General features: G+C 63.2%; 48 protein-coding genes, 4 tRNA genes and 3 pseudogenes (1 of these 55 running past the window's edge). 30 read left to right on the top strand and 25 right to left on the bottom strand.

Translation table 11 applies throughout. From position 1 onward, the window contains the following. Window positions 1-435: the end of a glycosyl hydrolase family 17 protein gene (locus ACIPZG_RS21705; RefSeq protein WP_400716765.1), read on the top strand. The gene continues 1,122 nt to the left of window position 1, outside the view; the window shows 435 of its 1,557 coding nt (coding positions 1,123-1,557); the start codon falls outside the window, past its left edge; the stop codon is at window positions 433-435. Window positions 436-444: 9 nt separating this feature from the next. On the opposite strand, the gene ACIPZG_RS21700 is transcribed toward ACIPZG_RS21705, so the two are convergent. Next, complete coding sequence (locus ACIPZG_RS21700; RefSeq protein WP_400716763.1) at window positions 445-813, bottom strand: hypothetical protein; 369 nt, start codon at window positions 811-813, stop codon at window positions 445-447. Between the two features lie 189 nt (window positions 814-1,002). Here ACIPZG_RS21700 and ACIPZG_RS21695 point away from each other — a divergent pair, with 189 nt between their 5' ends. Both ACIPZG_RS21695 and ACIPZG_RS21690 read left to right on the top strand, forming a co-directional pair. Further along, complete coding sequence (locus tag ACIPZG_RS21695) at window positions 1,003-2,301, top strand: serine/threonine protein kinase (RefSeq protein ID WP_400716760.1); 1,299 nt, start codon at window positions 1,003-1,005, stop codon at window positions 2,299-2,301. Next, window positions 2,294-3,118 (top strand): VacJ family lipoprotein, encoded by an 825-nt coding sequence (locus tag ACIPZG_RS21690; protein WP_400716758.1) that lies wholly within the window; start codon window positions 2,294-2,296, stop codon window positions 3,116-3,118. Before ACIPZG_RS21695 ends, ACIPZG_RS21690 begins: the two co-directional genes overlap by 8 nt. 132 nt (window positions 3,119-3,250) lie before the next feature. Here ACIPZG_RS21690 and ACIPZG_RS21685 read toward each other — a convergent pair whose 3' ends face one another. Together ACIPZG_RS21685 and ACIPZG_RS21680 are read right to left on the bottom strand one after the other, a co-directional pair. Beyond that, window positions 3,251-4,393 carry a patatin-like phospholipase family protein gene (locus ACIPZG_RS21685; protein WP_400716756.1) on the bottom strand — a complete coding sequence of 381 codons (1,143 nt, stop codon included), beginning with the start codon at window positions 4,391-4,393 and terminating at the stop codon, window positions 3,251-3,253. A 42-nt stretch (window positions 4,394-4,435) separates the two neighbouring features. Beyond that, entirely contained in the window at window positions 4,436-5,371 is a 936-nt protein-coding gene (locus ACIPZG_RS21680; RefSeq protein WP_400716753.1) for a lipid A biosynthesis lauroyl acyltransferase, read from the bottom strand. A gap of 111 nt (window positions 5,372-5,482) precedes the next feature. Between ACIPZG_RS21680 and minC the strand changes: the two genes are divergently transcribed. The 7 genes from minC to ACIPZG_RS21645 all read left to right on the top strand — a co-directional run bounded on the left by minC (window position 5,483) and on the right by ACIPZG_RS21645 (window position 12,222). Then, window positions 5,483-6,247: a septum site-determining protein MinC gene (gene minC / locus ACIPZG_RS21675; protein WP_400716751.1), complete on the top strand. Its 765-nt coding sequence runs from the start codon at window positions 5,483-5,485 to the stop codon at window positions 6,245-6,247. A 102-nt stretch (window positions 6,248-6,349) separates the two neighbouring features. Continuing rightward, window positions 6,350-7,162 (top strand): septum site-determining protein MinD, encoded by an 813-nt coding sequence (gene minD, locus ACIPZG_RS21670; protein ID WP_008092938.1) that lies wholly within the window; start codon window positions 6,350-6,352, stop codon window positions 7,160-7,162. Window positions 7,163-7,165: 3 nt separating this feature from the next. Further along, entirely contained in the window at window positions 7,166-7,420 is a 255-nt protein-coding gene (minE, locus tag ACIPZG_RS21665) for a cell division topological specificity factor MinE (RefSeq protein WP_003252572.1), read from the top strand. Window positions 7,421-7,569: 149 nt separating this feature from the next. Beyond that, complete coding sequence (locus ACIPZG_RS21660; RefSeq protein WP_008092923.1) at window positions 7,570-8,205, top strand: RluA family pseudouridine synthase; 636 nt, start codon at window positions 7,570-7,572, stop codon at window positions 8,203-8,205. 171 nt (window positions 8,206-8,376) lie between these two features. Then, entirely contained in the window at window positions 8,377-9,666 is a 1,290-nt protein-coding gene (locus ACIPZG_RS21655; protein WP_400716749.1) for a M18 family aminopeptidase, read from the top strand. A 190-nt stretch (window positions 9,667-9,856) separates the two neighbouring features. Next, a complete protein-coding gene (locus ACIPZG_RS21650; protein WP_016391345.1) occupies window positions 9,857-10,024 on the top strand; it encodes a hypothetical protein in 168 nt (55 codons plus the stop codon). Window positions 10,025-10,068: 44 nt separating this feature from the next. Further along, the gene (locus ACIPZG_RS21645) at window positions 10,069-12,222 is read left to right on the top strand and encodes a mechanosensitive ion channel family protein (protein WP_400716746.1); all 2,154 of its coding nucleotides are present in this window, start codon (window positions 10,069-10,071) and stop codon (window positions 12,220-12,222) included. A gap of 82 nt (window positions 12,223-12,304) precedes the next feature. On the opposite strand, the gene ACIPZG_RS21640 is transcribed toward ACIPZG_RS21645, so the two are convergent. Continuing rightward, window positions 12,305-13,018 (bottom strand): UTRA domain-containing protein, encoded by a 714-nt coding sequence (locus ACIPZG_RS21640; protein ID WP_400716743.1) that lies wholly within the window; start codon window positions 13,016-13,018, stop codon window positions 12,305-12,307. A gap of 329 nt (window positions 13,019-13,347) precedes the next feature. Here ACIPZG_RS21640 and ACIPZG_RS21635 point away from each other — a divergent pair, with 329 nt between their 5' ends. From ACIPZG_RS21635 to ACIPZG_RS21610, 6 genes are all read left to right on the top strand, one after another. Continuing rightward, entirely contained in the window at window positions 13,348-14,412 is a 1,065-nt protein-coding gene (locus ACIPZG_RS21635; RefSeq protein ID WP_400716741.1) for an ABC transporter substrate-binding protein, read from the top strand. Window positions 14,413-14,507: 95 nt separating this feature from the next. Beyond that, window positions 14,508-15,314 (top strand): alkaline phosphatase family protein, encoded by an 807-nt coding sequence (locus tag ACIPZG_RS21630; protein ID WP_008092910.1) that lies wholly within the window; start codon window positions 14,508-14,510, stop codon window positions 15,312-15,314. Continuing rightward, entirely contained in the window at window positions 15,311-16,162 is an 852-nt protein-coding gene (locus ACIPZG_RS21625) for an ABC transporter permease (protein WP_400716739.1), read from the top strand. The genes ACIPZG_RS21630 and ACIPZG_RS21625 overlap by 4 nt, the downstream gene beginning before the upstream one ends. Continuing rightward, window positions 16,152-16,958, top strand: coding sequence for an ABC transporter permease (locus ACIPZG_RS21620; protein WP_008092907.1), 807 nt, complete (start codon window positions 16,152-16,154; stop codon window positions 16,956-16,958). Before ACIPZG_RS21625 ends, ACIPZG_RS21620 begins: the two co-directional genes overlap by 11 nt. A 1-nt stretch (window position 16,959) precedes the next feature. Then, window positions 16,960-17,949 (top strand): ABC transporter ATP-binding protein, encoded by a 990-nt coding sequence (locus ACIPZG_RS21615; RefSeq protein WP_400716737.1) that lies wholly within the window; start codon window positions 16,960-16,962, stop codon window positions 17,947-17,949. Window positions 17,950-17,962: 13 nt separating this feature from the next. After that, window positions 17,963-18,616 carry an HAD family hydrolase gene (locus ACIPZG_RS21610; RefSeq protein ID WP_400716735.1) on the top strand — a complete coding sequence of 218 codons (654 nt, stop codon included), beginning with the start codon at window positions 17,963-17,965 and terminating at the stop codon, window positions 18,614-18,616. Window positions 18,617-18,723: 107 nt separating this feature from the next. On the opposite strand, the gene ACIPZG_RS21605 is transcribed toward ACIPZG_RS21610, so the two are convergent. Further along, window positions 18,724-19,686, bottom strand: coding sequence for an NAD(P)H-quinone oxidoreductase (locus ACIPZG_RS21605; RefSeq protein ID WP_400716733.1), 963 nt, complete (start codon window positions 19,684-19,686; stop codon window positions 18,724-18,726). A 140-nt stretch (window positions 19,687-19,826) separates the two neighbouring features. Between ACIPZG_RS21605 and ACIPZG_RS21600 the strand changes: the two genes are divergently transcribed. Further along, a complete protein-coding gene (locus ACIPZG_RS21600) occupies window positions 19,827-21,908 on the top strand; it encodes a carboxy terminal-processing peptidase (protein WP_400716731.1) in 2,082 nt (693 codons plus the stop codon). Between the two features lie 164 nt (window positions 21,909-22,072). On the opposite strand, the gene ACIPZG_RS21595 is transcribed toward ACIPZG_RS21600, so the two are convergent. The 8 genes from ACIPZG_RS21595 to ACIPZG_RS21560 all read right to left on the bottom strand — a co-directional run bounded on the left by ACIPZG_RS21595 (window position 22,073) and on the right by ACIPZG_RS21560 (window position 32,815). Next, entirely contained in the window at window positions 22,073-22,441 is a 369-nt protein-coding gene (locus tag ACIPZG_RS21595) for a hypothetical protein (protein WP_008101091.1), read from the bottom strand. Continuing rightward, a complete protein-coding gene (locus tag ACIPZG_RS21590) occupies window positions 22,438-22,776 on the bottom strand; it encodes a multiprotein-bridging factor 1 family protein (RefSeq protein WP_400716729.1) in 339 nt (112 codons plus the stop codon). Before ACIPZG_RS21590 ends, ACIPZG_RS21595 begins: the two co-directional genes overlap by 4 nt. A 101-nt stretch (window positions 22,777-22,877) precedes the next feature. After that, entirely contained in the window at window positions 22,878-23,318 is a 441-nt protein-coding gene (locus ACIPZG_RS21585) for a YkvA family protein (RefSeq protein ID WP_400642331.1), read from the bottom strand. 280 nt (window positions 23,319-23,598) lie between these two features. Further along, the gene (locus ACIPZG_RS21580) at window positions 23,599-24,339 is read right to left on the bottom strand and encodes an FKBP-type peptidyl-prolyl cis-trans isomerase (RefSeq protein WP_400716727.1); all 741 of its coding nucleotides are present in this window, start codon (window positions 24,337-24,339) and stop codon (window positions 23,599-23,601) included. Window positions 24,340-24,570: 231 nt separating this feature from the next. Further along, window positions 24,571-25,503, bottom strand: coding sequence for a pca operon transcription factor PcaQ (gene pcaQ / locus ACIPZG_RS21575; RefSeq protein WP_400716725.1), 933 nt, complete (start codon window positions 25,501-25,503; stop codon window positions 24,571-24,573). Window positions 25,504-25,643: 140 nt separating this feature from the next. After that, a complete protein-coding gene (nirD, locus tag ACIPZG_RS21570) occupies window positions 25,644-26,006 on the bottom strand; it encodes a nitrite reductase small subunit NirD (protein ID WP_400716723.1) in 363 nt (120 codons plus the stop codon). Further along, complete coding sequence (nirB, locus tag ACIPZG_RS21565; protein WP_400716721.1) at window positions 26,006-28,558, bottom strand: nitrite reductase large subunit NirB; 2,553 nt, start codon at window positions 28,556-28,558, stop codon at window positions 26,006-26,008. Before nirB ends, nirD begins: the two co-directional genes overlap by 1 nt. Before the next feature lie 279 nt (window positions 28,559-28,837). Continuing rightward, on the bottom strand, window positions 28,838-32,815 hold the full coding sequence (locus tag ACIPZG_RS21560) for a molybdopterin-dependent oxidoreductase (RefSeq protein WP_400716719.1): 3,978 nt from the start codon (window positions 32,813-32,815) through the stop codon (window positions 28,838-28,840). Window positions 32,816-33,083: 268 nt separating this feature from the next. Here ACIPZG_RS21560 and map point away from each other — a divergent pair, with 268 nt between their 5' ends. Then, complete coding sequence (gene map / locus ACIPZG_RS21555) at window positions 33,084-33,932, top strand: type I methionyl aminopeptidase (protein WP_400716717.1); 849 nt, start codon at window positions 33,084-33,086, stop codon at window positions 33,930-33,932. Between the two features lie 39 nt (window positions 33,933-33,971). On the opposite strand, the pseudogene ACIPZG_RS21550 reads toward map, so the two are convergent. Continuing rightward, window positions 33,972-34,242 (bottom strand): annotated as a pseudogene (locus ACIPZG_RS21550) (LysR family transcriptional regulator); the annotation flags it as partial. 612 nt (window positions 34,243-34,854) lie between these two features. Beyond that, window positions 34,855-35,277: an RHS repeat-associated core domain-containing protein gene (locus ACIPZG_RS21545; protein ID WP_400716714.1), complete on the bottom strand. Its 423-nt coding sequence runs from the start codon at window positions 35,275-35,277 to the stop codon at window positions 34,855-34,857. Window positions 35,278-35,486: 209 nt separating this feature from the next. Here ACIPZG_RS21545 and ACIPZG_RS21540 point away from each other — a divergent pair. Continuing rightward, window positions 35,487-35,642: pseudogene (locus ACIPZG_RS21540) on the top strand (type I methionyl aminopeptidase); the annotation flags it as partial. A 194-nt stretch (window positions 35,643-35,836) separates the two neighbouring features. On the opposite strand, the gene ACIPZG_RS21535 reads toward ACIPZG_RS21540, so the two are convergent. From ACIPZG_RS21535 to ACIPZG_RS21520, 4 genes are all read right to left on the bottom strand, one after another. Then, a tRNA-Asp gene (locus ACIPZG_RS21535) sits at window positions 35,837-35,913 on the bottom strand. A 13-nt stretch (window positions 35,914-35,926) separates the two neighbouring features. Then, window positions 35,927-36,002 (bottom strand) — tRNA-Val (locus ACIPZG_RS21530). A 170-nt stretch (window positions 36,003-36,172) separates the two neighbouring features. Next, window positions 36,173-36,249, bottom strand: a tRNA-Asp gene (locus tag ACIPZG_RS21525). Between the two features lie 13 nt (window positions 36,250-36,262). After that, window positions 36,263-36,338 (bottom strand) — tRNA-Val (locus ACIPZG_RS21520). Between the two features lie 215 nt (window positions 36,339-36,553). Here ACIPZG_RS21520 and rdgC point away from each other — a divergent pair. The 3 genes from rdgC (at window position 36,554) to sugE (ending at window position 39,172) form a co-directional block, all read left to right on the top strand. Beyond that, on the top strand, window positions 36,554-37,474 hold the full coding sequence (rdgC, locus tag ACIPZG_RS21515; RefSeq protein ID WP_008098477.1) for a recombination-associated protein RdgC: 921 nt from the start codon (window positions 36,554-36,556) through the stop codon (window positions 37,472-37,474). 185 nt (window positions 37,475-37,659) lie between these two features. Continuing rightward, the gene (locus ACIPZG_RS21510) at window positions 37,660-38,625 is read left to right on the top strand and encodes a bile acid:sodium symporter family protein (RefSeq protein WP_400716712.1); all 966 of its coding nucleotides are present in this window, start codon (window positions 37,660-37,662) and stop codon (window positions 38,623-38,625) included. A gap of 229 nt (window positions 38,626-38,854) precedes the next feature. Beyond that, complete coding sequence (gene sugE, locus ACIPZG_RS21505; RefSeq protein WP_008100583.1) at window positions 38,855-39,172, top strand: quaternary ammonium compound efflux SMR transporter SugE; 318 nt, start codon at window positions 38,855-38,857, stop codon at window positions 39,170-39,172. A gap of 10 nt (window positions 39,173-39,182) precedes the next feature. On the opposite strand, the gene ACIPZG_RS21500 is transcribed toward sugE, so the two are convergent. Next, a complete protein-coding gene (locus ACIPZG_RS21500; protein ID WP_400716709.1) occupies window positions 39,183-41,060 on the bottom strand; it encodes a 1-acyl-sn-glycerol-3-phosphate acyltransferase in 1,878 nt (625 codons plus the stop codon). A 169-nt stretch (window positions 41,061-41,229) separates the two neighbouring features. Between ACIPZG_RS21500 and ACIPZG_RS21495 the strand changes: the two are divergent. Next, window positions 41,230-42,363, top strand: a pseudogene (locus ACIPZG_RS21495) (methyl-accepting chemotaxis protein); the annotation flags it as partial. After that, window positions 42,355-43,218, top strand: coding sequence for a methyl-accepting chemotaxis protein (locus ACIPZG_RS21490; RefSeq protein WP_400716969.1), 864 nt, complete (start codon window positions 42,355-42,357; stop codon window positions 43,216-43,218). The pseudogene ACIPZG_RS21495 and the gene ACIPZG_RS21490, both read left to right, overlap by 9 nt. A 62-nt stretch (window positions 43,219-43,280) precedes the next feature. Here the strand turns inward: ACIPZG_RS21490 and ACIPZG_RS21485 are convergent, their stop codons facing one another. The 3 genes from ACIPZG_RS21485 to ACIPZG_RS21475 form a co-directional block, all read right to left on the bottom strand. Beyond that, a complete protein-coding gene (locus tag ACIPZG_RS21485) occupies window positions 43,281-44,582 on the bottom strand; it encodes an SLC13 family permease (protein ID WP_400716707.1) in 1,302 nt (433 codons plus the stop codon). Window positions 44,583-44,614: 32 nt separating this feature from the next. Further along, window positions 44,615-45,448 carry an amidohydrolase family protein gene (locus tag ACIPZG_RS21480; RefSeq protein ID WP_400716705.1) on the bottom strand — a complete coding sequence of 278 codons (834 nt, stop codon included), beginning with the start codon at window positions 45,446-45,448 and terminating at the stop codon, window positions 44,615-44,617. A gap of 183 nt (window positions 45,449-45,631) precedes the next feature. Next, complete coding sequence (locus tag ACIPZG_RS21475) at window positions 45,632-46,363, bottom strand: GntR family transcriptional regulator (protein ID WP_400716703.1); 732 nt, start codon at window positions 46,361-46,363, stop codon at window positions 45,632-45,634. A 153-nt stretch (window positions 46,364-46,516) separates the two neighbouring features. On the opposite strand from ACIPZG_RS21475, the gene ACIPZG_RS21470 reads away from it, so the two are divergent. Next, window positions 46,517-47,695, top strand: a complete 1,179-nt coding sequence (locus ACIPZG_RS21470; protein WP_400716701.1) for an MFS transporter — start codon at window positions 46,517-46,519, stop codon at window positions 47,693-47,695. A gap of 129 nt (window positions 47,696-47,824) precedes the next feature. Next, window positions 47,825-51,301 (top strand): NahK/ErcS family hybrid sensor histidine kinase/response regulator, encoded by a 3,477-nt coding sequence (locus tag ACIPZG_RS21465; protein WP_400716698.1) that lies wholly within the window; start codon window positions 47,825-47,827, stop codon window positions 51,299-51,301. On the opposite strand, the gene rmuC is transcribed toward ACIPZG_RS21465, so the two are convergent. Both rmuC and ACIPZG_RS21455 read right to left on the bottom strand, forming a co-directional pair. Next, complete coding sequence (gene rmuC / locus ACIPZG_RS21460; protein WP_400716966.1) at window positions 51,273-52,646, bottom strand: DNA recombination protein RmuC; 1,374 nt, start codon at window positions 52,644-52,646, stop codon at window positions 51,273-51,275. The genes ACIPZG_RS21465 and rmuC overlap by 29 nt on opposite strands. Window positions 52,647-52,922: 276 nt before the next feature. Further along, window positions 52,923-53,342 (bottom strand): tetratricopeptide repeat protein, encoded by a 420-nt coding sequence (locus ACIPZG_RS21455; RefSeq protein WP_400716695.1) that lies wholly within the window; start codon window positions 53,340-53,342, stop codon window positions 52,923-52,925. Between the two features lie 953 nt (window positions 53,343-54,295). Here ACIPZG_RS21455 and ACIPZG_RS21450 point away from each other — a divergent pair. The 4 genes from ACIPZG_RS21450 to ACIPZG_RS21435 form a co-directional block, all read left to right on the top strand. Continuing rightward, complete coding sequence (locus ACIPZG_RS21450; RefSeq protein ID WP_103449531.1) at window positions 54,296-54,520, top strand: hypothetical protein; 225 nt, start codon at window positions 54,296-54,298, stop codon at window positions 54,518-54,520. Window positions 54,521-54,768: 248 nt separating this feature from the next. Next, window positions 54,769-55,251: a hypothetical protein gene (locus tag ACIPZG_RS21445; protein WP_400642346.1), complete on the top strand. Its 483-nt coding sequence runs from the start codon at window positions 54,769-54,771 to the stop codon at window positions 55,249-55,251. 146 nt (window positions 55,252-55,397) lie between these two features. Beyond that, entirely contained in the window at window positions 55,398-56,678 is a 1,281-nt protein-coding gene (locus ACIPZG_RS21440) for an OmpP1/FadL family transporter (protein ID WP_400716693.1), read from the top strand. A gap of 14 nt (window positions 56,679-56,692) precedes the next feature. Continuing rightward, window positions 56,693-57,020: hypothetical protein (locus ACIPZG_RS21435; protein ID WP_400716690.1), on the top strand; the 328-nt coding region annotated here is incomplete at its 3' end.

The raw sequence follows: 57,020 nt of genomic DNA, 5'->3' as shown, positions 1-57,020 counted from the left end.
TTTGCCGGGGAGTGGCTGTGGGCGGTGTTGCTGGCGGGATTGAACCTGCTGGTACTGATTCATGCCGGCCTGGCCCTAGCGCGGCGTGCGGGGTGGCGTGAGCGCCTGTTCGCCTGGCTCGAAGCGCGTGCCGGGTGGCTGTTGCTGGCGGCGGGGTTCGCGGCTGCGGTGAGCATGCTGGCGATGGTGTTCGACCCGCGATACCGCAGCTTCCCGACAGCGGCGCTGGCCTTGCCGGCGGTGGTGTATCTGCTGCGGCCGGTGGCGGCGGCGCGGGCGGAAGTGGCGTTGCTGGCCTTCATCGTCGGCGCTGGCGTACTGCCGCAGCTTTACCGTGAAGGGCTGCAGAACCAGCAGGCCTGGGGCTGGGCGGTGGTCAGTGTGTTAATGACTGCAGCGTTGTGGCGCAGCTTGAGGTTGCGCCGGGCTGGATGACAGCCCCTGTCAGCGCCGACGCGCTTGCCGGACCAGGCGCAACCCCGCCAGCACTACTGCGAATACCGCGATGCTAGCGGTATACAAGACCAAGGCCGGTACCCCGAACACCAGCGCCAGCGCCGCCAGCCACCCTCCGCCGCGACCAGAAACCACCTGCGCCAGCAATGCCAGCCCCAATCCGGCCCAAGCCAACACCTGGAAGTGAATCCCCAGCCCAAGCACCGATCGCACCTGGCACTGCCAGTACTCACCCGGCACCGTGCACAGCCCGACCCACCGAGCGTCTTCCATCAACCCATAACGCACGCCATAGCTGGCAGCGAGCCACAGCGCGAGACACAGCAACAACGAAGCGGCCGGCAGCGAACGAGACATCCTGTTCTCCCATGGCGGTCATCGAAAGGCACTATGATCGCCCATGGCCTGTCTCAAGGCAAAACCGCGGCTTAGCAGCTATGTTGCAATTAGCAGGGACACCAAAGACCCCTGCACTTGGCAACTTTGCAGGCCTGGATGTGGTCCTAGCCTGCGTATTGCACGACCTTGTACCTTCTGGGGGATTACATGCTTCGATCTTGGCGCCTTGTCGCCCTTCTTGGCGGCCTGTTCATGGCTGCTGCCGCGTCGGCTCGGGATATCGACGCCGCCAGCTACGGTTTCCCCTTGACCAACCCGTTCGAGGCGACCATCGCTACCACACCGCCCGAACAGCGACCGACACTGCCCAGCGACGATGAAATCGACCAGGCCGACTACAGCCTCAACCTGCGCCCGGAGCGTGAGTTCACGCTACCCGACAACTTCTGGTCGGTGAAAAAACTCAAGTACCGCCTGGCCAAGCAGGACCATGAAGCACCCCTGATCTTCCTCATCGCCGGCACCGGTGCGCCCTACTCCAGCAGTATCAACGAGTACCTGAAAAAGCTGTTCTATCAGGCCGGCTTCCATGTGGTGCAACTGTCGTCACCGACCAGCTGGGACTTCATGAGCGCCGCCTCGCGCTTCGCCACCCCCGGCGTCAGCAAGGAGGATGCCGAGGACATGTACCGGGTGATGCAGGCGGTGCGTGCCCAGCACCCACGCCTGCCGATCAGCGAGTTCTACCTCACCGGCTACAGCCTGGGCGCGCTGGATGCGGCATTCGTCAGCCACCTGGACGAAACCCGCCGCAGCTTCAACTTCAAGCGCGTGCTGCTGCTCAACCCGCCGGTCAACCTGTACACCTCGGTCAACAACCTTGACAAGCTGGTACAGACCCAGGTCAAGGGCATCGACCGCAGCACCACGTTCTATGAGCTGATGCTGGACAAGCTCACCCGCTACTTCCAGGACAAGGGCTACATCGACCTCAACGACGCCTTGCTGTACGACTTCCAACAGTCGCGCCAGCACCTGTCCAATGAACAGATGGCCATGCTCATCGGCACCTCGTTCCGCTTCTCGGCAGCCGATATCGCCTTCACTTCAGACCTGATCAACCGCCGCGGCCTGATCATTCCGCCGAAGTTTCCGATCACCGAAGGCAGCAGCCTCACGCCGTTCTTCAAGCGCGCCCTGCAGTGCGATTTCGACTGCTACATGACCGAGCAGGTGATTCCGATGTGGCGCGCCCGCACCGATGGCGGCAGCATCCTGCAGCTGGTCAACCAGGTGAGCCTGTACGCGTTGGAGGACTACCTGCGTGACAGCCCGAAGATCGCCGTGATGCACAACGCCGACGACGTCATCCTCGGCCCTGGCGACATCGGCTTCCTGCGCAAGGTATTCGGCGATCGCCTGACGCTCTACCCCCATGGCGGCCATTGCGGCAACCTCAATTACCGCGTCAACAGCGACGCCATGCTGGAGTTCTTCCGTGGTTAACAAATGCCTCCTCGCCACCGCCCTGCTGGTTGCCGGCAATGCCCTGGCCGCGGAAACCGCGCCACGCGCCAGTGTGATCGAAGCCGACCCGCAGGTGACAACACAACCGCTGGAACCGGAGTCCGATGGCTTCATCGACCCGCTGCGTGAACTGAAATTCAATCCCGGGCTCGACCAGCGCGAGTTCGAGCGCTCGACCCTGGCAGCCTTGAACGTGTACGACCCGCTGGAGTCGATGAATCGGCGCATCTACCACTTCAACTACCGCGTGGACCAATGGGTGCTGCTGCCGCTGGTGAGCGGCTACCAGTACGTCACCCCAAGTTTCGTGCGTACCGGCGTGAGCAACTTCTTCAACAACCTGGGTGACGTGCCCAACCTGCTCAACAGCGTGCTGCAGCTCAAACCCAAGCGTTCGGCAGAAATCACCGCCCGCCTGATGTTCAACACCATCATCGGCGTGGGCGGGCTGTGGGACCCGGCGACCAAGATGGGCCTGCCGCGCCAGAGCGAAGACTTTGGCCAGACACTGGGCTTCTATGGCGTGCCGGAAGGGCCGTACATCATGCTGCCGGTGCTGGGCCCGTCGAACCTGCGTGACACCACCGGGGTGGTGGTGGACTATGCCGGGGAACAGGCAGTGAACTTCCTCAATGTGCCGGAAACCAGCACCGATCATCCGGAGATCCTGCTGTTGCAGGTGGTGGACAAGCGCTATACCACGCGCTTCCGCTATGGCCAGCTCAACTCGCCGTTCGAGTACGAGAAAGTGCGGTATGTGTACACCCAGGCGCGCAAGTTGCAGATAGCGGAGTAAAGGTTTGCCTGCGCAGTCGTTGTAGGAGCGGCCTTGTGTCGCGAAAGGGTCGCGAAGCGGCCCCAGGTTTTCAGCGCCGGAGCACATATCGATGGGGCCGCTTTGCGGCCCTTTCGCGACACAAGGCCGCTCCTACAGGCCCAGAAACTGCTCCAGCTCCCGCCTTTTGGCCAACGCATCCCGCCGCCCCAGCTCGATCAGCTCGCTGCAGTAGCTGGCCTCGAACAGCAAGTAACTCAACACCCCCGCCCCACTGGTCCGGGTCGCCCCCGGCCCGCGCAGGAACAGCCGCAACGCCGCCGGCAGCTCACGCCGGTGCCGCGCGGCGATCTCGTCCAGGGGCTGGCTGGGCGCCACCACCAGTACCTCGATCGGCGCCAGGCCCAGGCGCCGGGCATCCAGGTGGGCAGGCAGCAGGTGGCTGAGGTGGTTGAGCCGCTGCAGCAGCTCGATGTCATCTTCCAGGCTGTCGATGAAGGTGCTGTTGAGCATATGCCCGCCAATCTGCGCCAGGCTCGGTTGCTGGCCGCTGAACACACGCTGGGTCGGTAAAGGCGGCGCCGGCCGTTGCGGGTTGCCGCTGACCCCGACCACCAGCACGCGGCTGGCGCCAAGGTGCAACGCCGGGCTGATCGGCGCCGACTGGCGTACCGCGCCGTCACCGTAATACTCGTCGCCCAGTCGCACCGGCGCGAACAGCAGCGGAATCGCCGCGCTGGCCAGCAGGTGGTCGATGGTCAGCGGCGTAGGCACGCCGATGCGGCGGTGGCGCAACCAGGCGTCGATGGTGCCGCGGCCCTGGTAGAAGGTCACCGCCTGGCCGGCGTCGTAGCCGAACGCAGTCACCGCCACCGCACGCAAGTGCTCGGCGGCCAGGGCATCGTCGATACCGCCAAGGTCAAGGTGCGACTGCAGCAGCTGGCGCAAGGGGCTGCTGTCGAGCAGGGCCACCGGCGCGTTACCCCCCAGGCCCAGCAGGTTCTGGCTGACGAAGCGGCTGGCTTGGCGAATCACCCCTGGCCAGTCGCTGCGCAGCACCAGGTGGCTGCGAAAGCCCTGCCAGAAACGGGTGAGCGCTTGCACCGATTCACTGAAGCGGCTGGCGCCGCTGGCCAGGGCCACGGCGTTGATGGCGCCGGCCGAGGTGCCGACGATGACCGGGAACGGGTTGTTCGCGCCAGGGGGCAGCAGCTCGGCGATGCCGGCCAACACGCCGACCTGGTAGGCGGCGCGGGCACCGCCGCCGGAGAGGATCAGGCCGGTGGTTGGGGTCATCGAGTCCTTCCTGGCGTCAGGGCCGGGCCTGAAAAAAAGCGGTCAGCGCTTTTTCTTGTCATACAGCCGCGGCTCACCCTCGGGCCGCGACTTGAAGCGACGGTGCGCCCACAGGTACTGCTCGGGACATTCGCGCAACACGCCTTCGATCCACTGATTGATGCGCAGGCAGTCGGCCTCTTCGCTTTCACCGGGGAAGTCCTCCAGCGGCGGATGGATCACCAGACGATAGCCGCTGCCATCCTCCAGGCGCTTCTGGGTGAAGGGAATGACCTGCGCCTTGCCCAGCCGGGCAAACTTGGTGGTGGCGGTGACCGTCGCCGCCGGGATACCGAACAGCGGCACGAACAGGCTCTGCTTGGCACCGTAGTCCTGGTCCGGCGCATACCAGATGGCACGGCCAGCGCGCAGCAGCTTGAGCATGCCGCGCACGTCTTCGCGCTCCACCGCCAGCGAGTCGAGGTTATGCCGCTCGCGGCCGTTGCGCTGGATGAAGTCGAACAGCGGGTTGCCGTGCTCGCGGTACATGCCGTCGATGGTATGGACCTGCCCCAGCAGTGCGGCACCGATCTCCAGGGTGGTGAAGTGCACCGCCATGAGAATCGCGCCCTGCCCGGCCTGTTGCGCCGCCTGCAGGTGTTCGAGGCCTTCGATGTGCGCCAGGCGCGCCAACCTGGCCTTGGGCCACCACCAGCTCATGGCCATTTCGAAGAAGGCAATGCCGGTGGAGGCGAAATTCGCCTTCAACAAACGGCGCCGTTCGTCGACGGACAATTCCGGGAAGCACAGCTCCAGGTTGCGCGCGGCAATGCGCCGACGCTCGCCGGCCACGCGGTACATCAGCGCGCCCAGGGCACTGCCGAGCCACAGCAGGGCCCGGTACGGCAGCTGCACCACCAGCCACAGCAGGCCCAGGCCAAGCCACAGGCCCCAGAACCGTGGGTGAAGGAAATAGGGACGAAAACGCGGGCGTTCCATTGAAGCTTCCGGTAGGACAAAGGCTGAGCATTCTACATCGGATCCGCGCCGGTTGCGGCCAACCGGTCTTATCGTTATAAGTCAGGGCACTTTTTTCGCAACTTGCCGTCTATGCAGACCATGAGCCCAAACCCCACACCCGACACCGCCTCCGTGTTCCAGCTCAAGGGCAGCATGCTCGCCATCACTGTGCTGGAACTGGGGCGCAACGACCTGCAAGCCCTCGACCGCCAACTGGCGGCGAAAGTGGCCCAGGCACCGAACTTCTTCAGCAACACGCCACTGGTGCTGGCCCTGGACAAGTTGCCGGCCGACGAAGGCGCCATCGACCTGCCCGGGCTGATGCGCATCTGCCGCCACCACGGCCTGCGCACCCTGGCCATCCGCGCCAACCGCATCGAGGACATCGCCGCGGCGATCGCCATCGACCTGCCCGTGCTGCCGCCCTCCGGTGCCCGCGAGCGGCCGCTGGAGCCGGAGCCCGAGGTGAAGAAGCCCGAACCGGCCCCGGCCCCTGCGCCGCCCCCCGCTGCCGAGCCTGAAATCCGTCCTACCCGGATCATCACCTCGCCGGTGCGCGGCGGTCAGCAGATCTACGCCCAGGGCGGCGACCTGGTGGTCACAGGCTCCGTCAGCCCAGGCGCGGAACTTCTCGCCGATGGCAACATCCATGTGTACGGCGCCATGCGCGGCCGCGCCCTGGCCGGCATCAAAGGCAATACCAGGGCACGCATCTTCTGTCAGCAGATGACCGCCGAAATGGTCTCCATCGCTGGCCAGTACAAGGTCTGCGAAGACCTGCGCCGCGACCCGCTGTGGGGTTCCGGCGTGCAAGTCAGCCTGTCCGGTGACGTGTTGAACATCACCCGTCTTTAACGGATACTTGCCGTCATTTTTAGAGCAACTTTTTTACTCGTTGCCGTTTTTTTGCATTTTTGCTGGGACACGCGTCCCGACTTAATTTAGGGGTGAAACACCTTGGCCAAGATTCTCGTCGTTACTTCCGGCAAGGGGGGTGTGGGCAAGACCACCACCAGCGCCGCCATCGGCACCGGCCTCGCACTGCGCGGCCACAAGACAGTCATCGTCGACTTCGACGTGGGCCTGCGTAACCTCGACCTGATCATGGGTTGCGAACGTCGCGTGGTGTACGACTTCGTCAACGTGGTCAACGGCGAAGCCAATCTGCAACAGGCCCTGATCAAGGACAAGCGCCTCGAGAACCTGTTCGTACTGGCCGCCAGCCAGACCCGCGACAAGGATGCACTGACCCAGGAAGGCGTCGAAAAAGTACTGATGGAGCTGAAGGAAACCTTCGAATACGTCATTTGCGACTCGCCGGCCGGTATCGAGAAGGGCGCGCATCTGGCGATGTACTTCGCCGACGAAGCCATTGTCGTGACCAACCCGGAAGTATCCTCGGTACGTGACTCCGACCGCATGCTGGGCATCCTGTCGAGCAAGTCGCGCCGCTCCGAGAACGGCGAGGAGCCGATCAAGGAACACCTGCTGATCACCCGTTACCACCCCGAGCGCGTCGAAAAGGGCGAAATGCTCAGCATTGCCGACGTCGAAGAGATCCTGGCGATCAAGCTCAAGGGTGTGATTCCCGAGTCTCAGGCGGTTCTCAAGGCTTCCAACCAGGGCATTCCGGTCATCCTCGACGACCAGAGCGATGCTGGCCAGGCGTACAGCGACACCGTCGACCGCCTCCTGGGCAAAGAGAAACCCCTGCGTTTCATCGAAGTGCCGAAGCAAGGATTCTTCGCGCGCCTGTTTGGAGGCAAGTAAACCATGAACCTTTTTGACTTCTTTCGTGGCAGACAGAAACAGACCAGCGCGTCGGTGGCGAAAGAGCGTCTACAGATCATCGTGGCGCATGAGCGCGGCCAGCGCAGCGAGCCGGACTACCTGCCGGCCCTGCAGAAAGAACTGCTCGAAGTGATCCGCAAGTATGTGAACATCGGCAACGATGACGTGCACATCGAGCTGGAAAACCAGGGTAGCTGCTCGATTCTGGAACTGAACATCACCTTGCCGGATCGCTGATCTGGCTAATCCGGGGCTGCTTTGCAGCCCTTTCGCGACACAAGGCCGCTCCTACAGGGGTTAGTGATCTCTGTAGGAGCGGCCTTGTGTCGCGAAAGGGCCGCAAAGCGGCCCCAAATGATTTACACCGCTCTCACAGAGAACCCGCAATGCCGCTGTCGAACGTGCAGATCCTCCATGAAGACGCCGCCATCCTGGTGGTCAACAAGCCGACCCTGCTGCTGTCGGTGCCAGGCCGTGCCGACGACAACAAGGACTGCCTGATCACCCGCTTGCAGGAAAACGGCTACCCGGACGCGCTGATCGTTCATCGCCTGGACTGGGAAACCTCCGGCATCATCCTGCTGGCCCGTGATGCCGACAGCCACCGCGAGCTGTCGCGCCAGTTCCACGACCGCGAGACCGAGAAGGCCTACACCGCCCTGTGCTGGGGCCAGCCGGCGCTGGACAGCGGCAGTATCGATCTGCCGCTGCGCTACGACCCGCCCACCAAGCCACGCCATGTGGTGGACCATGAACTGGGCAAGCATGCCTTGACCTTCTGGCGCATCGTCGAGCGCTGTGGCGACCACTGCCGCGTCGAACTGACGCCCATCACCGGGCGCTCGCACCAGCTGCGCGTGCATATGCTGTCGATCGGGCATCCGCTGCTGGGCGACCGGCTGTATGCCAACCCTGAGGCGTTGGCGGCGCATGAACGGCTGTGCCTGCATGCTTCGATGCTGAGCTTTACCCACCCGGTTACCGGCGAGCGATTGAAGTTCGAGTGCGCGGCACCGTTCTGAGTTTGTGTGTTGGCTGTCCTGGCCTCATCGCCGGCAAGCCGGCTCCCACAGGTGGATCACTGCCCTTGAGAACAGTGGAATAGCTGTGGGAGCCGGCTTGCCGGCGATGGGCCCGACACAATTTGTGATCTATCTGCGTTAAACTCGCGCCACTGCTGTCTGGAGTGAGCTATGCGCGAAGCACTGAATACCGGCCTGATTGATTTTCTGAAGGCCTCCCCGACGCCCTTCCATGCCACCGCCAGCCTGGCCCAGCGCCTCGAGGCTGCCGGTTACCAGCGCCTGGATGAGCGTGACAGCTGGGCCACGGTGCCTGGCGGTCGCTACTACGTTACCCGCAACGATTCCTCGATCATTGCCATCAAGCTGGGCAAGCAAGCGCCCCTGCTGAACGGCATCCGCATGGTCGGCGCGCACACCGACAGCCCGTGCCTGCGGGTCAAGCCGCAGCCTGAGCTGCAGCGCCAGGGCTTCCTGCAACTGGGCGTGGAAGTCTACGGCGGCGCCCTGCTGGCGCCGTGGTTCGACCGCGACCTGTCGCTGGCCGGGCGTGTCACCTACCGCCGTGACGGCAAGGTGGAAAGCCAGCTGATCGACTTCAAGCTGCCGATCGCGGTCATTCCCAACCTGGCCATCCACCTCAACCGCACCGCCAACGAAGGCTGGCAGATCAATCCGCAGACCGAACTGCCGCCGATCCTTGCCCAGGTGGCCGGTGACGAGCGCATCGACTTCCGCGCCCTGCTCACCGAGCAGCTGGCCCGCGAGCACGACCTCAACGCCGATGTGGTGCTGGACTACGAACTGAGCTTCTACGACACCCAGGATGCCGCGCTGATCGGCCTGAACGGCGACTTCATCGCCGGTGCCCGCCTGGACAACCTGCTGTCGTGCTATGCCGGCCTGCAGGCGCTGCTGGCCGCCGACAGTGACGAAACCTGTGTGCTGGTGTGCAACGACCACGAGGAAGTGGGCAGCTGCTCGGCCTGTGGCGCCGACGGCCCGATGCTGGAACAGACCCTGCAGCGCCTGCTGCCGGACGGCGACGCCTATGTACGCACCATCCAGCGCTCGCTGATGGTCTCGGCCGACAACGCCCACGGCGTACACCCCAACTACGCCGACAAGCATGACGGCAACCACGGGCCCAAGCTCAACGCCGGGCCGGTGATCAAGGTCAACAACAACCAGCGTTACGCCACCAACAGCGAAACAGCGGGCTTCTTCCGCCACCTGTGCATGGCCGAGGAAGTGCCGGTGCAGAGCTTCGTGGTGCGCAGCGACATGGGTTGCGGTTCGACCATCGGCCCGATCACCGCCAGCCACCTTGGCGTGCGTACCGTGGATATCGGCCTGCCGACCTTTGCCATGCACTCGATTCGCGAGTTGTGTGGCAGCCAGGACCTGGCGCACCTGGTGAAGGTGTTGACGGCGTTCTATCGCAGCCGCGAATTGCCCTGAGATTGATGTTGTCAGTGCCGGCCTCTTCGCGGGACAAGCCCGCTCCCACAGGATCTGCGTCGGACCTTTGGGAGCGGGCTTGTCCCGCGAAGAGGCCGGCACAGGCACTACACCTGCCCAGGATCAATCCCCGCCCCCCTTCAACCCGCTATGCTTAACGCATGCCCCCATGCCATAAGGTTTGCTGTCCATGTCCCCGTTCTTGTCCCTGTTCGTACCGGTGTTCCTGTTCCTGATGCTGCTGACCATCGGTTTCAGCATGCGCGAGCGCAACATCGGCGTATTCATGATGTGGATCGGTACACTGGGCATCTTCGGCCTGACCTGCTGGAAGATCCTGGAGAAACTCCCCACATAAACCTCTACACTCGGTCAATCGTTTGACCTGAGGTTGATTTCCCGGTGCCTGCCCTCCTGCGTTGCCTTGCCCTGCTGCTGTTTCTCTTCGTTTCCCCGGCCCAGGCGGCGGGCCTGCCCGGCCTGCTCGGCTCGAAAGCGCCAGCCCAGCCCGAGGCGACCGAGCCACTGGGCAAGTCGCTGGACGAGGTGATCAAGAACCTGGAGAACGACCAGCAACGCGCCAAGCTGCTGGCCGACCTGAAGAAGCTGCGCGATGCCACCAAGCAATCGCAACCCGCCGCCGAACAGGGCGTACTGGGCCTGATCGGCGGTGCCTTGCACGACCTTGAAAAGCAGTTCAGCGGTGAGGCCAGCCCGTTCAATCGATGGGCGCTGGAAATCGACCAGGCCCAGACAGAACTGACCGAACTGATGGTGCCCGTGCGCGAGTGGCCGGCGATCCTGTTCGGCTTTGCCGCGATCATCGCCGTCTGGAGCCTGCTGGCCTATGCCTTCAACTGGATCGGCCACCGGGTGCGAGTGCGCTTCGGCTTGACCGAGGAACTGCCCCAGCACCCACGCACCTGGGACCTGGTGCGCTTCGCCCTGCGCAAGCTCGGGCCGTGGCTGGTGGCGCTGGTGTTCACGGTGTACCTGAGCTTTGCCCTGCCCTCCTCGCTCGGCAAATCGATGGCCATGGTGCTGGCCTATGCACTGGTGGTAGGCACCTGCTTCTCGGCCATCTGCGTGATCGCCTTCTCCTTGCTCGACGGCCCCCATCGTCACCGTGCCCTGCATATCCTGCGTCACCAGGCCTTCCGCCCGCTGTGGCTGATCGGCAGCTTCGCTGCCTTTGGCGAAGCCATGAGCGACCCACGCCTGACCGTCGCCCTCGGCACGCACCTGGCGCATGCCCTGGCCACCCTTGCCAACATCATCGCCGCGCTGTGCACGGGCCTGTTCATCCTGCGCTTCAGAAGGCCGATCGCTCACCTTATCCGCAACCAGCCTCTGGATCGTCGCCTGACCCGCCGCACCCTGAGCGACACCATCGAACTGCTGGGCAGTTTCTGGTTCGTGCCGCCGCTGATCCTGGTGGCGATTTCGCTGATCGCCACGTTCGTTTCTGCCGGCGACACCAGCACCGCCTTGCGACAATCACTGATGTGCACGGTGCTGGTAGTAGTGAGCATGGTGCTCAACGGCCTGGTCCGCCGCCACGCCGCCAACCCGAAACGCGCCAACAAGCGCCAGGCGGTCTACACCGAACGCCTGCGCAACTTCGCCTACGCCCTGCTGCACCTGGGCATCTGGCTGGTGTTCATCGAGCTGGGGCTGCGGGTGTGGGGCCTGTCGATGGTCGGCTTCGCCGAGGGCGAAGGCCACGAAGTCAGCATGCGCCTGGCGGGGCTTGCCGGGACGTTGATCGCCGCCTGGCTGGTGTGGATCCTGGCCGACACGGCGGTGCACCACGCCCTGGTGCGTTCGCGCCGGGGCCTTGCCAACGCCCGTGCGCAAACCATGATGCCGCTGATTCGCAACGTGATGTTCGTGGCCATTTTCATCGTCGCGGTGATCGTCGCCCTGGCCAACATGGGCATGAACGTCACGCCGTTGCTGGCCGGTGCCGGTGTGATCGGCCTGGCCATCGGTTTTGGTGCGCAGTCGCTGGTGGCCGACCTGATCACAGGGCTGTTCATCATCATCGAGGACTCGCTGGCCATCGATGACTACGTCGATGTCGGCGGCCACCTGGGCACGGTCGAAGGCCTGACCATCCGCACCGTGCGGCTGCGCGACATCGACGGCATCGTGCACACCATTCCGTTCAGTGAAATCAAGAGCATCAAGAACTACTCGCGCGAGTTCGGCTATGCGATCTTCCGCGTGGCGATCCCGCACAGCATGAACATCGACCAGGCCATCACGCTGATACGGGAAGTGGGGCAGAAACTGCGCAACGACCCGCTGATGCGCCGCAACATCTGGTCGCCGCTGGAACTGCAGGGGGTGGAGAGCTTCGAGTCGGGGTCGGCCATCCTGCGGGCGCGCTTCAAGACGGCGCCGATCAAGCAGTGGGAAGTGTCGCGGGCGTTCAACCTGGCGCTGAAGCGCCAGCTCGACGAAGCGGGGCTCGATTTGGCGACGCCGCGGCTGTCGGTGCAGGTGGTCACGGCCGGGGGTGGGGGGATGACGGAGTCCGGGTCCTCCCGTTAGGGCCTCATCGCCGGCAAGCCGGCTCCCACAGGTATCCCACATTCCTTGTGGGAGCCGGCTTGCCGGCGATGGGGATCACGCCCTATCCAGCCTGCGCGCGGATGCGGATCGCATCATGCCGCCAATACTCCAGGTCACAGTCGATCAGGTGCCCATGCTGGTCACTGTTGACCCGGGTGATATGCAGCCCCGGGCTGCCCGCAGACACCTTCAGCGCCGCCGCCGCGTCCACCGGCAAGGCGGTGGGCAAGATCTCGAAGCGCACCTGCCCATATTCGATGCCATACACCCGCCCATAGATCTCGGTCAGCGACTGCGCCAGCTCCTGTTCGAGAATACCCGGGAAATACTGCGGGTTGAGGTAATGCTCGGCATACAGCACCGCCCGCCCATCGATCCGCCGCAACCGGCATATCCGCACCACGCTGGACAACGCCGGCAGGTGCAGACGTGCGCAGATGGTCGCCGGGGCCGGCTGCAGGCGGGCCGACAACAGCTCGGTGGTAGGTTGGCGGCCTTGGGCCCGCACCATTGCATGAAAGTGACTACGCTCGATCAGGTCGTAGGTCAGCCGTTGCGGTGCGACGAACCAGCCGCGCCGCTCCTCACGGTAGATCAGGCCCTGGGCCTCCAGCTGCACCAATGCCTCGCGCAGGGTGATGCGCGTGGTGTCGAACACCTCACTGAGCTTGCGCTCGGCGGGTAGCTTGCCACCCGGCGCAAGCAAGCCGTGCTCGATCTGCTCCTGCAGGGCATGGCAGATGGCTGTTACCGCACGCGGTGGCGTCGACTGCATCAAGGGTTACCTATCTGGACTAGTCCAGCCCCACGACAGGGCCTCTGGAGAATAGTGCAAGCCTAGGCAGGGCTGATGAACATCCTGTGACAGAGGCTTCGGCCAAGCCACTGCCAGAAGCGCGCCAAGCCCGCAAATTCAAGGGTGCGAACTGGTCTACGCTGTACTTTCAGGTAACCGTGGCCAGCGCTCGAGGCCTTTCCCTACATCAAACTGTCACGCAAGCGGCCTACCTTGGCGCAAGGTTTGCTGACCTAGACCAACGGTTCCCAAGCAACGGTTTCATGCATCACCACGATCGCTAAAGGCACCCACCCAAGGAGCTTCGGATGAAAAAGTTCTTCATGGCGTCACTGCTCGGCTCGGCTATCGCCCTGTGTACCTCGGCCATGGCCGCAGGCACCGACCTCAAGGCCCTGGAAGACGCCGCCCGCAAGGAAGGCGTAGTGAACAGCGTGGGCATGCCCGATGCCTGGGCCAACTGGAAAGGCACCTGGGAAGACCTGGCCAGCAAGTACGGCCTCAAGCACACCGACACCGACATGAGCTCGGCCCAGGAGATCGCCAAGTTCGACGCCGAGAAGGACAACGCCAGTGCCGACATCGGCGACGTCGGCGCAGCCTTCGGGCCGATCGCCGTGACCAAAGGCGTGAGCCAGCCCTACAAGCCGAGCACCTGGGACCAGGTGCCTACCTGGGCCAAGGACAAGGACGGCCACTGGGCGCTGGCCTATACCGGCACCATTGCATTCATCATCAACAAGGACCTGGTCAAGGAAGAAGAGCGGCCGAAATCCTGGCACGACCTGGAAAAGGGCAAGTACAAGGTCGCCATAGGTGACGTCAGCACTGCCGCCCAGGCGGCCAACGGCGTGCTCGCCGCCGCCATTGCCTACAAGGGCGACGAGACCAATATCGCGCCAGGGCTGCAATTGTTCACCAAGCTGGCCCAGCAGAAGCGCCTGTCCATGGCCAACCCGACCATCCAGACGCTGGAGAAAGGCGAAGTGGAAGTTGGCGTGGTATGGGACTTCAACGGCCTGAGCTACCGTGAACAGATCGACCCCAAGCGCTTCGAGGTGCTGATCCCATCCGACGGTTCGGTGATTTCCGGCTATACCACCATCATCAACAAGTACGCCAAGAACCCCAATGCGGCCAAGCTTGCGCGTGAGTACATCTTCAGCGATGCCGGGCAGATCAACCTGGCCAAGGGACATGCCCGCCCGATTCGCGCCGAGCACCTGACGTTGCCGGCCGATGTGCAGGCCAAGCTGCTGCCCAACGAGCAGTACGGGGCTGCGCAACCCATCAAGAATGCCGAGGTGTGGGAAGCGACGTCCAAGAAGCTTCCGCAGATGTGGCAGGAGCAAGTGATCATCGAGATGGAGTAAGGGCCTGGCTTTTCTAGTGCCTGAACCGGCCCTTTCGCGGATCAAGCCCGCGAAGGGGACGACGCGGTAATGACCGACACCCCAGCGGAGCAATCATGCAACACAACGTCATCCTGGTCCTGCTCGACGGCCTCAACCATCAGGTAGCCCACCACGCCATGGGCCACCTGCATGCCTATGTCGAAGCCGACCGCGCCGCGCTGTACCGTGTGGAATGCGAGCTGCCTTCACTGTCGCGCCCGCTGTACGAATGCATCCTCACCGGCGTGCCGCCGATCGACAGCGGCATCGTGCACAACAACGTCAACCGCCTGTCCAACCAGCGCAGCGTGTTCCACTACGCCCGCGAGGCCAACCTGGGCACGGCAGCGGCGGCCTATCACTGGATGAGCGAGCTGTACAACCGCTCGCCCTTCGACCCGTTGCGCGACCGCCACACCCACGCGCCGAAAATGCCGATCCAGCACGGCCTGTTCTACTGGGCCGACCACTACCCCGACTCGCACCTGCTGGCCGACGCCGAATACCTGCGCCGTCGCCACGCGCCGAACTTCCTGCTGGTGCACCCGATGAACATCGACGACGCCGGCCATCGCCACGGCCTGGACAGCAGCCAGTACCGCAACGCCGCGCGCACCGCCGACATTCTCCTGGCCGACTACCTGCCACGCTGGCTCGAAGAGGGCTACCAGGTGCTGGTCACCGCCGACCACGGCATGAACAACGACCGCTCGCACAACGGCCTGCTGGCCGAAGAACGCGAAGTGCCGCTGTTCGTGTTCGGCGATGCCTTCAGCCTCGACCCTGTGGCCAAGCCGCTGCAGACCGAGTTGTGCGGCACCATCTGCGAACTGCTCGGCGCGGCCCACGACAAGACCGTGTGCCGGGAGCTGCTCAAGTGACTGCAGCCAATAGCAGCAGCACCCGCGGCCGTTACCTGGCCCTGCTCTGCCTGCTACCTTTCGCCGTGTTCTTCGTCATTTTCCAGATCGCCCCGCTGGCCTGGGTGGCGATCAACAGCGTGCAGTCGGACGCCGGTTGGGGCCTGGAAAACTTCACCAAGGTGTTCGCCTCGAAGTTCTACCTGCAGGCCCTGCAACGCAGCCTGGAGATCAGCTTCTGGTCGAGCCTGTTCGGCATCGTCATCGCCACCCTCGGCGCCTACTCGCTGCGCCAGGTGGATTCGCGCCTGCGCGACTTCGTCAGCGCCTTCGCCAACATGACCAGCAACTTCGCCGGCGTGCCGCTGGCCTTCGCCTTCATCATCCTGCTTGGCTTCAATGGCGCGCTGACCCTGCTGCTCAAGCAGGTCGGCCTGTTGGAGGACTTCAGCATCTATTCCAAGAGCGGCTTGATCCTGGTGTACACCTATTTCCAGATCCCGCTCGGCGTGCTGCTGCTCTACCCAGCCTTCGACGCCCTGCGCGAAGACTGGCGCGAGTCGGCAGCGCTGCTTGGCGCCAGCCACTGGCAATACTGGCGGCATATCGGCCTGCCGGTGCTGACCCCGGCACTGCTGGGCACCTTCGTCATCCTGCTGGCAAACGCCCTGGGCGCCTACGCCACGGTGTATGCGCTGACCACCGGCAATTTCAACGTGCTGCCTATCCGCATCGCCGGCCTGGTGGCCGGTGACATCACCCTCGACCCGAACCTGGCCAGCGCGCTGGCCATGGTACTGGTGGGGTTGATGACGCTGGTTACCGTGGTGCACCAATGGCTGCTGAAGAGAAGCTACCATGCGCGCTGAGTCCTCCTACAAACCCCGCTCCGCAGCCCTGTACCACCGGCTGGTGGTTTACCTGCTGTTCCTGATCCTGCTGCTGCCGCTGGCTGGCACCCTGCTCTACTCGCTGGCTACCAGCTGGTCGGCCAGCCTGCTACCCAGCGGCCTGACCCTGAAATGGTACCTGGCACTGTGGAGCGAGCCTCGTTTTCTCGCGGCGTTCGGCCAGTCGCTGCTGGTGTGCGTCGGCGCCCTGGTGCTGTCGGTGGTGCTGATCCTGCCGCTGTTGTTCGTGGTGCACTACCACTTCCCTCGGCTCGACGCACTGATGAACATCCTCATCCTGCTGCCCTTCGCGGTGCCGCCGGTGGTGTCGTCGGTTGGCTTGCTGCAGCTCTATGGCAGCGGGCCGATGGCCATGGTCGGCACGCCGTGGATCCTCATTGGCTGCTACTTCACCATCGCCCTGCCCTTCATGTACCGGGCCATCACCAACAACCTGCAGGCGATCAACCTGCGCGACCTGATGGACGCGGCCCAGTTGCTCGGTGCCAGCACCTGGCAGGCAGCGTTCCTGGTGGTGCTGCCGAACCTGCGCAAGGGCTTGATGGTGGCCCTGCTGCTGTCGTTCTCGTTCCTGTTCGGCGAGTTCGTGTTCGCCAACCTGCTGGTGGGCACCCGCTACGAGACCCTGCAGGTGTACCTGAACAACATGCGCAACAGCAGCGGCCACTTCAACAGCGCCCTGGTGATCTCGTACTTCGCCTTCGTGCTGGTGCTGACCTGGGTCGCCAACCGCTTGAACAAGGACAAGACCTGACATGAGCTTCGTCAGCGTACAGAAATTGCACAAAGGCTATGCCGGCATCCCAGTATTCGAGAACATCGACTGCCAGATCGAACGCGGCGAGTTCGTCACCCTGCTCGGCCCGTCCGGTTGCGGCAAATCCACCCTACTGCGCTGCATCGCCGGGCTGACGCCGGTGGACGGCGGGCAGATCCTCCTCGATGGCCAGAACATCGTGCCACTGAGCCCGCAGAAGCGTGGCATCGGCATGGTGTTCCAGAGCTATGCGCTGTTTCCCAACATGACGGTTGAACAGAATGTCGCCTTCGGCCTGCGCATGCAGAAGGTAAAACTCGAGGAGAGCCAGGTGCGCGTGCGCGAGGCCCTGGAGCTGGTGGAGCTGGGCAGTTTCGCCGGTCGCTACCCGCATCAGCTGTCTGGCGGCCAGTGCCAGCGCGTGGCCCTGGCCCGCTCGCTGGTCACCCGGCCCCGCCTGCTGCTGCTCGACGAGCCGCTGTCGGCGCTGGATGCACGTATCCGCAAGCACTTGCGCGAGCAGATTCGCGCCATCCAGCGCGAGCTGGGGCTGACCACCATTTTCGTCACCCACGACCAGGAAGAAGCGCTGATCCTGTCCGACCGCATCTTCCTGATGAACCAGGGCCGCATCGTCCAGAGCGGAGATGCCGAAACCCTCTACACCGCCCCCGTCGACCTGTTCGCCGCGGGCTTCATCGGCAACTACAACCTGCTCGACCCGGACAGCGCCAGCCGCCTGTTGCAGCGCCCGGTGGCCAGCCGCCTGGCGATCCGCCCGGAATCGATCACACTGGGCCGCAATGGCGAACTCGACGGCGAAGTCCGCAGCCATAGTCTGCTCGGTAACGTGATCCGCTACCGGGTCCGGGTGCGCGACGTGGAGCTGGTGGTCGATGTGCTCAATCGCTCATCGGCCGACCTGCATGCAGACGGCCAGCGGGTATCCTTGTCGATCGACCCTACCGCGCTACGGGAAGTGGCCTAAGGAGATTCAACACATGGCACTGGCAATTTTCGATCTGGACGAAACCCTGATCCACGGTGACTGCGCATCGCTGTGGAGCGAGCAGATGGCGCGGCTGGGCTGGGTCGACGGCAAGGACTTCCTGCGCCGAGACCATGCGCTGATGGAGGCCTACGGCAAGGGGCACCTGCAGATGGAGGAGTACATGGCCTTCAGCCTGGAGCCGATTGCCGGGCGTACCCTGGAAGAGGTCGAGCATCTGGTCCAGCCGTGGGTCGAGGAGGTGATAGAGCCGATCATCTACGGCGATGCGTGCCGCTGCATCGCCGAGCACCGCAAGCGTGGTGACCGCGTCCTGATCATTTCGGCCTCGGGTACGCACCTGGTCGGGCCGATCGCGGCGCGTCTGGGGGTGGACGAATACTTGGCGATCGAGCTGGAGGCGGTGAATGGGGTATATACCGGCAAGACCCATGGGGTGCTGACCTATCGCGAAGGCAAGGTCACTCGGTTGCTGGAGTGGCTGGATCAGGAGCAGGAGAACCTGGAAGGGGCCAGTTTCTACTCCGATTCACGCAATGATCTGCCGTTGTTGCTGAAGGTGGACTACCCGCATGTGGTGAATCCCGATGCAGTGCTGCGCGAGCATGCCGAGATCAATGGGTGGCCGATTTTGAGCTGGGCTTGAGGACCATGGGGGCGCTCTGCGCCCCTTTCGCGACACAAGGCCGCTCCTACAACTCCTGTAGGAGCGGCCTTGTGTCGCGAAAGGGCTGCGAAGCAGCCCCGGCAATCTCAAACCACAGCCGGATCGATCACCATCACCAGCTTGCCCGACACCTGGTTGCTCTCAAGCTCGGCATACGCCGCCTGGGCAAACTCGACCGGGTAGGTATCGACCAGTTGCGGCGACAAACGCCCTTCGCTGAACAGCGGCCACACCTGCTGTTGCAGCTCGCGCAGCAACTCGGCCTTGAACCCGTCGTCACGGTTGCGCAACGTCGACCCTGTGATTTCCAGGCGCTTGCCCAACACCTGCGCCAGGTCCAGCTCGACCTTGCGCCCGCCCATCAGGCCGATGATGACCCAGCGGCCATCACGGGCCAGCAGCTTGAGGTTGAGCTGGCCATAGCTGGCACCCACCGGGTCGAGAATCACATCGAACGGGCCAACACCTTCGAGCGCGTCGAGATTCTCGTTACGCACCACGCCACCGGCCGCACCCAGGTCCTGACAGTAGGCCAGGCGGTCCTGCGAGCCCACGCTGACATACACCGGGTTGCCAAAGGCCTTGCACAGCTGGATCGCCGCCGAGCCCACGCCACTGGCGCCAGCGTGCACCAGCACCTTCTCGCCCGCCTTCACCGCGCCCAACTGGAAAATGTTCAGCCACGCCGTGGCATATACCTCGGGCAACGCGGCCGCTTCCTGCAGGGTCAGGCCCTCGGGCACCGGCAGCACATGGCGGGCGTCCACCACCACTTCCTCGGCCATGGCGCCGCTGGCCAGCAACGCACACACCCGGTCACCCACGCGCCAGTCGGCGCCCGGTCCCACTTCCTCGATCACCCCGGCACACTCCAGGCCCATGAAAGGGCTGGCGCCGGGTGGTGGCGGGTAAAGGCCCTTCATCTGCAGCAGATCGGCGCGGTTCAGCCCCGCAGCGGCCACCCGAATGCGTACCTGGCCGGCGTCACAGGCCGGGCGTTCGGCCTCGACCCAGGCCACATGTCCGTCTTCGCCTTGCAATGCTTTCACAGTGCCTCCATAGTTGAATCATGACTGAGCCTGGGGAACGCGTGCCCCAGGCTTTTTGCAGTATTTGTCCGGCTCCATGGAACCGGCAACGGAAAAGACGGCCTACTATGCGTGATCAATTGCCTACACGTCGAATCAGCATGAAGCATTTCCTCCCAAGCACCGCCCTGGCCCTGATGATCGGCCTGGGCAGCCTTACGCTCGGCGGCAATGCGGCGGCCGCCAACAAGTGGGACAGCCTGCAGCCGGACCGTGACGAGATCGTCGCCAGCCTCAACGTGGTGGAGCTGCTCAAGCGCCACCATTACAGCAAGCCGCCGCTCGATGACGCCCGCTCGGTGATCATCTACGACAGCTACATCAAGCTGCTCGACCCCGCGCGCAGCTACTTCACCGCGGCCGACATCGCCGAATTCGACAAGTGGAAGACGCAGTTCGACGATTTCCTCAAGAGCGGCAATCTCGACCCTGGCTTCACCATCTACAAGCGCTACCTGGACCGCGTCAAGCAACGCCTGGACTTCGCCCTGGCCGAGCTGAACAAGGGTGTCGACAAGATCGACTTCACCACCCAGGAAACCTTGCTGATCGATCGCGAGGATGCGCCGTGGATGAAGAACCAGGCCGAACTCGACGACCTGTGGCGCAAGCGCGTGAAAGACGAAGTGCTGCGCCAGAAGATCGCGGGCAAAGAGCCCAAGCACATCCAGGAAACCCTGACCAAGCGCTACAAGAACCAGCTTGCGCGCCTGGACCAGACCCGTGCCGAGGATATCTTCCAGGCCTACATCAATACCTTCGCCCAGTCCTACGACCCGCACACCAACTACCTGTCGCCGGATAACGCCGAGAACTTCGACATCAACATGAGCCTGTCGCTCGAAGGCATCGGCGCGGTGCTGCAGAGCGACAACGACCAGGTCAAGATCGTGCGCCTGGTGCCGGCGGGCCCGGCGGCCAAGACCAAGCAGGTGGCCCCGGCCGACAAGATCATCGGCGTGGCCCAGGGCAACAAGGAAATGGTCGACGTGGTCGGCTGGCGCCTGGACGAAGTGGTCAAGCTGATCCGTGGCCCGAAAGGCTCGGTGGTGCGCCTGGAGATCATCCCGGCGAGCAATGCGCCAAGCGACCAGACCAGCAAGATCGTTTCCATCACCCGCGAAGCGGTCAAGCTCGAAGAGCAGGCGGCGAAGAAGTCGGTGCTCAAGCTCAAGCAAGATGGCCGCGACTACAAGCTGGGCATCATCGAGATTCCGGCCTTCTACCTGGACTTCAAGGCCTACCGTGCCGGCGACCCTGAGTACAAGAGCACCACGCGCGACGTGAAGAAGCTGCTCACCGAACTGCAGAAGGAAAAAGTCGACGGCGTGGTCATCGACCTGCGCAACAACGGCGGCGGTTCCCTGCAGGAAGCCACCGAGCTGACCAGCCTGTTCATCGAGAAGGGCCCGACCGTGCTGGTACGCAACAGCGACGGCCGCGTCGACGTGCTCGAAGACGAAAACCCCGGCGCCTTCTACAAAGGCCCGCTGGCGCTGCTGGTCAACCGCCTCTCGGCCTCGGCTTCGGAGATCTTCGCCGGTGCCATGCAGGACTACCACCGCGCGCTGATCATCGGTGGCCAGACCTTCGGCAAAGGCACCGTGCAGACCATCCAGCCGCTCAACCATGGTGAACTGAAGCTGACCCTGGCCAAGTTCTACCGGGTTTCCGGGCAGAGCACCCAGCACCAGGGCGTGCTGCCGGATATCGACTATCCGTCGATCATCGACACCAAGGAAATCGGCGAAAGCGCCCTGCCCGAAGCCATGCCATGGGACACCATCCGCCCGGTGGTCAAGCCAGCCGCTGACCCGTTCAGGCCGTTCCTGGCCCAGCTCAAGGCGCAGCATGAAGCGCGCAGCGACAAGGATGCGGAGTTCACCTACATCCGTGACCGCCTGGCGTTGACCCAAAAGCTGATGAACGAGAAGACCGTCAGCCTCAATGAGCAAGAACGCCGTGCGCGTCACGACCAGATCGAGGCCAAGCAACTGGCGCTGGAGAACACCCGCCGCAAGGCCAAGGGTGAGGAACCGCTCAAGGAGCTGAAGAAAGAGGACGAAGACGCCTTGCCGACCGAGGATGAGAACACCAAACCGGAAGACGACGCCTATCTGGCGGAGACCGGTCGCATCCTGATCGACTACCTGAGTGCTAGCACCAAGGTGGCCAAGAAGTAAGGGTTAGTCGTGAAACGAAGGCCAGGCATGCAGATGCCTGGCCTTTTTTTTTGCGGGGCGGGAAGTGCTTGCCTTGGGTTTTGTAGCGCCGCGGACATCGAGCGCCGCGCGGACGGCGCTCGATCTCATGATGCTAGAAAACCAAAGCCGGGCGCCCCCGGGGCTCAGGCAATCTCGGGATAACTGTACTCGAACACCCTGACCACTTCAGAGGCATGCCAGGACGCCGCTTCCATGCCATCCACCGGCCCGGAAAAACGCCCCAGACGCTCCACACACTCGAAGAACCCCGTGCGCGGCAGGCGGCTGGCGCCCTGGCTGATCACCAGCGAGCTGCGCAGCGGCTGCTCGGCGCGGGCATCGAGCACGGCCAGGTATTCAAGCGCGGCGGTCAGCGTCTGCATGGCAGGGCTGGGCAATTGCAGGCGCTCGATCAGCGCACGGTACGTCAGCAAATGACGTTGACGGCGGGCCAGGTCAAGCTCGTCCAGCAGGCTTTGCCAGTGCTGGCGGCTGATCCTGACCTGGCTCATGACGGTTCGCTCCAGCCGGTGACGCCCAGGTGCCAGGCCAGGGCCCGGCGGATCGCCGCATCCGGCTGGCGTTCGCCGGATTCGATCATGGCCAGGTAGGCCGGGCTGACGCCGACATTGCGCGCCAACTGCTCGGCAGCAATGCCCTTGGCTTGACGCAACTGCGCCACCTCACTGAATGCGGGCAAACTGACGCTTGGTGCGGCCTGCTCGTCTGCCGCGGTAACCGCTTCGGCAGGTGCCTGGCCAGCTGCCTTGAGCAGCGCCTGGTACTGCTCCCAGGGAACGACGGCGTACTCGGGCTGACCGTCCCGGCTAATAACCTGAATACCCATTACAAACCCCCTTACTTTGGATTACAGCATGTAATCCGTAGGCATAACCCTTATGCCAATTATATTACCAAGTGTGGGAGTGTGTGGGGATCGGCGCGCTTTCAGTGGCTTTTGCGCTCCAGGCGCAGCGCTTCGGGGGTGTCGGGCAGTCGCTCGACCACGCGCAGACGCTCTGGCGCCTGGCTGTCGCGCCAGGCCTTGAAGCGCGCCAGCTCATCAGACACGGTCTTCAGTACCCAGCCGAGCACGGCGATGTCATCGAGAAAACCCACCCCCAGCAACCAGTCAGGAATGGCATCGATGGGGCTGACGAAATACAGCAGGCCGGCGACGATGGTCACCAGCGCCTTGGGGCTGATCGAACGGTACTCACCGCGCCACCAGGCCAGGCACAACGCCTGCAACAACTTGACGTCTTCACGCAGTTGACCGAGGCGCGGCCCCTTGCGGGCCACCGCGAACAGCAAGGCCGGCAGCCGGCCACGACTGAGCAAGCGCTCGGCCAAGGGCAGGAAGCGGGCGAAATTCCAGGGTGCGCTCATAGGGCCTCCAGCGGGGAAAAGGTTATCCACATTTATTGTGGATAACCTTGTGAACAGGGCGAAGTTTCTGACGGCAGGCGCCCACAAGGCAAGGGCCCCGGTCAGATCGGGCGTTTTTTACACAGTCGTTACAGTTGCGCAAACGATTTGCGTCGCAGGCGTCCCCTTTCTTCACACCGTCCTTGCTCGGACAGTAGCGCTGTCCTGAGGTTCGCTCGAAGCCGGCGGCACAAACGAAAACGCCCCGTCGAAACGGGGCGTTATCACCTACCTGTCTTGCTTAGTTGGCAGGGGCTTCGGCTTCAGGCGCCTCGCCTTGCAGCTGGGCCGGGTCCTTGATGGCGATCAGTTCCAGGTCGAACACCAGGACCGAGTTCGCCGGGATCAGCGGGCTCGGGCTCTGTGCGCCGTAGGCCAGTTCAGCCGGAATGAACAGCTTGTACTTCTCGCCGACGTGCATCAGTTGCAGGCCTTCGACCCAACCCGGGATCACGCCGCTGACGGGCAGGTCGATCGGGCTGCCGCGCTCGACCGAGCTGTCGAACACCTTGCCGTCGATGAGCTTGCCTTCGTAGTGGACAGTGACCACATCGGTCGGCTTGGGCTGTGGGCCGTCAGCCTTCTTGACCACTTCGTACTGCAAGCCCGAGGCGGTAGTGACCACGCCTGCCTTCTTGGCGTTTTCTTCGAGGAATTTCTTGCCGGCGCTGGCCGCTTCTTCGCTGGCCTTGGCCAGGCGCTCCTCGGCGCGCTTCTGCAGCGAGGTGAAGGCCTCTACCAGCTCTTCGTCCTTGATGCGTTGTTCTTTCTTGCCAACGGCGTCTTCGATGCCGAGGGCGACGGCTTTGGAATCAAGGTCTTCCATGCCTTCCTGGGCCAGGCTCTTGCCCATGTTCAGGCCGATACCGTAGGAGGCTTTCTGTGCCGGAGTCTTCAGCTCGGGGCTGCTGGCTTGTTGATCACAGCCAGCCAGTACCAGGCCTACCAGGGCAACCGCAGCCGCCAAACGATGCTGTTTCATGCTATTTCCTTGTTCATGCGCCATGTGGGCAATCAGGGTAAAGCCGCGAGCTTATCAGGCGGCCATTACCAATGGCTACCGGCATAAGAGCGGGTTCTGGTAAGGAAGTTCAGTGCTTAAAAGGTAATTCATCCACAGAACACAGCCACTGGCCAGTATTGACCCTTGATTGCGGTTTTGCTCGAAATTTATGGCGATTAATGTCTTAAAGTTCTGAGCGCGGACAGCTGATCAGGGATAAACATCGTTGCGATACTGCTCCGCGACCTCGCGCAGCACCTCGCATACCCACTGCCCCGGCAGGCTTTGCGGCAAGGCGGCATTGCGGCAGATACCCACCGAACCGCCCGGTTCGCGCACCCCCAGGTCAAGCTCGGCCAACTCGCCACGGCGCAAATCGAGCAACACGGCATCGCGCGGTGCTACCCACACCCCATCACTGCCCAGCAGATAGCGCCGGCTCAACGCCAGCGACAAGGTCTCCAGGCGCTGCGCCGGCATCTGGATGCCGCACTGCACGAACAGGCTGTCGGCGTGCTGGCGAATGGTGGTGCCCGACGGTGGCAGCACCAGGGGGTAGCGGCTCACCTGCGCCCGCTCCACCGGCACTTTCGCCAGCAGGGGGTGCCCGGGGCGGACCACTAGGGCCATCGATTCGCTGTACAGGTGCTCGAACGACAAGCCCTGGATCTGCGGGCTGTCGGTCATGCGCCCGACCACCAGCTCCAGCTCTCCCAGGTGCAGCTGCCCAAGCAGCTGCGCACTGACACCGGTGACCACACTGATCACCAGCGCTTCATGGCGTTGGTGCAGGCGGCACAGGACTTCCGGCATGAGCAGGCCCTCGACCGTAGACAGCACGCCAATGCGTACCTGCGACGGCGCCCGCGCTTCGCCTCGCAAGCTGCTCACGCCATCGCGCAGGGCCTGCACGCTGGGACCGGCATAGCGCATGAAGCGGCTACCGGCGGAGGTCAGCACCACACCCTGGCGACTGCGTTCGAACAAGCGCGCCTCGAGCAGGTCTTCGAGCTCTTTGAGGGTCTTGGAGATGGCCGGCTGGCTGATGGACAGGATGTTGGCCGCCCTGGCCAGGCTGCCCTGCCGGGCAATCTCCAGGAAACACAACAGGTGGCGGTACTTGATGCGGGTGTCGAGGTTCATGCGGGCAAGCTTAACGCATTGATGTTGTCTGTACCGGCCTCATCGCCGGCAAGCCGGCTCCCACAGGGACATCACTGCCTTGAGAACAGTGGCGTACCTGTGGGAGCCGGCTTGCCGGCGATGGGGCCTGCGCAGTTGCATCAGGCCACCGCCAGCTCCACAGCCTCCCCGTTCATCCGCACCGGCCACACCCGCAGCCGCTGCCCGGCATCTTCCAGACACTTCCCGCTCTGCAGACTGAAGTGCTGCTTGTACAGCGGCGCCGCCACCACCAACTCACCCTGCACGCTGCCGACCAACCCACGGCCGATGATGTTGGCCCCTGAACGCGGATCGCGGTTGTCCACCGCATACAGGCTCTGCTCCAGCCCTGGCAGATAGAACAGTGCCACCTGGACACCCCCGAGCCACACCACCACACCCGAGTCGGCCACCAGGTCATGTGCCTGGCACACCGCTTGCCAGTTCGCGTGGGTTTTCTCAGCAGCATTGGAAAGGTTCATCACACAGCCTCCTCGACGGTGGGGATCAGGTGCAGGGGTACAGCAGGCCGGCGCTGTTCCCGCTCACGAACAAAATGCACATCCGGGTCGGCGCGCCGGTCGTTGACGAAGGTACGAAAGCGCTTGAGCTTCTCGGGGTCGTTGAGGGCATTGGCCCACTCGCATTCATACTGGTCGACCACATGCTGCATCTGCGTTTCCAGCTCGGCCGCCAGGCCCAGGCTGTCGTCGAGGATCACCTGCTTGAGGTAATCCAGGCCGCCTTCCAGGCTTTCGCGCCACACCGAGGTGCGCTGCAGCTTGTCGGCGGTGCGGATATAGAACATCAGCACACGGTCGATCAGGCGCACCAGGGTTTCATCGTCCAGGTCAGTGGCGAACAGCTCGGCGTGGCGCGGGCGCATGCCGCCGTTGCCGCAGATGTACAGGTTCCAGCCCTTGTCGGTGGCGATCACGCCAATGTCCTTGCTTTGCGCCTCGGCGCACTCGCGGGTACAGCCGGAAACTGCGAACTTGAGCTTGTGCGGGCTGCGCAGGCCTTTGTAGCGGTCCTCCAGGCGCAGGGCCATGCCGACGCTGTCCTGCACGCCGTAGCGGCACCAGGTGCTGCCCACGCACGACTTCACCGTGCGGGTCGACTTGCCATAGGCGTGGCCCGTCTCGAAGCCGGCTTCGATCAGCTCGCCCCAGATCAGCGGCAGTTCGTGCAACTGGGCGCCGAACAGGTCGATGCGCTGGCCACCGGTAATTTTGGTGTAGAGGTCGTATTTCTTGGCCACCTGGCCGATCACGATCAGCTTGTCGGGGGTGATTTCGCCACCGGGGATGCGCGGCACCACCGAGTAGGTGCCGTTCTTCTGCATGTTGGCCATGAAGGTGTCGTTGGTGTCCTGCAGCGGCACCAGCGCCGGGTCCATGATCGGCTGGTTCCAGCACGAGGCGAGAATCGAGCCCACCGCCGGCTTGCAGATGTCACAGCCCACGACACCTTTGCCGTGGCGTTCGAGCAAGTCGCTGAAGGTGCGAATCCCCTCGACTCGCACCAGGCCGTAGAGCTCCTGGCGGGTGTAGGCGAAGTGCTCGCACAGGCTTTTGTCCACGGTTACGCCGCGGGCCGTCAGCTCATGCTCGAAGACCTGCTTGAGCAAGGCCGCGCACCCGCCGCAGCCACTGGCGGCCTTGGTGCAGCCCTTGACGGCGGCCAGGTCGCCACAGCCCCCGTCGATGGCAGCGCACACCGCCCCTTTGCTGACGTTGTGGCACGAGCAGATGGTCGCGTTGTCCGGCAGCGCATCGGCGCCCAGGGTCGGCGCACCGCCGCTTTGCGGCAGGATCAGCGCGGCCGGGTCGGCTGGCAGGGCGATGCCGTTCTGGGCGTACTGCAGCAGCGTGTCGTAGTAACTGTTGTCGCCGACCAGCACGGCGCCCAGTACGTGCTTGCCGCTGGCATCCACCACCAGACGGCGATAGGCGGCATTGGCTTCGTCGATGAAGCGGTAGCTGCGCGAGCCGGGCGTGGCACCGTGGGCGTCGCCAATGGAGCCGACATCCACGCCCAACAGTTTGAGCTTGGTCGACATGTCGGCCCCGGTAAATGGCTCGGCCGCCTCGCCTGACAGCAGCGCCGCCAGGTTGCGCGCCATGCTGTAACCGGGGGCCACCAGGCCGAACACACTGCCATTCCACGAGGCACACTCGCCGATGGCGAAGATGCGGGGGTCGCTGGTGCGGCAATGGTTGTCGATCACCACGCCACCGCGTGCGGCGATTTCCAGGCCGCTGGCCCGACCCAGGGCGTCCTGCGGGCGGATGCCGGCAGAGAACACGATCAGGTCGGTTTCCAGGTGTTCGCCACCGTCGAAGTTCATGCGGTAGCGGTAGTCTTCACCGGCGCTGATCGACTGGGTGGCCCGCGACAGGTGCACGCCTACGCCGAGGGCTTCGATCTGTGCCTTGAGCGCCGCGCCACCCTCGCCGTCCAGTTGCACCGGCATCAACCGTGGGGCGAACTCCACCACGTGTGCTTCCAGGCCAAGCGACTTGAGTGCATTGGCTGCCTCCAGGCCCAACAGGCCGCCACCGACCACCACGCCACGGCGAGCATCGCCGGCCGCGGCGCGAATCCCATCGAGGTCGTCAAGGGTGCGGTAAACCAGGCGGGCATTGCCGCTGGAGCCTTCGATCGGCGGCACGAACGGGTACGAGCCGGTGGCCAGGATCAAGTGGTCGTAATCGTAGCGGCCCTGGGGGGTGACCACCTGGCAACGCTCGCGGTCGATTTCCAGCACCGCTTCAGCGAGGTGCAGGTGCACGCCACTGGCCCCGTAGAAGCCCTGCTCGCACAGGGCCAGGGTTTCGGCACAGCTGCCGCCGAAGTACTCCGACAGGTGCACGCGGTCATAGGCGCGCTGGCGTTCTTCGCCGAACACCCGCACTTCGAAGCGCGCCAGCGCGCCGCGTTCGACCAGTTGCTCGACGCAATGGTGGCCGACCATGCCGTTGCCGACGATGATCAGTCGCTCTCGTTGCCCGCTGCTCGCTGTTGCCTTCATATGCCGATCCTCGATCAAAAAAAAAGCGCCTGGAGCCGAAGCTCCAGGCGCCTTTGCCTGTATTCATCACGGTGTGCCCGGGTTGATCGCCGTTGACCAAGGGGGCTGTTTGTAGAAGGGATCTAGCAGGGACTGTGCCAATTGTTTTGCCTGCGTGGGCCCTTCGCGGCTAAAGCCGCTCTTACACGGCCTGCGCAGCTTGTAGGAGCGGCTTTAGCCGCGAAGGGCCCGCACCGGCAACGCACATTCCAGGTGCAGGACTCCCCATCCTGGGGCGTTTCAGTACACGTCACGCCGATAACGCTTGGCCTTGCTCAGCGTATCCATGTAGGCATCGGCATCCACGCCCCCGTGCTCGGCAATGATCTCGCGCAGCGCCGCATCCACATCCTTGGCCATGCGCTGGGCATCGCCACACACATACAAGCAGGCCCCCGCCTCCAACCACTGCCACACCTGTGCGCCCTGCTCGCGCAGGCGCTGCTGCACGTAGATCTTCTCGGTCTGGTCACGGGAAAACGCCGTGTCCAGGCGCAAATGCCCCGACGCCTGCCAGGCCTGCAGCTGCTCCCGATAATAGAAATCAGTGGCCGCGTACTGCTCGCCGAAGAACAGCCAATTGCCCCCTGTCGCCCCCCGCGCCTCACGCTCTTCGAGGAAGGCTCGGAACGGCGCGATGCCGGTGCCAGGCCCCACCATGATCACCGGCACGCTGTCGTCTTCGGGCAGGCGAAAATGCTTCGACACTTGCGGGAAGATCGCCACCTCAAGCGCCCGGTCAGCAAGAAAGCTCGAACACACCCCTTTGCGCTCGCCATAGCGCACGGTGGAAACGGTCAGGTGCACTTGCTGCGGGTGGGCCAGCGGGCTGGAACTGATCGAATACAGACGCGGCTGCAAGGGCTTGAGCAGGGCAAGCCAGTCGGCCAGCGGCAGCTGCTGAGGGAACGCGCGCAGTACATCGACCAGTTGCCGCCCCCACAACCACGCCTGCAACTGTGCCTTGCACGCCGGTTGCAACAGGCGTTGCAGATCGGCGGCCTGCGCGCTGAAGGCCTGCAATTGCTGCGGGGTCACCTTGGCGATTTCCAGGTGCGCTTGCAGGGCGATGGCCAGCGGCATTGCAGGCTCGCCCTTGAGTTCGACAATGGTCTGGCCGTCGAGCTGCATCAGGGTCAGCAGCTCTTCGACCAGCGCCGGGCAGTTGCGCGGCCACACGCCAAGGGCGTCACCGGCGGCATAGCTGAACCCGCTGCCGGACAAGTCGAATACCAGTTGACGGGTCTCCTTGCTGGCGCCTGGCCCATTGAGCACGCGGTTTTCCAGCAGACGGGCGGTGAAGGGACGTTGCCTGCTGTAGCGGACGGCAGGCTCGCCGGCAGGTGCCGTGGCGGCGGCCGCGCCCAGCGCGGGCAGCAAGGCATCGAGCCAGGTGGCGAAGGCCGCATCATAATCCGGCTCGCAATCGACACGCGGCAACAGGCGCCGCCCTCCCAACTCGGCCAGGCGCTGGTCGAGCTTGCGGCCGAAGCCGCAGAACTGGTCGTAGCTGGAGTCGCCCAGGGCCAGCACGGCATAGGGCAACGCCCCGCAAACGACGCCCGCCTCGCCCTGCAGCGCCTGCCAGAACGCTGCGGCGCTGTCCGGCGCGTCGCCATCGCCGCAGGTGCTGGCAATCACCACGATGCTCGCTGCACCTTGCAACTGCTGAGGGCTGACCGCCTCCAGGCAACGGAGCTGAACCTCCAGACCCGCGCCACGCAGACGCTCGGCGCAGCGCTCGGCCAGCGCCTCGCCATTGCCAGTCTGCGAGGCCCACAGCACCTGGTGACACGGCGCCTCGGCGAGCAGGGCCGGTGCCCCGCCCGGTTGTGCGAACAGCCCGGCCAGCAGCCCGTCGACGAACAAACGTCGGGCAGCGGCCAACGGCGCACTGGCCGGCAAGCTCGGTACACCTTCGCCGCGCGCCTGCTCAAGGCCAAGCAGAAAGCCCTGCAGGTAGTGGCGTTCATCTTCGGCCAGCACCGGGGCTGGCAAGGCATCCAGGCCAAGCAGGCGGGACAGGGTCGCGGTCGGCATGCGGGCAGGCTCCGAAACGTGTGTGGCGGCGCCCAGCTCAAGGGCGTCGATGCGTTCGCCGGCGACCCGCTCCAGGGCCACGGCGCAGTGTTTGAAAGCCGGCTGCAGCGACAGCGGGTCGACTGCATCACAGGTCACGGCATTGATCGCCAACTGCTCGCCGATCACATCGTTCCAGTGGAACGGGGCAAAGCAATTGCCGGGCATGACCCGGTCACTGACCCGCGCCGGTAGCACCGCCTGGCCACGTCGCGAACGGATGGCCACCTGGTCCTTGTCGTGGATGCCCAGGCGTTCGGCATCCTCGGGATGCAATTCGACAAAGGGGCCGGGCTCCAGTTTGTTCAGCGCCGGCACCTTGCCGGTCTTGGTCAGGGTGTGCCATTGGTGTTGCACGCGGCCGGTGTTGAGCACCAGCGGGTAGTCGGCGTCGGGCAGCTCGGGGGCGGGCAGCCAGGGGCGGGCGAAGAAGCGCGCCTTGCCACTGGGCGTTGGGAACGTCAACGTCGACAAGGCACCCTCGGCGCAGTAGCGCACCGGGCTGCGGTCGTTGCTTTGGCCCGGTTCGCTTGGCCACTGGTGAGGCTTGTCGCGCAACTGGGCGTAGCTGATGCCGCGCAAGTCATAGCCGGTCTGCGGATTGTTGAAACGGCGGATCTCATCGAACACGGCCTCGGCGTCGGGGTAATCGAAGGCATCGGCAAAGCCCATGGCACGCGCCACCCTGGCGATGATCTGCCAGTCGGGCAGGCTTTGCCCCGGCGCCTCGACGGCGCGCGGCATCAGCGTCAGGTTGCGCTCGCTGTTGATCATCACGCCCTCGCCTTCGGCCCACAGCGCGGCGGGCAAGAGGATATCGGCGAAGCGATTGGTCTCGGTGTCGAGGAAGGCGTCCTGGCTGATCACCAGCTCAGCCTGGCGCAGGCCGTCGATCACCTGCTGGCGGTTGGCGACACTGGCCACCGGGTTGCTGCAGATGATCCAGCAGGCTTTCACCTCCCCGGCCTTCATCTGCTCGAACAATGCCACCGTGCCTTCGCCGCCTTCAGCCCGCAGGCTGCCGGGAGGCAGGCTCCACTGCGCCTCGACGAAGCTGCGGTCTGCCGCCACCAGGGCCGAGCGCTGGCCCGGCAGGCCCGGCCCCATGTAGCCCATTTCGCGGCCGCCCATGGCATTGGGCTGACCTGTGAGCGAGAACGGGCCGCTGCCGGGGCGGCAAATGGCCCCGGTGGCCAGGTGCAGGTTGCACAGCGCATTGCTGTGCCAGGTGCCGTGGACGCTCTGGTTCAGGCCCATGGTCCAGCAACTCATCCACTCGCCGGCCGTACCCAGCCACTCGGCGGCCTGGCGAATTTCGGCTTCGCTCAGCCCGGTGATGGCGGCCACGCGTTCAGGGGGGTAATCGTCGAGAAAGGCCGGCAGTTCATCCCAGCCTTCGGTGTGGTTGGCGATGAACTCGGGGTGGGTGTGGCCATTGCGGTGCAAGAGGTGCAGCAGGCCGTTGAGTAACGCCAGGTCGCTGCCAGGGCGCACTTGCAGGAACAGGTCGGCCTTGTCGGCGGTGGCGGTACGACGCGGGTCGACGACGATCAGTTTCGCCCCGGCCTTTACCCGGTCGAGCAGGCGCAGGAACAGGATCGGATGGCAGTCGGCCATGTTCGCGCCGATCACCAGGAACACCTCGGCGCGGTCGAAATCCTGGTAGCTGCCCGGCGGGCCGTCGGCACCGAGCGACAGCTTGTAGCCTGTGCCGGCGCTGGCCATGCACAAGCGCGAGTTGGACTCGATGTGGCGAGTGCGGATGAAGCCCTTGGCCAGCTTGTTGGCCAGGTACTGCGCCTCCAGCGACATTTGCCCGGAAACGTACAGCGCCACGGCGTCCGGGCCGTGCTGGTCGATGATGCCGCACAGGCGCTCGGCGGTTTGGGCGATGGCCTGGTCGAGGCTGCTGCGCGCCGGCTCATGGTCACGCTGCTGGCGGACGAAGGCGGTTTCCATGCGGCCGGCGGCAGTCAACGGCACGTGGGCGGTAAGGCCCTTGGTACATAAGCGACCCAAGTTGCTCGGGTGCTGCTTGTCGCCGCTGATCTTGCTGACCTTGCCGTCGGCCACGCTCATGACGATGCCGCAACCGACGCCGCAATAGGGGCAGACGCTGCGTACTTCGGTGCTGGCCATGGGCGGTCTCTCCTTCAGGAACGCAAAAAGGCGCCGGCTGACCTGGCTTGCAGAGGGCAAGCAGGGCAACACGGCGCCTTTGTCGTGAGGTGTGCGGGCTATCGACGTTGATGGCCCGGGATGGGGGTGTGTCAGCAATTAGTGGGCCAGCTGTTGCGGCCCTATCGCCGGCAAGCCGGCTCCCACAGGTACACCACCGCCCCTGAGGCATGTGCAATCCCTGTGGGAGCCGGCTTGCCGGCGATAGGGCCAGTACTACCAACGCACCATGCAGTGGCAGGCCAAAGACTCATGGCGCTATGCTGGGGCAATTTCCAGCAAGAGCTTCTACCCGCATTCCATGTCCCAAGTGATCCTCAAGACCCCCGCCCAACTCGCCCTGATGCGTAACGCCGGGCAGCTATTGACCCGAGTATTCGCCGACCTCGACAGCTTCATCCTACCCGGCGTGACCACGATGCAGATCAACGACCGCGCCGAGGCGTTCATCCTCGATACGCTCAAGGCCCGCCCGGCGAGCAAGGGCCAGTACGGCTTCCCCTACTCGCTCAACACCTCGGTGGACCATGTGGTTTGCCACGGCATGCCCAAGGTCGATGAAGTGTTGCAGGAAGGCTCGATCATCAATGTCGACATCACCCTGGAACAAGGTGGTTACATCGCCGATTCGTCGAAGATGTACGCGATCGGGCCGATCAGCGACGAGGCCCGGCGCCTGGTCGACACCACCTACGACGCGCTGTGGAAAGGCATCGCCCAGGTGCGCCCTGGCGCGACGCTGGGCGACATTGGTCATGCCATCCAGGCCCATGCCGAAGCGGCAGGCTACAGCGTGGTGCGCGAGTATTGCGGGCATGGCATTGGCCAGCAGATGCACGAAGGCCCTGAGGTGCTGCATTTCGGCCAGCGCGGCATGGGCATGAAGCTCAAGCCCGGGATGGTGTTCACCATCGAGCCGATGATCAACCAGGGCGGCCGCGGGACACGGACGTTGCGCGACGGTTGGACGGTGATTACCCGCGACCACTGCTTGTCGGCGCAGTGGGAGCATACGGTGGCGGTGACCGAGGATGGGGTCGAAGTGCTGACGTTGCGGGAAGAAGAGCGTAACCGCTGAGATTGGCGGGGCTGCTTTGCAGCCTCATCGCCCTCAAGCCAGCCTCCATAGGTACAACTGCCCAAGCAGCTGTGCGCTGACACCAGTGACCACCCTGATTACAAGTGCCCCATAGCGTTTGTGTAGGCACCACAGTACTTTCTGCGTTCGAACAAGTGCCTCTTGAGCAGGACCTCGAGTTCCTTGAGAGTCTTGGAAATCCCCGGCTAACTGATCACCAGAATGTCGGCCGTCCTGGCCAGGCTGCCTTGCAGAGCAATCTCCAGGAAATACAGCAAGTGCGGCACTTGATACGGGTGCCGAGGTTCATTGTTGAAAATATGAAAGCCGAGCACTCTCTTTTCACCCTAACGTGAAGACTTCCCTGCTCTGATGAACTGATTTTTGCGACCTATCTCATCCACAGACGATGAGCTCGAGGGATTGACAGTGACAGGACGATACGCGAACCGAGCATAATCTGGATCATCAACCTCCATTTCTTTGATTAGCTTGATCCAATACTTTTCAAAGTCTCCATTAATAATCGCTGGTCTATTGTCGTCAGTCCATAAACTGTCGTGATAACCCGTCGAAGGCGCTTTAGTAATATTCGCCATCTCTTCTATGAACGACAACCCACCCACAGACTGGCGATTTGCGGATTGACAGGCCAGGATGTGCGTTTCCTGCCCCGCCAAGTCCACTCCATTTTTTTGTAAAGTATCCGCTATAGCAGCTGCCCGATGATTGACTCTGTGGCTACCTATACGGCCAGGAAAGCCATGCGCGCCTATGTTCAATACTTTTTTACCTGAAGGTCCGTCAGTATAAAATACTCGAAGCCCATCGATAACTCTAATTGGTCCCCTGTAATAAAATCGAGACCCTCCGGTCAAGGTCGGAGAATGTCCATCAATATCGTTCAGATTGATGGGATCGCCTAAACGAATGCATACTGGTTCAACCCCCCCACCCCGAACGGTGAGAGGCTATCTGGACTTTTGAATCTCATCAAGATTGGACTGTACATACGATAACCCGTGCCCAGCAGATACCCCTGAGAGATCGGATCAAAGTAATTCCCCTTGAATGAAACTGGCGATAGCGGGATGCGGGTAGAAAATCCGTAGGGAGTGAACCTTTGAGGGGTGTTACTTTCGCGACACATATCAAGCATAACTGAGCCCAGTTTGTCACAGGCAAAAATTCTTGAATGCTCTCCCTCGCCAAGTGCACCTAGAATGCTATAGTTTTTGCGCATCAGCGAAATACCACGCTTAAACCCGACGATCGTAGTAATAACACCAGATCTGTAGAAAAATTTTGGCACCACCTCTGTAGCCATCGCTCCGAGTGTTTTCAAGATACACCTCCTTTACTGGCGGGATAGCGAGACCCTAAGCGTGCACTAGACCGTGATACCTGAAAACTGTCAGAAATATCAGTCCACTGAGCTAGACATGCTTCCAAACAAATAACGCGACCTGAGGCGTATCAAAGCGGTGCGACTGAAGAAGGAAGCTCCCGTGGCAAGTTCATTGACCAACTGATGGAGCGTGGCAAGCAAGAGCCATTGGCCAGGGTGGCCGCGGGACACGGACGTTGCGCGACGGTTGGACGGTGATTACCCGCGACCACTGCTTGTCGGCGCAGCGGGAGCATACGGTGGCGGTGACCGAGGATGGGGTCGAGGTGCTGACGTTGCGGGAAGAAGAGCGTAACCGCTGAGATTGGCGGGGCTGCTTTGCAGCGCAATCGCCGGCAAGCCGGCTCCCACAGGTAAACCACAGTGCTTGAGAGCAGTGGGGTACCTGTGGGAGCTGGCTTGCCAGCGATGAGCCCAGCGCAGAAACAAAAAAAGCGACCCTAAGGTCGCTTTCTTTGTTACTTCCGGGTGTTCAGTGGGCCCTGGAAGTGAAATATGGCGCAGCGGACGGGACTCGAACCCGCGACCCCCGGCGTGACAGGCCGGTATTCTAACCGACTGAACTACCGCTGCGCTAATCAACGAGTGGTGGGTGATGACGGGATCGAACCGCCGACCCTCTGCTTGTAAGGCAGATGCTCTCCCGGCTGAGCTAATCACCCTTCGTCTCGGTGAGGCGCGCATTCTACGGAGGAATGAGCATCCCCGCAAGTCATTGAACAACTTATTTTTCCAATTACGACAAAACTGGAAATTCAGACACAAAAAAAGCGACCCTAAGGTCGCTTTCTCTGTTACTTCCGGGTGTTCAGTGGGCCCTGGAAGTGGAATATGGCGCAGCGGACGGGACTCGAACCCGCGACCCCCGGCGTGACAGGCCGGTATTCTAACCGACTGAACTACCGCTGCGCTATACATCGAGTGGTGGGTGATGACGGGATCGAACCGCCGACCCTCTGCTTGTAAGGCAGATGCTCTCCCGGCTGAGCTAATCACCCTTCGTCTCGGTGTGGCGCGCATTCTACGGAGGGCCTGCTAGCCTGGCAAGCACTTTTTTCAAGTTTTTCAAAAAAATTATCAGGCCTTTCAACAACCTAGCTTCGACGCCCATTTCTTTCCTTATATACAGCTACTGGCCCAATGACAGGGCTGGCCTGGAGCGGCTGCTCGGAGAATAATGCCCGCCTTATGCCTTAAGGAGAGATTGCCCCCCATGTGGTTCAAGAACCTGCTGACCTACCGCCTGACCCAGGATGTCCCCTTCGAGGCTGAAGCTCTGGAAGCTGCCCTGGCCAGCAAGCCGGCCCGCCCATGCGCGAGCCAGGAGCTGACCACCTATGGCTTCGTCGCACCGTTCGGCAAGGGCGAGGACGCTCCCCTGGTGCACGTCAGCGGCGAGTTCCTGCTGATTGCCGCGCGCAAGGAAGAACGCATCCTGCCCAGCAGCGTGGTCAACGATGCGGTGAAGGAAAAGGTCGAAGAGATCGAGACCGAGCAGATGCGCAAGGTCTACAAGAAGGAACGCGACCAGATCAAGGACGAGATCATCCAGGCCTTCCTGCCGCGTGCGTTCATCCGCCGCTCGATGATCTTCGCCGCCATCGCCCCGCGCCTGGGGATGATCCTGGTCAACTCGGCCAGCGCCAAGCGCGCCGAAGACCTGCTGTCGACCCTGCGTGAAGTGATGGGCTCGCTGCCCGTGCGCCCGGCCACGGTGAAGATCGCCCCGACCGCGACCATGACCGACTGGGTCAAGTCGCAACAAGCCGCCGAAGGCTTCTATGTGCTGGACGAATGCGAACTGCGCGACACCGCCGAAGACGGCGGTATCGTGCGCTGCAAGCGCCAGGACCTGACCGGCGAGGAAATCCAGCTGCACCTGAGCACCGGCAAGGTGGTCACCCAGCTGGCCCTGGCCTGGCAGGACAAGCTGTCGTTCGTGCTCGACGACAAGATGGTGATCAAGCGCCTGAAGTTCGAAGAGCTGCTGCAGGAGCAGGCCGAACAGGATGGTGGCGATGAGGCCGCGCAACAGTTCGATGCCAGCTTCCTGCTGATGATGATGACCTTCAGCGAGTTCCTGCCGGTGCTGTTCGAGGCACTGGGTGGCGAAGAGATTCCGCAAGGGGTCTGAATCTGCTGATCTGCCGGTGCTGATCTGGACGTTATCCTGAGTCAGTACCGGCCCAATCGCCGGCAAGCCGGCTCCCACAGGTAAAGCGCAAGCCTCAAGGGCTGTGATATTCCCTGTGGGAGTCGGCTTGCCGGCGATTGGGCCAGTGAAAATCACAGAGAAATAACTATAAAAGGACCTCTACCATGCGCGCCCTCGCCGCCCTCAGCCGCTTCGTCGGCAATACCTTCGCCCTCTGGGTACTGGTGTTCGCCTGCCTGGCCTTCCTGCAACCGCAATGGTTCATCGCCCTCAAGGTCGCCATCGTGCCATTGCTGGGCGTGGTGATGTTCGGCATGGGCCTGACCCTCAAGCTCGACGACTTCGCCGCCCTCGCCCGCCAGCCCTGGCGCGTGGCACTGGGGGTGATGGCGCACTTCGTGATCATGCCGGGCATGGCCTGGCTGCTGTGCCAGCTGTTCCACCTGCCGGCGGAAATCGCCGTGGGCGTGATCCTGGTCGGCTGCTGCCCGAGCGGCACAGCGTCGAACGTGATGGTCTGGCTGTCCAAGGGCGACCTGGCGCTGGCGGTGGCGATCGCCGCGGTGACTACCCTGCTGGCCCCGCTGCTGACCCCGGCGCTGATCTGGTTCCTGGCCTCGGCCTGGCTGCCGGTGTCCTTCATGGACATGTTCTGGTCGATCCTGCAGTTGGTGATGCTGCCGATCATCCTCGGGGTATTGGCCCAGCGTCTGCTGGGCGCGCGGGTGCAGATGGCGGTGCAGGTGCTGCCACTGGTGTCGGTGGTGAGCATCGTCATGATCGTCTGTGCGGTGGTGGCGGCCAGTCAGGCGAAGATCGCCGAATCGGGGCTGCTGATCATGGCGGTGGTGATGCTGCACAACAGCTTTGGCTACCTGCTGGGTTATCTCACCGGGAAGTTCTGCAAGCTGCCGCTGGCCCAGCGCAAATCGCTGGCGCTGGAGGTGGGGATGCAGAATTCGGGGCTGGGGGCGGCCTTGGCGGCGGCGCATTTCTCGCCGCTGGCGGCGGTGCCCAGTGCGCTGTTCAGCGTTTGGCACAATATTTCGGGGGCGCTGCTTTCGACCTGGTTCCGCAGGATGGAAGCGCCTTTGGATGCCGTTGAAGGTGCGGAGCCTGCCAGGGATTGATGTTGGCTGCACTGGCCCTATCGCCGGCAAGCCGGCTCCCACAGGTACACCACCAGCCTCAAGTGCAGTGACATCCCTGTGGGAGCCGGCTTGCCGGCGATAGGGCCAGTACAGGCTTGCCCAACAATCGGCAAATGTGCACCATAGTGCCCACTGTGAGGACGGCCTCACGACGCACCGCGTGACCATTTCCGGGGACGGCCCCATCTTTCAAACGATGGAGACTCATATGTCCTGGATCATCCTGTTCTTCGCCGGCCTGTTCGAGGTCGGCTGGGCGGTCGGCCTCAAGTACACCGACGGCTTCACCCGCCCGCTCCCGACCCTCCTCACCGTCGGCGCCATGGTCATCAGCCTTGGCCTGCTGGGCCTGGCCATGAAAGAGCTGCCGCTGGGCACCGCCTACGCCATCTGGACCGGGGTCGGCGCCGTCGGCACGGTGATCGCCGGCATCATCCTGTTCGGCGAGTCCATGGCCCTGGTGCGGCTGGTCAGTGTGGCGCTGATCGTCACCGGCCTGATCGGCCTGAAAGTCAGCGCCAGCTGACCACCCCCCTCTAACGCAAGTCGCCGCGCAAGCGGCTGACCTGCTCGCGCAACAGCTCTGGCTGCGCCGCCTCCACCGGAATGGCGGCGCCTGCCACGATGGTCACCCGCGACCACAGCCGCTTGAAAAAGCCCTTGCCGGGGTCGCGACTGAAGAAGCTGCCCCACAGCCCCTGCAGCGCCAGCGGTATCACCGGCACCGGGGTTTCTGCGAGGATGCGGTTGACACCTCCCTTGAACACATCGATCTCGCCGTCGCCCGTCAGTTTGCCTTCCGGGAAGATGCACACCACCTCCCCCGCCGCCAGGTACTCGGCGATGCGGGCGAACGCGCGCTCGTAGGTGGCCGGGTCTTCACTGCGCCCGGCGATCGGGATGGCGCCAGCGGTGCGGAACACGAAGTTGAGCACCGGCAGGTTGTAGATCTTGTAGTACATGACGAAACGGATCGGCCGGCGAATCGCCCCTCCGAGCAGCAGCGCATCGACGAACGAAACATGGTTGCACACCAGCAGCGCCGCCCCTTCGTCGGGGATGCGCTCGAGGTCGCGATGCTCCACGCGGTACATCGAATGGCTGAGCAGCCAGATCAGGAAGCGCATGGTGAACTCGGGCACGATCCTGAAGATGTAGGCGTTGACCAGCACATTGAGCAGCGACACCACCAGGAACAGCTGCGGGATGGTCAGGTCGGCCAGGCCCAGCAGGACGATGGTAAGGAGCGCCGACACCACCATGAACAAGGCGTTGAGGATGTTGTTGGCGGCAATCACCCGGGCCCGCTGGTCCTCGGCGGTGCGTGCCTGGATCAGGGCATACAGCGGCACGATATAGAAGCCGCCGAACACCCCCAGGCCAACGATCGACAGCAGAATCCACCAGGCCTGGCTCATGCCCAGCAGCGTCAGCCAATCGTGAGGGGCAGCAGCCACCGGTACATCGCCGGAATGCCACCACCAGAGCAGGCCGAACAGGGTCAGCCCGAACGAGCCGAACGGCACCAGGCCAATTTCCACCTTGCGTCCACTGAGGCGTTCGCACAACAGCGAGCCCAGCGCGATGCCTACCGAGAACAGGGTCAGCACCAGGGTCACCACGCTGCTGTCGCCATGCAGCCAGTCCTTGGCGTAGGCCGGTATCTGGGTCAGGTAGATAGCCCCGACGAACCAGAACCACGAGTTGCCGACGATCGAGCGTGACACCGCCGGCGTCTGCCCCAGGCCCATGCGCAGAATCGCCCAGGATTGCGTGAAGATGTTCCAGTCCAGGCGCATCTGCGGCGACGCCGCGGCGGCGCGGGGGATCCAGCGGCTGGCCAGGTAGCCCAGCACGGCGGTGCCGACCACGCCGCCGGCCACCATCGTGGCATAGCTGCTACTGGCCATCATCACCCCGGCGCCAATGGTGCCGGCGAGAATGGCGAGGAAAGTGCCCATTTCCACCAGGCCATTGCCGCCGACCAGCTCTTCTTCCCGCAACGCCTGGGGCAGGATCGAGTACTTCACCGGACCGAACAGCGCCGAGTGGGTGCCCATGCCGAACAGCGCCAGCAACATCAGCGCCAGGTGATCGGTGACGAAGCCGAGCGCGCCAACCGCCATGATGACGATTTCGGCCAGCTTGATCGCACGGATCAGCGCGTCCTTGGCGAACTTCTCGCCAAACTGCCCGCCGAGGGCCGAGAACAGGAAGAACGGCAGGATGAACAGCAGTGCGCAGAGGTTGACCCAGATCGAGCGGTCGCCGTCGCCGAGGCTTAGCTTGAACAGGATCGCCAGGATCAGCGACTGCTTGAACAGGTTGTCGTTGAAGGCACCCAGCAGCTGGGTGATGAAGAACGGCAGGAACCGCCGCTTGCCGAGCAAGGTGAATTGCGAGGGGTGACTCATCGTCTCGTCCTTGTTCCTGAGTGACTTTTTTAATTGGAGGCGCGCAGGCCGCAACAAGCCACAAATCTGCATGGGAACGTGAAGTTCTGGCAAGTCGCAACCCCAGATCTCTCAACCCCGTAGCAATTCTTGGTTCAGCTTTTCGTGCGCCTGCCGACAATTCATATAGATGACTACATCTAGCAAAAGGAACAGACCTTCGGCCCTCCAACGCACAAGAAAAGGAGCTCTGCAGTTTATGTCTACCTGGTTCGGCGACCTCAGGATCGCCCACAAGCTTTTCCTCGGCTTCGGCCTGGTGCTGTGCCTGACACTGGCCCAGTCGCTGATCGGCTGGAACGGGCTGGGCAGCCTGGTGCGGCGCAGCGAGGTGGTCAGCGAGGTGTCACGCCTCAATGACGCCCTCGGCGACCTGCGCGAGGCACGCTTGCGCCACGCCATGGCCAATGGCGGAGAGACCGAGGCCTCGGCACTGCAGGATGCCCTGGAAGCATTCCAGTCACCGCTGGCCAGGCTGCGTGGTGTGCTGGTCAAGCCGCAGAGCCAGGCCCTGGTCGGCCAGGCCGAGCAGACCCTGCAGGCCTATGCCGGCGACCAGGCGCAGAGCTTCCAGGCGTATCAGAAGATGCGCACGGCACAAAAGGAAATGGGGGTACTGGCCACCAGGTCGTTCGCCAGCATCGACGAGATCCGCAAGCAGATACGCGCCCTGCCCGATGCCGAGCAACGTTTCGTGCACAGCGAAGCCATCAATCAGGTCCGCGAAAACCTCATCCTGCTGCGCTACCACGTGCGTGGCTACACTGGGAACACCAACGCCGACACCGAACAGCTGATGAACGCGCAGATCGCCACCACGGTGAACGACCTGCCTGCCCTGGTGGCCAGGTTCAATGGCAGCTACGGTGCACAGTTCGACGTCCTTGAACAACAGATTCGTGCCTACGCCGAGGCGGTCGAGACATTCCGTGGCGAGGTCGGCAAGCTGGTGGGCTACCGCAATGCCATGGCCGGAAATATCGCTACCCTCAACGGGCTGATCGGCCAACTGCTCGATGCCCAGGCCGTGTCGGTGACCAGCGACAGCCAGTTCGCCAGGAACCTGCAGATCATCACCACCTTGCTGGCACTGCTGCTGGGCATCCTCGCGGCCACCCTCATCGGCCGGCAGATCAGCGGCCCGCTGCACCAGGCCCTGCGTGCCATGCAGCAGGTCGCCGATGGCGACCTCGGCGAACAGCCCGCCAGCCCCCGCCGCGACGAAGTGGGCCAGTTGCAGAACGCCTTGCAAGGCATGACCCGCAACCTGCGTGAACTGATCGCCCAGGTGCGCGACGGCATTGCGCAGATTGCCAGCGCCACCGAAGAGCTGTCGGCGATTACCGAACAGACCAGCGCCGGTGCCAACAACCAGAAAGTGGAAACCGACCAGGTGGCCACCGCCATGCAGGAAATGGCCGCCACCGTGCATGAAGTGGCGCGCAATGCCGGTGAAGCCTCGCAGGCCGCCAGCGCCACCGACGAGCAAGCCCGCGCCGGCGACAGCGTGGTCAACCGCGCCGTGGCGCAGATCGGCCGGCTGGCCAGCCAGGTGGACGCCACCGGTGAGGCGATGGGCACCCTGCGCAGCGAGAGCCTGCGCATCGGCAAGGTCATGGACGTGATCAAGGCGGTGGCCGAGCAGACCAACCTGCTGGCACTCAATGCCGCGATCGAAGCAGCCCGCGCCGGCGAAGCCGGGCGTGGTTTTGCCGTGGTGGCGGATGAAGTGCGCAGCCTGGCGCAACGTACCCAGGCATCGACGCTGGAAATCGAATCGGCTATTGGCAGCCTGGAGGACGGTACGCGTTCGGTGAGCGAACTGATGGAAGAAAGCCAGAGCCTGACCCAGAGCAGCGTGGCCCTGGTGCGTGAGGCGGGGGTCGCCCTGGAAGGCATTACTCAGCGGGTATCGGCGATCGAACTGATGAACCAGCAGATTGCCGCGGCCTCGGAACAACAGAGCGCCGTGGCCGAGGAGATCAGCCGCAGCGTGGTGACGGTGCGGGACATTTCCGAACAGACGGCCGAGGCCAGCCAGCAGACTTCGGCGTCCAGCGTCGAGCTGGCTCGACTGGGTGGGCAGTTGCAGCAGATGATCAGCCGCTTCCGCGTTTGACGGAAAACGGGCACACAAGAAACCGCAGCCAGGCTGCGGTTTTTTGTGTGTCCGGCTCAGGTTCAGAGCACGAACGTCAGCGCCACATTGAACGCCAGCGCCGCGACGAAGCCGATGGGCGCCGCCTTGAACAGCAGCTGCGGAAACAGTGAAGCCCGATGCTGTTCGTTGCTGCAGGACCCCAGGATCAGGCTGCCCCCCGAGGAGAATGGCGAGATCGAGGTGGCTTGGGCACCGGCAACGATGGCAATGAACAGGATCATCGGTTCGATGCCCATACTGTTGGCAATCGGCAGCACCATCGGGAACAGTGCCGGCGTCACCACACCGAGGGTGCTGGAGAAGATCGACATGAATGCTGCAACGGCGCCGAACACCACGGGCACCAGGATGGGCGGGATGCTGCTGCCGATCCACGACGCGAGAATGTCGATGGTACCGGCCTTGATCGCCACGGAAATCAGCATGCCCACGCCGCAGATCATGATCAGCGTGCCCCAGGGCACGGTGGCCATGGCCTTGCGCTCGTCACCCAGCTTCAGCAGCAAGGCGATGACCGAGAAGATGCTGGCGATCAAGCCGATGTCCATCTTCGCGTTGATGAATGTCGCAGTGGCGTTGCCCGGCAAGAGGATGCTCGCCACCGGTGCGGCCAGCACGATGATCATCATCGCCAAGGTCAGCCACAGCGTGGTTCTCTGCTGGCTGTTGAGCGGTGCCGGAGCAGTGGCGCTGAAAACCGAGGCTTTCAGGGCACGGCCATGGCCAGTCAGGAAGACGAACGCCGAGATCACCAGCAGCGGGATCAACAAGGTACTGACGAATATGCCGGTGGCATTGATGAAGGCCTGGTTGTCGGTCACGCCGGCATTGGTCATCAAGCCCCGGAAGATGATGCCGCTCTGGCTGGACATGAAGTTGGCGCCGCTCAGTGCGCCGTAGTTCACCGCCATGCCGCCGACGATCAGGCTCATACCGGTGCGCTCGCACAGCAGCAGGGTGATGGGCGCCATGAAGGCCAGCACGGTGTAGTAGCCCGCCCCCATGGCTGCGATTGCGGTGGCCGCGAAAAACACCGCGAACGGCAGCAGTTGCGGCACCGCGCGGCAACGGTAGATCAAGTGTTCTGCGAGTTTCTCCAAGGTGCCGTTGACGGTGGCGAAGCTGTAGAACAGGCAGACCGAGAAGATCACGAAGAAGATCTTCAACGGCCACATGCCAACGACTTCCGAGGGGCTCAGGCCCATGCCGAAACAGCCGATCAGGTAGGCAAAGGCAATGGCGAAGAGGCCGATGTTGACCTTGGTCTTGTAGCCGAGGGCCACGGCGGCAACGATGGCCGCGACGACGAGCATGCTCATCATGGTGAAAGTGTCCTGTTGTTGTTATCGGATTATCAGCGGGAACGGTCGAAGCCGAACAGCTTCGCAGGGTTGTCGCGCAGCACCTGGGCGCGCTCGCCGGGGTCAGGCAGCAAAGCCTCGAAGAAGGCGTACTGCTCGGCGTAGCGGGTCTGCTGCTCGAACTGGGTGTGAGGCCAATCGCTGCCCCACAGGAAACGTTCGAGCCCACCGACCGCCTCGCGCACCTGGGCCAGCAGCACCTTGGCCTTGGCCAGGTCGGACTGGCTGCGATAGGCCGCAGACAACTTCAGCCACAGCTTTGGCTCGGCAAGCAGGTGAAGGAAGGTGCGGTGGCTGTCGTTGCGTGGGTCGATGCCGCTGGCTGGCAGGCCGAAGTGGTCGACCACCACATCCACACCACAGGCCAGAATGGCCGGCACGATCAGGGCCAGGTCGTCGAAGCCGCGCTGAATCTCCACCTGCCAACCGCGCACGGCCAGGCGTTTGAACAGTGCCGTCCATTCAGGGCCGGCATAGTCGGCAAGCTGCTTGCCCACCAGGTTCAGGCGAATGCCGACCACGCCGGCTTCTGCCAGCGCGTCCAGTGCCTGGTCGCTGATGCTGGCATCCACCACCGCCACCGCGCGCAAGCGCTCGGGATGGCGGCGCAGGGCCTGGAGCATGTAGCGGTTGTCGGTACCCAGGAAGCTGGGCTGGATGAGCACGCCATGGGACAGCCCAAAACGGTCCAGATGAGCCAGATACTGCTCGATCAGCGCGTCATAGGCCGGGCTGTAGCGGCGGCTGGGGACCATCGGCAGGTCCTGGCGAAAGATATGGGCATGGGTATCGATGCCGGTAACGGCAGGCAGATGGGGGCTGGTCATGAAACGATCACCCTGGTCGATTGTTATGGCGGCGTCATGCGTCGCGGTTTTTATACAAACATGCAGTCATATATATGAATATATGACCTTATATTCAGCCGACCGGGGCTGTCAATCAACGACTGATGAGGGGTACGCGATCGCAGGCGCCCCATGCAACAGGGCGCACGCCGTCAGACGGGGTCAGCGGATGTCGACGCGGTAGCGGAAGTGCTGGGCATGGCCCCGCGAACGGCGCCATTCCAGCGGCTTGCCCGCGTAATCGCGGGCCAGCCGCTCGATGACCACCACGGGGCTGTCGACAGGCAGCTGGAGGAGCCGCGAGTGGGCTTCATCCGCCGCTTCGGCGGTGAGGACCTCTTCGGCGGAGGCAACCACCTGGCCGCACAATTCTTCGTAGATGGGATAGAGCAGCGGCCCTTTCTGGTTCAGCTCCACCTCCAGCAATGGCTGGAACAGGTGGCGCGGCAGCCAGATTTCTTCAGCCAACACTGGCTGCGCGCCGAGCAGGCGAATGCGCAGGATGCGGATGGCATCAGCGCCCACCGGCAAGCCCAGCGCCTGGGCGGCTGCCGAGGGTGCAGGCACCGGCTCGACGCAGAGAATGTGGCTTTCGGGCATCACCCGCTCACCACTGGCGGTCTCGAAACGGAAGAAGCGGAACAACGAGGAATGGAATTGCGGCCGCCGAATGAACGTACCACGGCCCTGCTGACGCTCCAGCACACCTTCGGCAACCAGCGCATCGACGGCCTTGCGTACAGTGCCGACCGACATTTCGAATTCGCTGGCCAGCGCCGCCTCGGTGGCGATGGCCTCGCCCGGGCGCCAGCGGTTGTTGGCGATCTGCGCGATGAGGTGATCACGCAGCAATTGATAGCGTGGAAGTCTGGCGTCACCGGACAGTTGGGGCATGGGCCGCTCTCGAGTTGTCATGCAAACATCTATATGTGAAGTGGCCGAAAGCATTCCCGCTGGATCGCAGGCTGTCAATGCCACGCAGGCGACACCTGGCGCCGACTCTCCTATGCTTGCCCCCTGGCAACCGCCCATGACAAGGACGTGGCAATGCTCGCCGCCCTCAAGCATTACCCTGGCACCGTGCGCCTGCTGCTGCTGGCCACCTTCATCCTGACCCTGGCCCGTGCCCTCACCCTGCCCTACCTGGTGGTCTACCTGGCCGACAACTTCCAGCTCTCGATCGGCCATATCGGTCTGCTGATCGGCGGCGCACTGATCGTTGCCTCGTTGCTGAGCCTGTATGGCGGGCACCTGGTCGATACCCTGCACAACCACACGCTGATCAGCGCCAGCACCTTGCTGTTCACCCTGGCCTTCGCCGCCGCCATCGCCAGCCGTTCGGCACTGATGTTCTTCCTCTGCCTGGTACTGATCAACCTGACCCTGGCCGTGGTCGACATCGCCGCCAAGGCCGGCTTCTGCGCCCTGCTGCCGGTGGAACGGCGCGCCGAGGTGTTCGCCATCAAGTACACCTTGAGCAACGTCGGCTATGCCGTCGGCCCGCTGCTGGGCGTTGCCATGCTGGAGCTGGACGACCACCTGCCCTTCGTCGCCTCCGCGCTGATTGGCCTGGGCATGTGCCTGGCCTACTGGCGCCTGGGCGATCGTGGGCTGCAGGCCAGCCTGGCGGAACAGCCGAGCGCAGGTTTCGTCCAGGTGGCGCTGGGCCTGGCAGGCGACCGGAGGCTGGTGTGCTTCACCCTCGGAGGCGTGCTCAGCGCCGTGGTGTTTGGCCAGTTCACCGCCTACCTGTCGCAGTACCTGGTGGTGACCACCAGCCCCAGCGAGGCGGCGCGGCTGGTGGGCTACCTGGTGACCACCAATGCCGTGACGGTGATCGCTCTGCAGTACCTGATCGGCAGGCGCATCAGCCGTCAGCGGCTGATGCCCTGGCTGCTGGCCGGCATGGCCTTGTTCATCGCCGGGCTACTGGGCTTCGCGCTGGCCGGGTCGGTGCTGGCCTGGTGCCTGGCCATGCTGGTATTCACCCTGGGTGAGATCATCGTGATTCCGGCCGAGTACATGTTCATCGACCTTATTGCACCGGAGCATCTGCGCGGGGTGTATTACGGGGCGCAGAACCTGTCCAACCTGGGGGCAGCGCTGGGGCCGGTGATGGTGGGGTTTGCCCTGACGCAGTGGTGGCCGGGGGCGATTTTCTACCTGCTGGTGATGTCGGTGATACTGGCGGGGGTGTTCTATTGGCTGGGTACGCGCAAGCAGTGATGCCGGCGATAGGGCCAGCAACGCCTGCGACGACTCGCCACTGCTACCATCGTCGGCGCTGACGAACCGGCGCTTGCGTGCCAGACTGACTGATCGGGACCGCGTTACCTTTTTTGCTCCGGAGTTTTCATGTCGTTGTCCAGCGGGCTGATCGCCGTGGTCGCCCTGGCCTATATGGCCATCATGTTCGCCATCGCCTTCTACGGCGACCGCCGCAGCACACCGTTGCCGCCGCGGCTGCGTGCCTGGGTGTATAGCCTGTCGTTGGCGGTGTACTGCACCAGCTGGACCTTCTTCGGCGCGGTCGGCCAGGCCGCCGAACAGTTGTGGGCGTTCCTGCCAATCTACCTCGGGCCGATCCTGCTGCTGATCTTCGCGCCCTGGGTGCTGCAGAAGATGGTGCTGATCAGCAAGCAGCAGAACATCACCTCCATCGCCGACTTCATCGCCGCGCGCTACGGCAAGTCCCAGACATTGGCCGTGGTGGTGGCGCTGATCTGCCTGGTCGGCGTGCTGCCGTACATCGCCTTGCAGCTCAAGGGCATCGTGCTTGGCGTCAACCTGCTGATCGGCGCCAATGCCGATGCCACCGGCACCCGCGTGCAGGACACCGCACTGGTGGTATCGCTGGTGCTGGCGCTGTTCGCCATCGTCTTCGGCACACGCAGCCTGGACGTGACCGAGCACCACCGGGGCATGGTGCTGGCGATTGCTTTCGAATCGATGATCAAGCTGCTGGCCTTCCTCGCCGTCGGCGTGTTCGTGGTGTTCAACCTGTACGACGGCTTCGACGACCTGCTGACCCAGGCACGCCAGTCGGTGCAGCTCGACAGCTATTGGCATGAAACCATCAACTGGCCGTCGATGGTGGTGCAGACTGCCGTGGCGATGATGGCGATCATCTGCCTGCCACGGCAGTTCCACGTGACCGTGGTGGAGAACATCGAACCGCAGGACATGCGCCTGGCGCGCTGGGTATTCCCGATGTACCTGGCGCTGGCCGCGCTGTTCGTGGTGCCCATTGCCCTGGCCGGCCAGATGCTGCTGCCCGGCACGGTGATTTCCGACTCCTTCGTGATCAGCCTGCCGTTGGCCGAGGCACATCCGAGCCTGGCGCTGCTGGCCTTCATCGGTGGCGCCTCGGCCGCCACCGGCATGGTCATCGTCGAGGCCGTGGCGCTGTCGACCATGGTGTCCAACGACATGCTGCTGCCATGGCTGCTGCGCCGCAACAATGCCGAACGGCCGTTCGAGGCCTTCCGCCACTGGATGCTGTCGGTACGCCGGGTGACCATCGTGGCCATCCTGTTGCTGGCTTACGTCAGCTATCGCCTGCTCGGTTCCACCGCAAGCCTCGCGACCATCGGCCAGATCGCCTTCGCCGCCGTGACCCAGCTCACCCCCGCCATGCTCGGCGCGCTGTACTGGAAGCAAGCCAACCGCCGCGGCGTGTTCGCAGGCCTGGCGGCGGGCATTTTCCTGTGGTTCTACACCTTGGTGCTGCCCATCACCGCCCACAGCCTGGGCTGGTCACTGGAGCTGTTCCCCGGCCTTGCATGGCTGCACGGCAACCCACTGAACCTGCCCATCACCCCCCTCACCCAAGGCGTGGTGCTTTCGCTGGCCGGCAACTTCACCCTGTTCGTCTGGGTGTCGATGCTGTCACGCACTCGCGTGTCGGAGCACTGGCAGGCCGGACGCTTCATTGGCCAGCAGACCAGTGCCCGCCCCAACAGCAAGCCGCTGCTGGCGGTTCAGATAGACGACCTGCTGACACTGGCCTCGCGCTTCGTCGGTGAAGAGCGCGCGCGGCAGAGCTTCATCCGCTTCGCCTACCGCCAGGGCAAAGGCTTCAACCCCAACCAGAATGCCGACGGCGACTGGATCGAACACACCGAACGGCTGCTCGCAGGCGTACTCGGTACCTCCTCGACCCGCGCCGTGGTCAAGGCGGCCATCGAAGGCCGCGACATGCAGCTCGAAGACGTGGTGCGCATCGCCGACGAAGCCAGCGAAGTGCTGCAGTTCAACCGCGCACTGCTGCAAGGGGCCATCGAGAACATCAACCAGGGCATCAGCGTGGTCGACCAGAACCTGCACCTGGTGGCCTGGAATCGCCGTTACCTGGAGCTGTTCAACTACCCCGACGGGCTGATCAGCGTCGGCCGGCCAATCGCCGACATCATCCGCTACAACGCCGAGCGCGGCCTGTGCGGCCCGGGCGAGGCGCAAGTGCATGTGGCACGACGCCTGCACTGGATGCGCCAGGGTCGGGCGCACTCCTCGGAGCGGCTGTTCCCCAACGGCCGGGTGATCGAGCTGATCGGCAACCCGATGCCCGGTGGCGGTTTCGTCATGAGCTTCACCGACATCACCCCGTTCCGCGAGGCCGAGCAGGCATTGCGCGATTCCAACGAGGGGCTGGAGCAGCGCGTGGCCGAACGGACTCACGAGCTGTCGCAGCTGAACCAGGCACTGTCGGAGGCCAAGAGCCAGGCCGAAGCGGTCAGCAAGTCCAAGACCCGCTTCCTGGCGGCGGTCAGCCACGACCTGATGCAACCGCTCAACGCCGCGCGGCTGTTCTCCGCCGCCCTGTCACAACAGGCCGAAGGCCTCAACGAGGAAGCCCAGCAACTGGTCCAGCACATGGACAGTTCGCTGCGCTCGGCCGAAGAGCTGATCAGCGACCTGCTGGATATTTCGCGCCTGGAGAACGGCAAGATCACCCCGGACGCCAAGCCGTTCGCCCTCAACGAGCTGTTTGACACCCTCGGCGCCGAGTTCAAGCTGCTGGCCGCCGAGAAGGGCCTGGAGTTCCGCCTGCGCGGCAGCCGCTTGCGCGTCGACAGCGACATGAAACTGCTGCGCCGGGTGCTGCAGAACTTCCTGACCAATGCCCTGCGTTATGGCAAGAGCCCGCTCCTGCTGGGTGTTCGCCGTCAGGGCGAGCACTTGTGGCTGGAAGTCTGGGACCGTGGCCCAGGCATCGCCGACGACAAGCTGCAAGTGATTTTCCAGGAGTTCAAGCGCCTGGACAGCCACCAGACCCGCGCCGAAAAAGGCCTGGGGCTGGGCCTGGCGATCGCCGATGGCTTGTGCCGGGTGTTGGGCCACCCCCTCGAGGTGCGCTCCTGGCCAGGCAAGGGCACGGTGTTCCGCGTCAAGGTGCCGATCGCTCGCCAGCCAGCGGCTGCGCCAAGCGCGCCGCTGGAACAGGCCAGCCAGCCGCTGGCCGGCCTGCAGGTGCTGTGCATCGACAACGAAGACAGCATCCTGATCGGCATGAACAGCCTGCTCAGCCGCTGGGGCTGCCAGGTGTGGACGGCGCGCAATCGCGCCGAGTGCGAAGCGCTGCTGGAGAAGGGTATGCGCCCGCACCTGGCGCTGGTGGACTACCACCTGGATGACGGTGAAACCGGCACCGGGCTGATGGGCTGGCTACGGGCTCGCCTGGGCGAGCCGGTGCCGGGGGTGGTGATCAGTGCCGATGGCAGCAAGGAAACCCTGGCCACGGTGCATGCCGCGGGCCTGGATTACCTGGCCAAGCCGGTCAAGCCGGCGGCCCTGCGCGCCCTGCTCAATCGCCATCTGAGCCTGGTGCAGTAAGCGCAGCGTCCGCCATTGCCTCATCGGATAACGCCCGCTCCAGCAGCTCGGCCGGCAGGCTCTTGCTGGCCCGGGCGCCGAGCAGCTTGAGCTGTTCGCTGCGGCTGACCAGGTTGCCACGCCCCTCGCACAGTTTGTTGCGCGCTGCGGCATAGGCCTTGTCGACCTGCTGCAAGCGCGTGCCCAGTTCGTCCAGGTCCTGGATGAACAACACGAACTTGTCGTACAGCCAACCGGCACGCTCGGCGATCTCGCGCGCGTTCTGGCCCTGGCGCTCCTGCTTCCACAAGCTGTCGATCACCCGCAGGGTGGCGAGCAAGGTGGTCGGACTGACGATCACGATCTGCCGGTCGAAGGCTTCCTGGAACAGGTTGGGCTCGGCTTGCAGGGCCGCCGAGAACGCCGCCTCGATGGGCACGAACAGCAATACGAAATCCAGGCTGTGAAGGCCTTCGAGGCGGTTGTAGTCCTTGCTGGACAAGCCTTTGACATGGTTGCGCAGCGACTGCACGTGCTGTTTCAGCGCGTTTTCATCGTTGCTGCTGACGTACTGCTGGTAGGCAGTCAGGCTGACCTTGGCATCGACCACCACCTGCTTGTCGCCGGGCAGCATGATCAACACATCAGGTTGGTAGCGCTCGCCCTCGGCGCTCTTGAGGCTGACCTGGGTCTGGTACTCGCGGCCCTTCTCCAGGCCGGCGTGCTCCAGTACCCGTTCGAGGATCAGCTCGCCCCAGTTGCCCTGGGTTTTCTGCCCCTTGAGCGCCTGGGTGAGGTTGGTGGCTTCGTCGGACAGGCGCAGGTTGAGCTGCTGCAGGCGCTCCAACTCCTTGCTCAGCGAGAAGCGCTCACGGGCCTCCTGCTGGTAGCTCTCCTCGACGCGCTTTTCGAAGGCCTGGATGCGCTCCTTGAGCGGGTCAAGCAACTGACCCAGGTGTTGTTGGCTGGTCTGGGCGAAGCGCTGCTCGCGCTCGTCGAAGATTTTCGTGGCCAGGTCGGCGAACTGCGCGCGCAGGGTGTCGCGTGCTTCCTGCAGGTCTTCCAGACGCTGCTGGTGGCTGTCCTGCTGCTCGCGCAGCTCGGCCTCAAGTCGCGCAGTCTGGGCTTCCAGGCGACGCAGCTCGGCTTCACGGTTGCCCCGCTCCAGATGCCAGGCGTGGGCGGCGTCGCGGGCATTGTCGCGGTCGATCTGCAGCAGCTCCAGTTCGCGGCCCTGGGCGGCCAGTTGGGTCTGCTTGACGGTGTTGGCCTCGCTGAGGTCGCTGACCTCGTCGCGGCTGGCCTCCAGTTGCGCCTGCAAACCCGCCTGGGCCAGTTGGGCGGCATTGAGGCGCTCTTCGAGCAAGGCCTGCTCGCCTTGCCGGGCACCATGACGACGCTGCACATGCATGACCCAACCCAGGCACGGCAAGACGCCTGCCACCAAGCCCAGCAGAATGCTGGTCAGATCCACTGTCATGCTTACCCCGATCGATCTGTTGCAAATTGAGTGCAGCTTATCAGCCTGTTTGACCGGGCGCCTGTACCGGCCCTATCGCGGGCAAGCCCGCGCCTACAGGATCGTGTTGCACCTGTGGGAGCCGGGTTGCCCGCGATAGGGCCGGTAGGGGCGCCGCAAGACTCAAGCTTGGGCCAACTGCCTCAATAACCGACGCGCTTCTTGCGACCCCTGCCCCGCCGCCAGCTCCAACCAGTAGCGCGCCAGCTCCGGCTCGCTGGCCTGGCACAGCCGCGCGTACTCCAGTTGCGCCAGGCGATCCCCTGCCCGCGCCGCCTGGCGCAGCAGATCATGGCCGATGCGTCGGTCACGGGCGTTGCCACAATCGCGGCACAGCATCTGCCCCAGGCGGCTCTGGGCCTCCACCACGCCTTGGCGCGCCGGTTGCTTGAGCAGGCGCCCGGCCAGGTGCTTGACCTGTTGCTTGTCGCCCAGGCGCGGGCTGTCGAGCAGCCAAAGGGCTACTTTCAGCGAAAAACGCTTGGAGGTAGGCGCAGACGACGAAATGGCAGGGCTGGCGAGATGTTTACCGCGAAACTTCATGAGCAACAGAGAAGGCAACTCGAAAGGCGCGCCACTCTACCCTTTTTTTTACGGCATGACCTGTCGATTTCCGGAGGATTGAAAAAAATTTCTCTGATCTTTTCTTGACGCTTTCAAACGGATGACGAGACGGTCTGCAAGCGCCTGAGGATTGTCCGACAGTTCGATGATTTGCTGGCACGCCCGTTCTAGAGCAAGCGCTCGGGACAATCCACAGTTCCTGTGGATAACTCGGTGGACAACCCCCTAAAGTACCCTGCAAACCCCCATGAAATGGGGCTTACAGTCAAACTGACGATTTTTTCACCAGTAAAAATTAGTGTTTTTTTTCATTGACTTAAGGTGCCAGTCAAGGCATTGGCGAGCCTCTTCGGGGCTGTTGCCACGCTGTTACACACCACGCCTCGAATGTGCACAAGTGCACCGAAAACCTGCATTCGAATGCACGAAATCGGTACATCCTCGCGTTTGGCCGCCCATTACCCCTCTTCCCACAACGCTAAAGAAACGCCATACTGCGCGGCTCGCCTGAAGAAACGTGACAACGCTTGCAAAGCCTGCAGCGTTCCGGTAAGGTGCGCCTCGTTAGTACCCAGCTGAAAGTCAATTCTGGCCAGATGCGTCCTTGCAGACCTGCTCCTCCCAAGAGCGTTACTGCTGAAACCAGGACCGGCCCTTTCGATGATTCACTCGCCAGCCTTGCGCTGCTCAAGCACGAATCACGTGACAGATTGATCAGGATTCAATTCCGGATGGCCTAGAACCTTGGCCCCGGGATATTGCCTGCCCTCTGAAGTACCTACCAGTCAGCCCAAGCGCCCACATTTGATTGCGCTCTCTCTGGCTGCCCTGTTCCAGTCAGGTTCGTTCGTCCCTTAATAAAGGCGTCACTGGAACGTTTCTATCATGCACGGATCATAACCCCCGTGTTTAAAGCAGGAACCTCCAACAATATGCAAACTCATCATCAGATTCAGGCTGCCATTGGCACCCTCTCCCAGGCCTTCTCGCCGTTGAAGTGCCTTATCACTGCCCCACGCAAGGGCAATTTCAGTTTCACCCTGGTAGACGAACACGGCGTCGCCTGCCACACCGAACGCCTATACCCCGAACAGTACAACCGCTCGGAACCTCTGCAGGCTGTAATCGCCCGGACCCGCCAGTCGCTCACCGCGTGAGCGGCGAATGCACGGGCATTCAGTCGCTGAATGCCACTGCAGGCAAGCTGCCTGATCGTTCTTGGCCTAATTGCCGCAGGGCATATGGCACTCGACGTCAGGCAGCAATCGATTTAAAAACAGCTCTTTACACCACGCTTATCACACTACACTTCAACTCGAGCGGCTCTATCCGCTTCCGGCGGGCCTGATCATTCACCAGCTGCCAAGCTCCAGCGCCCGTCGGCCCTTTACTGCTCGAGGGCATCATGGGTATCGCGGCGAATGAATTGTGTCAGTATGTGATCCGACCAACCCTGGTCTACCTGAATCGTCATTGCGCCAGTGCCGAAGCCCTGCTTCTGGGTATCGCGGCCAGCCAGTCGGCGCTCGGCTCGGCCTTGCAGGACCGCCGTGGCCACGGCCTCTACCGCATCGGCGAAAGCCGGCACCAGGCGGTGTGGGACGACTTCCTCGCCCGTGATCCGGAACTGGCCAGCCTGGTACGCGGCCTGGCGAGCCAGCACGCGTTTCTCGGCGGCCCGCACCTGGAACTCACGGTCAACTTGCGCTATTCCACCGCCATCGCCTGGATGCTCATCGAAGCCCAGTCCACCCCGCTGCCTGCCCCTGACGACCTGTTAGGCCAGGCGCGTATCTGGCGTCAGATTTTTCACCCGCAAGGTCGCCTGCGCGACTTCACCCAAGCCTGGCAGTTGTGCATTGCTCAGAAATTGCCAGAGGTATCTTGAGAACTGTCCTACAGTATTGCCGGAAAAAAAGGAATTTTGGTCGGATTGTCCTACAAAACCGCTCTATCTCCTGTGATTCAGGCTATAGCGCAGCGCGTGATTTGTTGGTAGCTTTTCGCCCCGGAGATCCCAAGGAGTTTCTAATAATGAAAAAAGTAATGCTCAAAACCTCCCTCGGCGTAGCCGTTGCTCTCGCTTCCAGCCAACTGTTCGCTGCCGGTTTTGCCCTCAACGAACAGAGCGTCAGTGGCATGGGGACAGGTTTCGCGGGTCGTTCTTCCGCTGCCGATGATGCCAGCACCGTATATGGCAACCCTGCCGGCATGTCTCGCCTGAAGCGCGAACAAGTCACGGTAGGTGGCGCAGCCGTAATCGCTAAAACTGACATTTCGGGCCGTGGTAGCAACTTCGGGGGGGAAACCGATGGCGATATGGTACCGACTGTTGGTGTGCCGATGGGCTTCTACGTCAAGCCGATCGACGACCATTGGAGTGTAGGTTTCGGCGTTTATGTGCCATACGGCCTGATTACCGACTACGGCAGCGATGATGCGGCACGCTACTGGGGCAAGAAGAGCAAGGTCGAGGTCATCACCTTCCAGCCAACCGTCAGCTATGCCTTCAATGACAAGGTGTCTATCGGTTTCGGCCCGACCATCAACCGTATCAAGGGCGAGCTGGGCTCGAACCTGGCCAGCAAGGCCTTCCTGGGCCCCAACGGCCCGGATGGCGAAGTCAAGATCAAAGGCGACGACACTGCTGTCGGTTACAACATCGGTGTGCTCGTTCAAGCCACCGACCGTACCCGCCTCGGTCTGACTTATCATTCGATGGTCGACTACGAGCTTGAAGGCGATACCCGCGTTTCGTATCCGATTCCACGTCTGGGTTTGAGCGGCAAATTTGACGCCAGCTTGAAAATCAAGACGCCAGAGTCCGTGGACTTCTCGGTCACTCATGAACTCGATGACAACTGGACGCTGTACGCGGGTAGCACCTGGACTCGCTGGAGCCGTCTGGAAAACATCACTGTCGAGAACGAGGCACCTGCGAATTATCCGCTGCGGACTATCACCGAAGAGCAGAACTGGCATGACACCTGGGCTCACGCCATTGGTGCGGCCTACAAGGTGAACAAGGAGTGGACCCTGCGTGCAGGCTTCTCCGTTGACCAGTCGCCTACCAACAACCATGATCGCTCGCCGCGCATTCCTACCGGCGATCGAAAAGCGGTCAGCTTTGGTGCTGGCTGGAGCCCGAACGACGACATGACCATTGATGTTGCCTATTCCTACCTGTGGGAAGAAGACACCAAGGTCAACAACCTGCCGGACTCGGCGACGGAAGCGGCCTTGAAGGGCAGCTACCAGGCCAAGTACGAGAACAGTGCACACGGTATCGGTGCTTCGCTCACCTACCGTTTCTGATTCGTACCTGCTTCATGAAAAACCGCCCTCGTGGCGGTTTTTTCATGCCTGTCCCTATCTGGGTCAAGGCATTGATATCGTTTGTCGTTGATCAGCACCCTGGCGTTGGCTTTGGCTTTGGCTTTGGCGTTGGCTTTGGCTTTGGCTTTGGCTTTGGCTTTGGCTTTGGCTTTGGCTTTGGCTTTGGCTTTGGCTTTGGCTTTGGCTTTGGCTTTGGCTTTGGCTTTTCAGTGCACGGTAGATCAGACACCGCAAATTGCGACGTCAGGAGGCCGAGCGGAGGTCTTGCGGAGGGAGGCGACGGGCATGGATGCCCGTCGAGCGCTGGGCCCCAGGATGGGG

It is taken from the genome of Pseudomonas sp. NPDC089395 (assembly GCF_044749525.1).
Taxonomy (GTDB): Bacteria; Pseudomonadota; Gammaproteobacteria; order Pseudomonadales; family Pseudomonadaceae; genus Aquipseudomonas.
Note: the sequence above shows the minus strand (reverse complement) of the source record. Positions and strands in the feature narration are given on the sequence as shown.

What these genes read in the sequence shown, in the direction of transcription:
- ACIPZG_RS21465 (WP_400716698.1), top strand. Translation starts at nt 47,825, where the DNA reads ATGTCGTTGTCCAGCGGGCTGATCGCCGTGGTCGCCCTGGCCTATATG.
- ACIPZG_RS21440 (WP_400716693.1), top strand. Translation starts at nt 55,398, where the DNA reads ATGAAAAAAGTAATGCTCAAAACCTCCCTCGGCGTAGCCGTTGCTCTC.
- ACIPZG_RS21615 (WP_400716737.1), top strand. Translation starts at nt 16,960, where the DNA reads ATGAGCTTCGTCAGCGTACAGAAATTGCACAAAGGCTATGCCGGCATC.
- ACIPZG_RS21445 (WP_400642346.1), top strand. Translation starts at nt 54,769, where the DNA reads ATGGGTATCGCGGCGAATGAATTGTGTCAGTATGTGATCCGACCAACC.
- ACIPZG_RS21490 (WP_400716969.1), top strand. Translation starts at nt 42,355, where the DNA reads ATGACCCGCAACCTGCGTGAACTGATCGCCCAGGTGCGCGACGGCATT.
- nirD (WP_400716723.1), bottom strand. Translation starts at nt 26,006, where the DNA reads ATGAACCTTTCCAATGCTGCTGAGAAAACCCACGCGAACTGGCAAGCG.
- minE (WP_003252572.1), top strand. Translation starts at nt 7,166, where the DNA reads ATGAACCTTTTTGACTTCTTTCGTGGCAGACAGAAACAGACCAGCGCG.
- ACIPZG_RS21595 (WP_008101091.1), bottom strand. Translation starts at nt 22,441, where the DNA reads ATGAGCCAGGTCAGGATCAGCCGCCAGCACTGGCAAAGCCTGCTGGAC.
- ACIPZG_RS21475 (WP_400716703.1), bottom strand. Translation starts at nt 46,363, where the DNA reads ATGCCCCAACTGTCCGGTGACGCCAGACTTCCACGCTATCAATTGCTG.
- ACIPZG_RS21510 (WP_400716712.1), top strand. Translation starts at nt 37,660, where the DNA reads ATGCGCGCCCTCGCCGCCCTCAGCCGCTTCGTCGGCAATACCTTCGCC.
- ACIPZG_RS21640 (WP_400716743.1), bottom strand. Translation starts at nt 13,018, where the DNA reads ATGCAGTCGACGCCACCGCGTGCGGTAACAGCCATCTGCCATGCCCTG.
- ACIPZG_RS21585 (WP_400642331.1), bottom strand. Translation starts at nt 23,318, where the DNA reads ATGAGCGCACCCTGGAATTTCGCCCGCTTCCTGCCCTTGGCCGAGCGC.
- ACIPZG_RS21470 (WP_400716701.1), top strand. Translation starts at nt 46,517, where the DNA reads ATGCTCGCCGCCCTCAAGCATTACCCTGGCACCGTGCGCCTGCTGCTG.
- rdgC (WP_008098477.1), top strand. Translation starts at nt 36,554, where the DNA reads ATGTGGTTCAAGAACCTGCTGACCTACCGCCTGACCCAGGATGTCCCC.
- ACIPZG_RS21695 (WP_400716760.1), top strand. Translation starts at nt 1,003, where the DNA reads ATGCTTCGATCTTGGCGCCTTGTCGCCCTTCTTGGCGGCCTGTTCATG.
- ACIPZG_RS21685 (WP_400716756.1), bottom strand. Translation starts at nt 4,393, where the DNA reads ATGACCCCAACCACCGGCCTGATCCTCTCCGGCGGCGGTGCCCGCGCC.
- ACIPZG_RS21560 (WP_400716719.1), bottom strand. Translation starts at nt 32,815, where the DNA reads ATGGCCAGCACCGAAGTACGCAGCGTCTGCCCCTATTGCGGCGTCGGT.
- ACIPZG_RS21655 (WP_400716749.1), top strand. Translation starts at nt 8,377, where the DNA reads ATGCGCGAAGCACTGAATACCGGCCTGATTGATTTTCTGAAGGCCTCC.
- ACIPZG_RS21620 (WP_008092907.1), top strand. Translation starts at nt 16,152, where the DNA reads ATGCGCGCTGAGTCCTCCTACAAACCCCGCTCCGCAGCCCTGTACCAC.
- ACIPZG_RS21635 (WP_400716741.1), top strand. Translation starts at nt 13,348, where the DNA reads ATGAAAAAGTTCTTCATGGCGTCACTGCTCGGCTCGGCTATCGCCCTG.
- ACIPZG_RS21480 (WP_400716705.1), bottom strand. Translation starts at nt 45,448, where the DNA reads ATGACCAGCCCCCATCTGCCTGCCGTTACCGGCATCGATACCCATGCC.
- ACIPZG_RS21485 (WP_400716707.1), bottom strand. Translation starts at nt 44,582, where the DNA reads ATGATGAGCATGCTCGTCGTCGCGGCCATCGTTGCCGCCGTGGCCCTC.
- ACIPZG_RS21600 (WP_400716731.1), top strand. Translation starts at nt 19,827, where the DNA reads ATGAAGCATTTCCTCCCAAGCACCGCCCTGGCCCTGATGATCGGCCTG.
- pcaQ (WP_400716725.1), bottom strand. Translation starts at nt 25,503, where the DNA reads ATGAACCTCGACACCCGCATCAAGTACCGCCACCTGTTGTGTTTCCTG.
- ACIPZG_RS21680 (WP_400716753.1), bottom strand. Translation starts at nt 5,371, where the DNA reads ATGGAACGCCCGCGTTTTCGTCCCTATTTCCTTCACCCACGGTTCTGG.
- map (WP_400716717.1), top strand. Translation starts at nt 33,084, where the DNA reads ATGCAGTGGCAGGCCAAAGACTCATGGCGCTATGCTGGGGCAATTTCC.
- ACIPZG_RS21700 (WP_400716763.1), bottom strand. Translation starts at nt 813, where the DNA reads ATGTCTCGTTCGCTGCCGGCCGCTTCGTTGTTGCTGTGTCTCGCGCTG.
- ACIPZG_RS21630 (WP_008092910.1), top strand. Translation starts at nt 14,508, where the DNA reads ATGCAACACAACGTCATCCTGGTCCTGCTCGACGGCCTCAACCATCAG.
- ACIPZG_RS21590 (WP_400716729.1), bottom strand. Translation starts at nt 22,776, where the DNA reads ATGGGTATTCAGGTTATTAGCCGGGACGGTCAGCCCGAGTACGCCGTC.
- nirB (WP_400716721.1), bottom strand. Translation starts at nt 28,558, where the DNA reads ATGAAGGCAACAGCGAGCAGCGGGCAACGAGAGCGACTGATCATCGTC.
- sugE (WP_008100583.1), top strand. Translation starts at nt 38,855, where the DNA reads ATGTCCTGGATCATCCTGTTCTTCGCCGGCCTGTTCGAGGTCGGCTGG.
- minC (WP_400716751.1), top strand. Translation starts at nt 5,483, where the DNA reads ATGCAGACCATGAGCCCAAACCCCACACCCGACACCGCCTCCGTGTTC.
- ACIPZG_RS21500 (WP_400716709.1), bottom strand. Translation starts at nt 41,060, where the DNA reads ATGAGTCACCCCTCGCAATTCACCTTGCTCGGCAAGCGGCGGTTCCTG.
- ACIPZG_RS21610 (WP_400716735.1), top strand. Translation starts at nt 17,963, where the DNA reads ATGGCACTGGCAATTTTCGATCTGGACGAAACCCTGATCCACGGTGAC.
- ACIPZG_RS21650 (WP_016391345.1), top strand. Translation starts at nt 9,857, where the DNA reads ATGTCCCCGTTCTTGTCCCTGTTCGTACCGGTGTTCCTGTTCCTGATG.
- ACIPZG_RS21455 (WP_400716695.1), bottom strand. Translation starts at nt 53,342, where the DNA reads ATGAAGTTTCGCGGTAAACATCTCGCCAGCCCTGCCATTTCGTCGTCT.
- ACIPZG_RS21580 (WP_400716727.1), bottom strand. Translation starts at nt 24,339, where the DNA reads ATGAAACAGCATCGTTTGGCGGCTGCGGTTGCCCTGGTAGGCCTGGTA.
- ACIPZG_RS21660 (WP_008092923.1), top strand. Translation starts at nt 7,570, where the DNA reads ATGCCGCTGTCGAACGTGCAGATCCTCCATGAAGACGCCGCCATCCTG.
- ACIPZG_RS21450 (WP_103449531.1), top strand. Translation starts at nt 54,296, where the DNA reads ATGCAAACTCATCATCAGATTCAGGCTGCCATTGGCACCCTCTCCCAG.